The following is a 57671-nucleotide window of genomic DNA, read 5'->3' as shown; positions in this document are numbered from 1 at the left end:
GTAACCGTTCAGCTGTGCGCCCTGACCACGGGTCGCGGTGAACAGTTCGTTACGCATTGGATCGTAAACCACAGCAACTTCAGTGCGGCCTTTGATGCGTACAGCGATAGAAACAGAGAAATGAGGAAGACGTTTAACGAAGTTGGTGGTGCCATCCAGTGGATCGATAACCCATTGAACATCCTGATCTTCGCCTGCGTGCTCACCGCTTTCTTCGGTGATGATGGTGTGCTGCGGGTAAGATTTGCGAATGGTTTCGATAATAATCGCTTCAGCGGCTTTATCGACGTTAGTCACAAAGTCATTGCTGCCTTTCTGGCTGGTTTCTACAGAATCTGGAGTTTCGTAGTGTTTGGCAATTACATTACCCGCCTTGCGCGCTGCGCGCACGGCGATGGTCAACATAGGATGTTGCATCGGTTACTCTCACTGGATGTTAAAGAACAGGGAAACGAAAACGGCGCAGAGTATAGCAGCGAGTTCGGATCATGTCTCTCGTTTATGATAATATGTCGGAATATTCTTCATACACTGGCTTCAGACAAATCAAATTATGCTGCAAAACATTCGAATCGTGCTGGTCGAAACATCGCACACCGGCAATATGGGCTCTGTTGCCCGCGCTATGAAAACCATGGGCTTAACCAATCTGTGGCTGGTGAATCCGCTGGTTAAACCGGACTCCCAGGCCATCGCACTGGCGGCCGGCGCCAGTGATGTCATCGGCAATGCGCAGATTGTGGATACGCTGGACGAAGCGCTGGCGGGATGTAGTCTGGTGGTGGGCACCAGTGCGCGCTCCCGCACGCTGCCATGGCCAATGCTCGATCCGCGTGAATGTGGTCTGAAAAGCGTCGGTGAAGCCGAACATGCGCCGGTTGCGCTGGTCTTTGGCCGCGAGCGCGTTGGCCTGACAAACGATGAATTGCAGAAATGTCACTATCACGTGGCGATTGCCGCGAACCCGGAATACAGCTCGCTGAATCTGGCGATGGCGGTGCAGGTCATTGCGTACGAAGTTCGTATGGCCTGGCTGGCGACGCAGGAAAACAGTGAACGTCCTGTTGTCGAAGAAGAGACCCCGTATCCGCTGGTTGACGATCTGGAGCGCTTTTACGGTCATCTGGAGCAAACGCTGCTCACAACCGGGTTTATCCGCGCGTCACATCCGGGGCAGGTGATGAATAAGCTGCGTCGTCTGTTCACCCGCGCTCGTCCTGAAACTCAGGAGCTGAACATTTTGCGCGGTATGTTGGCCTCAATTATTGAGCAAAAAAACAAAGAACAATAAACGGCACAGAAGGTTAAATACCTGACTAAAACAGTCAAGTAAATAGTTGACCAATTTAGTCAGGAATGTCAGACTTGGCCCTGCTATGCAATACCCCCATTTTACAATAAAAAACCCCGGGCAGGGGCGAGTTTGAGGTTAAGTAAGACATGAGACTGACATCTAAAGGGCGTTATGCCGTGACCGCGATGCTGGACGTTGCGCTCAACTCCGAAGCGGGCCCGGTTCCGTTGGCAGATATTTCTGAACGTCAGGGAATTTCCCTGTCCTATCTGGAACAGCTGTTCTCCAGATTGCGTAAAAATGGACTGGTTTCCAGCGTTCGTGGCCCAGGCGGCGGTTATCTGCTGGGTAAAGACGCGGGTAGTATTGCAGTTGGTGAAGTTATCAGCGCTGTTGATGAGTCCGTTGACGCGACGCGTTGCCAGGGCAAAGGCGGTTGCCAGGGCGGCGATAAATGCCTGACCCACGCGCTGTGGCGCGACCTGAGCGACCGTTTGACCGGCTTCCTGAACAACATCACCTTGGGTGAACTGGTTAATAACCAGGAAGTTCTGGATGTCTCTGGTCGCCAGCAAAGCCACGAAAACCAACGTAACAATCGCGCGCAAGACGCTATCGACGTTAAATTACGCGCCTAATTTGCCCGTCATATTTCGTGGTGTAACACGAACTATTTAGGGCAAAAAATTATAAAGAATTTCAGAATCAGGCCGGGGCACTCGTTGCCCCGTGTACTCGGTCGTACATCCAGCCGGTAGCCTGATTCCTTGCATTGAAGCGATGTACGGAGTTTATAGAGCAATGAAATTACCGATCTATCTCGATTACTCCGCAACCACGCCGGTGGACCCGCGTGTTGCCGAGAAAATGATGCAGTGTCTGACCCTGGACGGAAACTTTGGTAACCCAGCTTCCCGTTCTCACCGTTTTGGCTGGCATGCTGAAGAGGCGGTTGATATCGCCCGTAATCAGATTGCTGAGCTGGTTGGCGCCGATCCGCGTGAAATTGTTTTCACCTCCGGTGCAACCGAATCCGATAACCTGGCGATCAAAGGTGCGGCCAACTTCTATCAGAAAAAAGGCAAGCACATTATCACCAGCAAAACCGAACACAAAGCCGTGCTGGATACCTGCCGTCAGCTGGAGCGTGAAGGGTTTGAAGTGACCTATCTCGCCCCGCAGAGCAACGGTATTATCGATCTGAAAGAGCTCGAAGCGGCAATGCGCGATGACACGATTCTGGTGTCCATCATGCACGTGAACAACGAAATCGGCGTGGTTCAGGATATCGCGACTATCGGCGAACTCTGCCGTTCGCGCGGCATTATCTTCCACGTTGACGCCACTCAGAGCGTGGGCAAACTGCCTGTCGATTTGAGCCAGCTGAAAGTGGACCTGATGTCCTTCTCCGGCCACAAAATTTATGGCCCGAAAGGTATCGGCGCGCTGTACGTTCGTCGTAAACCACGTATCCGCATCGAAGCACAGATGCACGGCGGTGGTCACGAGCGCGGCATGCGTTCAGGAACTCTGCCTGTTCACCAGATCGTCGGCATGGGCGAAGCCTACCGTATCGCTAAAGAAGAGATGGAAACCGAGATGGCGCGTCTGCGCACTCTGCGTAACCGTCTGTGGGACGGCGTGAAAGATATGGAAGAAGTCTATCTGAACGGCGATCTCGAGCAGGGCGCACCGAACATTCTCAACGTCAGCTTCAACTATGTTGAAGGCGAATCGCTGATTATGGCGCTGAAAGATCTGGCCGTCTCTTCTGGTTCTGCCTGTACTTCCGCAAGCCTTGAGCCATCCTACGTGCTGCGTGCACTGGGTATGACTGACGAGCTGGCTCACAGCTCAATCCGTTTCTCTTTAGGTCGCTTCACTACCGAAGAAGAGATTGACTACACCATCAAGCTGGTTCGTAACTCCATTGGCCGTCTGCGCGACCTTTCTCCACTGTGGGAAATGTTCAAACAGGGCGTGGATCTGAACAGCATTGAATGGTCACATCACTAATCGGTACGAAGGAGAATTCAACATGGCTTACAGCGAAAAAGTTATTGATCATTACGAGAACCCACGCAACGTGGGCTCTTTCGACAACAGCGACGAAAGCGTTGGTAGCGGCATGGTTGGCGCCCCGGCGTGTGGCGACGTGATGAAGTTGCAGATCAAAGTCAACAATGAAGGTATCATTGAAGACGCGCGTTTCAAGACTTATGGTTGCGGTTCTGCTATCGCTTCCAGCTCCCTGGTCACCGAGTGGGTGAAGGGCAAGTCTCTGGACGAAGCACAGGCAATTAAAAATACCGATATTGCTGACGAACTCGAACTGCCACCGGTGAAAATTCACTGTTCTATCCTGGCAGAAGACGCGATTAAAGCCGCCATTGCGGATTACAAAAGTAAACGTGAAGCAAAATAATTGAGGTTTGAGTATGTCGATTACCCTTAGCGACAGCGCTGCCGCGCGAGTAAGCTCCTTCCTGGAGAACCGTGGTAAAGGCTTTGGCCTGCGACTGGGCGTACGTACCTCCGGCTGTTCCGGTATGGCTTATGTACTGGAATTTGTTGATGAACCGGCAAGCGATGACACCGTGTTTGAAGACAAAGGCGTGAAGGTAGTAGTCGATGGCAAGAGCCTGCAATTCCTTAACGGCACTCAGCTGGACTTTGTCAAGGAAGGCCTTAACGAAGGGTTTAAATTCACCAACCCGAACGTGAAAGACGAGTGCGGTTGCGGTGAAAGCTTCCACGTTTAATCGCGCGTCACCCGCAGACCCCACCGCAGATACGCTGCGTGTGGGGTTTGTTTTAATTGGCTAACCCTGAGATTGTTATGGATTACTTCACCCTCTTTGGGTTGCCCGCCCAGTACCCGATCGATATCCAGGCCCTGACGGTTCGTTTTCAGGATCTGCAACGTCAATTCCATCCGGATAAATTCGCCAGCGGGTCTCAGGCGGAACAACTCGCTGCCGTTTCGCAATCAGCCACTATCAACCAGGCGTGGCAAACGCTGCGTAGCCCCTTAGCGCGCGCGGAATATTTGCTCTCGCTGCATGGTTTTGATTTGGCCAGTGAACAGCATACCGTACGCGACACCGCCTTCCTGATGGAACAGCTGGAGTTGCGCGAAGAGCTGGATGAGATCGAACAGGCGAAAGACGAAGCGCGTCTTGAAAGCTTTATCAAACGGGTGAAAGCGATGTTCGATACCCGTCATCAGCAGATGGTTGAACAACTGAATAACGAGACGTGGGATCTGGCGGCGGACACTGTACGCAAGCTGCGTTTTCTCGATAAACTGCGAAGCAGTGCTGAACAACTCGAAGAAAAGCTGCTCGATTTTTGATTTTGGAAGCTTAACATGGCCTTATTACAAATTAGTGAGCCTGGTCTTAGCGCGGCACCGCACCAGCGTCGTCTGGCGGTGGGCATTGACTTAGGGACCACCAATTCCCTCGTGGCGACCGTTCGCAGCGGCCAGGCTGAAACCCTGGCAGACGCTGAAGGGCGTCATCTGCTGCCCTCTGTCGTCCACTATCAGCAACAGGGCCACACCGTTGGCTTTGACGCGCGCGCTAACGCCGCGAAAGATCCGGCCAACACCATCAGCTCCGTGAAGCGAATGATGGGCCGCTCGCTGGCAGATATTCAAACTCGCTATCCTCATCTGCCGTATCAGCTGCAGGCCAGTGTTAATGGCTTGCCGATGATTGCCACGCCAGCCGGTTTACTCAACCCGGTTCGCGTTTCGGCAGATATTCTGAAGGCCCTGGCGGCGCGGGCGACGGCCACGCTTGAAGGCGAGCTGGACGGCGTTGTGATCACCGTCCCGGCCTATTTTGACGACGCACAGCGTCAGGGGACGAAAGACGCTGCGCGTCTGGCGGGTCTGCATGTCCTGCGCTTGCTCAACGAACCGACCGCAGCCGCGATTGCTTACGGTCTGGATTCCGGTCAGGAAGGGGTTATCGCCGTTTACGATCTTGGCGGTGGCACCTTTGATATCTCCATTCTGCGTTTAAGCCGTGGCGTGTTTGAAGTGCTGGCGACGGGCGGCGATTCCGCTCTCGGCGGCGACGACTTCGACCACCTGCTGGCCGATTACATTCGCGAGCAGGCGGGTATTCCCGATCGCAGCGACGTGCGCGTCCAGCGCGAACTGCTGGATGCCGCTATCGACGCCAAAATTGCGCTTAGCGATGCCCAGTCAGTCACCGTTAACGTGGCGGGCTGGTGCGGCGAAATCACCCGCGAGCAGTTCAACGAACTGATTGCTGCGCTCGTCAAACGCACTCTGCTGGCCTGCCGTCGTGCGCTGAAAGACGCCAGCGTCGACGCGAGCGAGGTGTTGGAAGTGGTGATGGTTGGTGGTTCAACGCGCGTACCGCTGGTGCGTGAACGCGTGGGCGAATTCTTTGGCCGCACGCCGCTGACCTCTATCGATCCGGACAAAGTGGTGGCGATTGGCGCTGCGATTCAGGCGGATATCCTGGTCGGCAACAAGCCGGACAGCGAAATGCTGCTGCTCGATGTGATTCCGCTCTCTCTGGGGCTGGAGACCATGGGCGGTCTGGTTGAGAAAGTGATCCCGCGTAATACCACCATTCCGGTGGCGCGCGCGCAGGAGTTCACCACGTTTAAAGATGGTCAGACGGCGATGTCCATCCACGTAATGCAGGGCGAGCGCGAGCTGGTTCAGGATTGTCGTTCGCTGGCGCGTTTTGCGCTGCGCGGTATTCCGGCGCTGCCTGCGGGCGGGGCGCATATTCGCGTCACCTTCCAGGTGGATGCGGATGGCTTGCTTAACGTGACGGCGATGGAAAAATCGACCGGGGTGGAATCATCTATCCAGGTGAAACCGTCTTACGGTCTGACGGATGGCGAAATCGCCTCCATGATTCAGGATTCAATGAGCTATGCCGAACAGGATGTGAAGGCGCGTATGCTGGCGGAACAAAAAGTTGAAGCCGCGCGCGTGCTGGAAAGTCTGAATGGCGCACTCACTGCTGATGCCGCGCTGCTAAGCGCCGCAGAGCGTCAGGTGATTGACGACGCTGCCGCACATTTACGCGCGGTTGCCGATGGCGATGACGCTGACGCAATAGAACAAGCGATTAAAAACGTTGATAAACATACCCAGGACTTTGCCGCTCGCCGTATGGACAAATCTGTCCGTGTCGCGCTGAAAGGCCAGTCCGTGGACGAGGTTTAATATGCCAAAGATTGTTTTTCTGCCTCATGCGGACCTCTGTCCGGATGGCGCAGTTCTGGAAGCTGAGACCGGCGAAACCATTCTCGACGTTGCCCTGCGCAACGGTATCGAAGTGGAACACGCCTGTGAAAAATCCTGTGCCTGCACCACCTGCCACTGCATCGTGCGTGAAGGTTTTGACTCCCTCGCGGAAAGCACCGAAGACGAAGACGACATGCTGGATAAAGCATGGGGTCTGGAGCCAGACAGCCGTCTGAGCTGTCAGGCGCGCGTGACCGATGAAGATCTGGTGGTCGAAATCCCGCGTTACACTATCAACCATGCGCGCGAGCATTAACAGGGGGTAGTATGGGACTGAAGTGGACCGACAGCCGTGAAATCGGCGAGGCGCTGTACGACGCTAACCCGGATCTCGATCCAAAGACCGTGCGATTCACCGATATGCATCAGTGGATCTGCGATCTGGAAGATTTTGACGACGATCCCAGCGCATCCAATGAAAAAATTCTGGAGGCGATTCTGTTAGTCTGGTTAGATGAAGCAGACGTTTAGCGCAAAGAAATATCATACGGGCTGCCTTCTCTGGCGGCCCGTTTGCTAATTGCTAATAAGGATAAATAAAATGACCGAAGCGATGAAGATTACGCTCTCGACTCAGCCTGCGGATGCACGCTGGGGTGAGAAAGCCACCTATAGCATTAACAACGATGGCATTACCCTCCATCTGAACGACACCGACGATTTGGGCCTGATCCAGCGCGCCGCGCGTAAAATCGACGGGCTGGGCATTAAGCACGTTACGCTTGCAGGCGAAGGCTGGAATACCGATCGCAGCTGGGCGTTCTGGGCCGGTTACAAAGGCCCAAAAGGCACGCGTAAGATTGAGTGGGCAAACCTGGATGAATCCGCACAGAAAGAGCTGGAAAACCGTCTGACCATCATCGACTGGGTGCGCGATACCATCAATGCTCCGGCAGAAGAGCTGAGTCCGGAGCAGCTGGCGCAGCGCGCGGTCGATCTGCTGTGTAAGGCCGCAGGCGATAAAATGTCTTATCGCATCACTAAAGGTGAAGATCTGCGCGAACAGAATTACATGGGGATCCACACCGTAGGCCGCGGTTCTGAGCGTCCGCCAGTGCTGCTGGCACTGGATTACAACCCAACCGGCGATAAACAAGCGCCGGTGTACGCATGCCTGGTCGGCAAAGGGATCACTTTCGATACCGGCGGCTACAGCCTGAAACAAAGTGCGTTCATGGATTCCATGAAATCCGATATGGGCGGCGCGGCCACCATTACGGGCGCGCTGGCTTTTGCCATCACCCGTGGTCTGAACAAGCGCGTAAAACTGTATCTGTGCTGTGCAGACAACATGGTCAGCGGCAATGCGTTCAAGCTGGGCGATATCATTCGCTACCGTAACGGCAAAAACGTTGAAGTGATGAACACCGATGCGGAAGGTCGTCTGGTACTGGCTGATGGCCTGATTGATGCCTCTGCGCAGAAACCTGAGCTGATCATTGATATGGCGACGCTGACCGGTGCAGCGAAAACCGCGTTGGGTAACGATTACCATGCGCTGTTCAGCTTTGACGATAAACTGGCTGCCCGTCTTCTGGCGAGCGCTGCGCAAGAGAACGAGCCTTTCTGGCGTCTGCCGCTGGCGGAGTTCCATCGTAGCCAGCTGCCGTCCAACTTTGCCGAGCTAAACAACACCGCAAGCGCTGCCTATCCGGCGGGTGCAAGCACGGCGGCAGGTTTCCTGTCCCACTTTGTTGAAAATTACCGTGAAGGCTGGCTGCATATCGACTGTTCAGCCACCTACCGTAAAGCCGCAGTTGAGCAGTGGTCCGCTGGGGCAACCGGTCTTGGTGTGCGCACCATTGCGAACCTGCTGACCGCAGAGTAATTGTTGCCTCTCACCCCAGCCCTCTCCCCAAAGGGGAGAGGGTGTTAAAATTCCCTCACCCAGCCCGCTCCCCAAAGAGGAGAGGGTGTAAAATTTCATCTCCCTTTGGAAAGAGGGGGGATGAGGGGAAAAGCACCATCTGGAATAACTATGTCCGAAGCCAAAAATGAATTAGAAACCCTGCTGGAGCAGGCGGCCACTGAGCCAGCCCACCGTCCGGCATTTTTCCGCACGCTGCTGGAGTCGACCGTTTGGGTTCCCGGTACGGCGGCGGAAGGTGAACAGGTTGTTGAGGATAGCGCACTGGATCTTCTGCACTGGGAAAAGGATGATGGCACCTCGGTGATCCCGTTCTTTACCTCGCTGGAAGCGTTACAGAAAGTGGTGGAAGATGAACAGGCCTTCGTTGTGATGCCTGTGCGCACGCTGTTTGATATGACGCTCGGCGAGACTCTGTTCCTGAACGCAAAACTGCCGACCGGAAAGGAATTTACCCCGCGTGAGATCAGTCATCTGATTGGCGAAGAGGGAAATCCGCTCAGTACGCAAGAGGTGCTGGAAGGCGGCGAGACGCTGTTGCTGTCAGAAGTGGCCGAGCCTCCGGCGCAGATGATTGACTCTCTCACCACGCTGTTCAAAACCATCAAGCCCGTGAAGCGCGCGTTTCTTTGCTCGATTAAAGAGAGCGCCGATGAGCAACCCATTTTGCTGATAGGTATTGAAGCGGATGGTGATATTGATGAAATTATCCAGGCTGCGGGCAGCGTTGCAACCGACACGCTTCCTGGGGATGAGCCGATTGATATCTGCCGGGTAGTTAAAGGTGAAAAGGGCATCAGCCATTTCATTACCGAGCACATTAACCCGTTCTATGAGCGCCGTTGGGGCGGATTCCTGCGCGATCTCAAAACCAACCGCATTATCTGATAGCGTACGGGGTGAGCACTCACCCCGTCGCTTCCAGCAGCAACAAATCCATCAGCAGCACCAGGTTCGACTCAAACGATGTGATGCCAGCCGCTTCAGCAGCGTAATGCACCGCCTCGTCATACAGCGCGAAATGTAAATCCGCCATTCCAGCCAGCGAATTAGCGGAGGCGCGGGTAAACGCAACCACCGTCATACCGACATTTTTAGCGATCCGCGCTTTATCCAGGACCTGCTCAGTCTCGCCGCTGCGCGATACGGCGATGAAAACCTGATAGCGCGAAGCGTTGCTCAAAAAGATATTCCGGCTGTCACCCGGCCCGGAAATAAAAGCCGTTTTGCCCAGCACCTGCAATTTTTTGGTCAGATACTCTGCGAACAAATAAGAAAATCCGGCGCCATACAGAAAAAAGCTCTCTTTTTCGCGTAACAGCGTGGAAAACTGGCGGCGTTTCTCCTCGGTGACCCACTGAAAGGTTTGCTGATAGTTGGCGATAAACTGGCTAAACAGCGCCGGTAGCTGCGGGAGATCCTGAGGCTGCGTCGCAATGTGCGGTGTATCGGATAACAGCTGTTTGCAGTGCCAGATAAATTCGCTAAATCCGCTGAATCCCAGTTTCTGACACAGGCGCATGATGGTGGCGGTAGAGACGAATGTTGCCTGCGCCAGCTCGCGCACCGTGATGTTGCCCACCAGCAGCGGATGCTCCGTCAGGTGAGCCAATACGCGATACTCCGCGCGGGTCAAAGACTCCCCGCGCGTTAACAGTGTCGCCAGTCGGTTATCCATCACTGAGCGGGTTCAACCGGCAGATCGTCGCGCGCGCCCCACTCGCTCCATGCGCCGTCATATAAGGTCACATCGGTAGCGCCGAGCGTCGCCAGAGCGAGGATGACCACGCAGGCTGTCACTCCGGAGCCGCAGCTGGCGATGACAGGCCGATGGAGATCCACACCCTGACGATCAAAAATCTCGCTCAGTTCATCGGTGGTTTTCAGTTCGCCCTCAAACACCAGATCGCCCCACGGGACATTGAGCGCCCCCGGGATATGTCCGCGCTTGAGGCCAGGACGAGGTTCATCGGCCTGAGCATTAAAACGCGGAGCAGGGCGCGCATCGACGATTTGTGCGGTCTTTTCGTGGCTAGCCAGTAACACATCCGTCAGGCGTTTGACGACATTCGCGTCATGTGAAGCCTCAAAATCGCCTTCCGGCAGTGAGACATGACCTTGCTGTAGCGGCAACTCGTCGCGCTTCCACCCCGCCAGTCCGCCCGCCAGGATGGAGACCTTTTCCACGCCGAACGTTTTTAGCATCCACCATGCGCGCGGTGCAGAGAAAAGATTGCCTTCATCGTATACCACCAGATGCTTTTCACGGTTAACGCCAAGTTCACGCATGGCGACGGCAAATGCTTCAGAACGCGGCAACATGTGCGGCAGAGGGGAGGTATGATCGGACAGGGCTTCGATATCAAAAAATACCGCGCCAGGAAGATGTCCGGCGCGATATTCAGCGGGAACGTCGCGATGCTCTTGCCCCGGGGGCGCCATACGGGCGTCGAGAATTTGTACTTCCGGGTCGTCACTGTGTTCGAGAAGCCAGTCGGCTGCGACAAAATATGAGGTGGACATGATTGCCTCCGTTTCATTTTTGAATTGAAAGGATTGTCGGTGTTTTTTCTGACACCGACAAGCAAACCACGTTCAACTCGCGAGCAACCCCTTATTTTTTCACCGCTTCGCCGTCCTGCCAGGCTTTTTGCAGGGCAGGCCAGTAGTCGCGGTTAGCCTCAATCATCTCATCAAGAATGGCTTTAGCGTGTTCCATCGTCGGCACGGTGCGGTTCAGGGTGAATGCCTGCAGCGCTTTTTCGTAGCTGCCTTCGATGGTTGCCTCGACCAGCAGTTGCTCGGAGGCGAGTTGCTGTTGCAGCAGTGTCTGATGGAAAAGAGGAACCTGACCTACGCGAACCGGCTCTGGCCCTTCTGAGGTGATGTAAGCCGGGACTTCAACCACCGCATCGTAAGGCAGGTTAGTGATTGCACCCCGGTTTTCGACCATCACCAGATGACGCTGCCGCAGGTTGAAGGCCAGCGAGCGGGCCACATCGACAATAAACTCGCCGTGGACGCCTACGTGGAAAGCATCAGATAACACGCCGGTACGTTTGTACTCTTCCGCGGCCGCGAACAGTTTTTTCTCGCGCCCGTTCATCACTTCGTTGGCGCGGGTGTAGTCCGGGTTCTGATGTTCAACAATCTGATTCGGCATCAGGTAATACTGCAGATACGGATTCGGCAGATATTCCGGGAAGTTATCCATGATGGGCTTGATGTTGCGCCAGGTTTTTACCCACGACGGATCGGAGTGCTGCGGATCGGTCTTAGCAGCGTCTTCCGTCAGCAGGCCGTATTTTGCGATGTGGCGACGCAGCTCCGGCAGCTTATCTTCTCCATCCACCAGTACGCGGGTAAACCAGCCGAAGTGGTTCAGGCCAAAGTAGTCCACTTCCAGCTTGTGGCGGTCAACGCCGAGGATCGCCCCCATATTGCGCATTGCCGCAACCGGCATATCGCAAATATTCAGTACCCGAGCGTTCGGGCGCAGGCGGCGCACACCTTCCGCGACGATAGCGGCCGGATTGGAATAGTTCACGATCCACGCTTTTTTGTGGGCGTAACGCTCTACCAGATCGATTAATTCGACCATCGGCAGGATGGTACGCAGCCCGTAAGCCAGACCGCCAGGGCCGCAGGTTTCCTGCCCGACAACACCGTGGCGCAACGGGATCTTCTCGTCCTGTTCGCGCATTTTGTACTGGCCGACGCGCATCTGGGCGAAAATGAAATGCGCCCCGCTAAACGCCACTTCAGGATCGTGAGTGACGGTAAATTTGATGCTTTGGCTGTGGTCACGAATCACCTTTTCGACCACCGGAGCAATGGTGTCCTGTCTCGCGGCATCAATGTCGTAGAGGCGAATTTCCGCCAGCGGGAATTTCTCCAGCTGCACCATCAGGCTTTTCACAATCCCTGGGGTGTAGGTGCTGCCGCCACCGGCAATGGACAGAATAAATGGGGGTTTAAACATGTTGCTCTCCTTCAGAGAAACGTCTCAACGGCTTCTCGCATTTTTTTGACATGCAGCCCGTAGACCACCTGAACGTTGTTACCTTGTTTGATAATCCCTTTTGCGCCCGTCGCTTTGAGCCTTGGCTCGTCGATGATGGCGACATCTTTCACGGTGACGCGCAAACGGGTGTAGCAGTTATCCACCACTTCAATATTGTCCCGGCCTCCGAGGCCAACCACGATGGACTCTCCCAAACCGTCGTTGTTACCTTTCGCCTGGTACTCCTGTTTGCTGTACAGGCGCGTTTCCTGATCGTCATCCTCACGGCCCGGCGTTTTCATGTTGAAGCGCAGGATCAGGAAGCGGAACACCACGAAATAGAGCGCGAACATGATCAGCCCGACCACGATGTACATCGGCCAGTTGGACTTTTCGGTACCCAGCGGCAGGTTGTAAAGAATGAAATCAATAATGCCGTTCGCACCAATGGCATGAACGCCAAACAGCGAGAAAAGCATCATGCCGATACCTGTCAGCACGGCGTGAACCACAAACAGCAGCGGCGCGACGAACAAGAAGGAAAACTCAATTGGCTCGGTGACACCGACCAGCAGCGAAGTTAACGCAGCGGGGATCAAAATGGCTTTGGCTGCGGCTTTACGCTCGGGTCGCGCAGTCATATACATCGCCAGCGCGGCGGCAGGCAGACCAAACATTTTGCTGATGCCGCGCGCATCCCACACGACGGTACTGCTGAGTTGTTTCACGTCCGGGCAGGCCATCTCGGCGAAATAGATATTGCGTGCGCCTTGATACGTCGTGCCGCAAACCTCTTGTGTCCCACCCAGTTCGGTATACAGGAATGGCGTATAGACCAGATGGTGCAGGCCTGTCGGCACCAGAATGCGTTCGAGGAAACCATAAATGGCCACGCCAAACGGCCCTGACCCCTTAATGACCATCGCCAGAGTGCTGATGCCATGCTGGGCAAACGGCCACAATTCGCTCATGAGCACGCCAAGCAGCATCGACACGGGCAGCATGATAATGGCCACGAAACAATGGCCGGAATAGATCGCCATCGCGCCGTTAAACTGTACGCTTGAGTATTTGTTGTACAGATATCCCGAGAGCGCACCGGTCAGGATCCCGGCAAAAACGCCCATCTCCAGGACTTGTACACCCAGAACCATGCTCTGACCCGCCGCTTTCATCTGGTCAGCCGGAGCGAGTTCGCCCTGAAGCTGGAGCGTCACATTCATGGCGTTGATAAACACCACAAAAGTCACCAGACCAATCAGCGCGGCATACCCCTTATCGCGCGCCGCCAGACCTACCGGAATGCCGACGGCGAAGACCAGTGCCAGATTGACCAGCACCGATACGGCGGATTTGGCAATCAGCTGACCCAGGTTTTGAATCAGCGGATGACCGAGAAAAGGCACATACTCGGCAAGATTGCCGTTACCCAGTACATTACCGAAGGCGATGAATAGCCCGACAATCGGTAAGATAAGTACGGGTCCATACAGTGATTTTCCGAAGTTTTGTAGGGCGTTCACGGCTCGTTTCATGGCTATCTCTCTAAGTGAACCGCGCACTCAATGTGCGTCTCAGGCTTAAAATTAGCAGGTTGCAGGTAAAAGTAGCCAGCTATCTTATTGTTTTAAAAACAAATGACTCTGAAGGTAACATGTAACGTTAGACGCTGTGATCGCGGTAGCAATCGCATTTATAGCGGGTCATCTCTGCGATACGCTTTCCAGATTCAAAATTGGACTTTTGTATTACTCAAACTTGCGGATAATACTTATCCGGATGACGATCAACAGGCCCATTAGGCCAGGGATAAAGGATGACACCGTTTCGTATAGCTGCGCTTTCGCTCGCGCTACTGACCACACTAACCCTCGCTGGTTGTGACAACAGTGACGATAAATCTCAGGCGGCCGCACCTGCTGCTGCCAAGACTACCGCCAAAGAGACAACGCCTGAGAAACCCAATGCTGAAACGCTTGCGAAACTGGCCGCCTCAAGTCAGGGAAAAGCGCTGACGCTCCTGGACGCTTCTGAAGTGCAACTGGACGGCGCATCGACGCTGGTCCTCACCTTTTCGATCCCCCTCAATCCCGATCAGGATTTCGCCCGTACCGTACACGTTGTTGATAAAAAAAGCGGAAAAGTGGACGGTGCCTGGGAGCTTGCACCAAACCTGAAAGAGCTGCGCCTGCGTCATCTGGAGCCGAAACGCGATCTGGTTGTGACCGTGGAGAGCGGGCTGCAGGCCCTGAATAAAGCGACATTTGGCAACGATGTCGAAAAGACACTCACCACCCGCGATATTGAACCGACCGTGGGCTTTGCCAGCCGCGGCTCGCTCCTGCCGGGAAAAATGGTGGATGGGTTGCCTGTTATGGCCCTGAATGTCAGTAACGTGGATGTCAATTTTTACCGCGTGAAGCCGGAATCGCTGGCCGCCTTTGTCAGCCAGTGGGAATACCGTAACTCCCTCACCAACTGGGAATCAGACAATATTCTGAAGATGGCGGAGCTGGTTTATACCGGGCGCTTTGACCTTAATCCAGCGCGCAACACGCGCGAAAAACTGCTCCTGCCGCTGCGGGATATCAAGCCGTTGCAGCAGTCCGGCGTCTACATCGCCGTGATGAATCAGGCGGGGCATTACAACTACAGCAATGCCGCAACGCTGTTTACCCTGAGCGATATTGGTTTGTCTGCCCATCGCTATCACAACCGTCTGGATATCTTCACTCAGAGTCTTGAAAACGGTGCCGCGCAGTCGGGAATCGACGTCGCGCTGCTTAACGATAAAGGGCAAACGCTGGCGCAGGGCACCAGCGATGCCGCTGGTCATACGAAGCTGGAAACGGACAAAGAAGCGGCGCTGATCCTGGCGCGCAAAGATGGTCAGACGACGCTGCTCGATCTCAAACTGCCGGCGCTCGATCTGGCGGAGTTTGATATTGCCGGTGCGCCGGGCTATAGCAAACAATTCTTTATGTTCGGTCCACGCGATCTCTATCGTCCTGGCGAAACCGTGATCCTCAATGGTCTGCTGCGCGATAGCGACGGGAAAACGTTGCCCGCTCAACCCGTGAAGCTGGAAGTGCTGCGCCCGGATGGGCAAGTGGCGCGTACCGTGGTCAGCCAGCCGGAAAATGGCCTCTACCGATTTAACTATTCGCTCGACAGCGGTGCGCAAACAGGTATGTGGCACATTCGGGCCAATACCGGTGATAACCAGCAGAGGTTGTGGGATTTCCACGTTGAAGACTTCATGCCAGAACGTATGGCGCTCAACCTGACAGGCCAGAAAGCGCCAGTCTCTGTGCAAGATAACGTTAATTTTGACGTCGTCGGCTATTACCTGTACGGCGCACCGGCCAACGGCAATAGCCTGCAAGGCCAGCTTTTCCTGCGTCCGCTCCGCGAAGCCGTTAGTGCGCTGCCGGGATTCCAGTTTGGTGATATTGCGGAAGAAAACCTCAGCCGTAGCCTCGATGAAGTGCAGTTGACGCTCGATGATAAGGGGCGTGGACAGGTGTCCGCTGAAAGTCAGTGGAAAGAATCGCACTCGCCGCTGCAGCTTATTCTGCAGGCCAGTTTGCTGGAATCGGGGGGGCGTCCGGTCACTCGTCGCGCAGAGCAAGCCATCTGGCCTGCCGCCTCGTTACCGGGTATACGTCCGCAGTTCGCCAGTAAAGCGGTCTATGACTATCGTACCGACACCACCGTGAATCAGCCGATTGTTGATGAAAACGGTAACGCCAGTTTTGACATTGTCTATGCCGACGCCAGCGGCGCGAAAAAAGCAGTATCCGGTTTGCAGGTGCGCCTGATTCGCGAGCGTCGCGACTACTACTGGAACTGGTCGGAAAGCGAAGGCTGGATGTCTCAGTTCGATCAAAAAGATCTGATCGAAGGCGAACAGGCGTTGACGCTCGCCGCAGACGAGACGGGTAAAGTCACTTTCCCGGTAGAGTGGGGCTCTTATCGTCTGGAAGTTAAAGCGCCTGACAACATCGTCAGCAGCGTTCGTTTTTGGGCCGGATATAGCTGGCAGGATAACAGTGACGGCACCGGCGCAGCGCGCCCGGACCGCGTGATGCTGAAAATGGATAAACCGTCCTATCAGCCTGGCGATACCATTAAGCTGCACATTTCTGCACCGGCAGCAGGCAAGGGCTACGCGATGATCGAATCCAGCGAAGGGCCGCTGTGGTGGAAAGAGATCGACGTGCCGGCAAATGGCCTGGATCTCTCTATTCCGGTCGATAAAGCCTGGAAACGTCACGATCTTTACCTCAGCACGCTGGTGGTTCGTCCTGGCGATAAATCTAAATCAGCCACCCCTAAACGCGCAGTGGGTCTTCTGCATTTGCCGATGGGGGACGAGAATCGCCGTCTGACTATCGCGCTGGATAATCCGCAGAAAATGCGTCCAAATCAGACGTTATCAGTGAAGGTGAAAGCCAGCGTCAAGGAAGGGAATGTTCCGCAAAAAGTGAATGTACTGGTTTCAGCCGTTGATAGCGGCGTACTGAACATTACTGACTACGTGACGCCCGATCCGTGGGAGGCATTCTTTGGTCAGAAACGCTACGGTGCGGATATCTATGACATCTACGGCCAGGTGATTGAAGGGCAGGGGCGAATGGCGGCGCTGCGCTTTGGTGGTGATGGCGATGAACTGAAACGCGGCGGAAAACCACCGGTTAACCATGTCACTATTATTGCCCAGCAGGCGCAGCCAGTGGCGCTGGATGCCAACGGTGAAGGCACCATAACCTTGCCAGTGGGTGATTTTAACGGTGAATTGCGCTTGATGGCGCAAGCCTGGACAGACGAAGATTTTGGCAGCAGCGAAAGCAAAGTCATTGTTGCTGCGCCGGTAATCGCCGAACTGAATACGCCTCGCTTCCTCGCCAGCGGCGATAACACCCGGTTAACGCTGGATCTGACTAACCTCACCGATCGGCCGCAGACGCTAAACATTGCGTTGAGTGCTTCCGGCCAGCTGGAGCTTGAAGGCGCGCCGTCGCAGTCAATGTCTATGCAGCCCGGCGCGCGTACCACGCTGTTTATCCCGGTACGCGCTCAGGATGGCTACGGTGAAGGCGAAATTACCGCGCAGCTGACAGGCCTGACGCTGCCAGGAGAAGACTTTGCGCCGCAGCAGAAGAGCTGGAAGATAGGCATTCGCCCGGCCTTCCCGGCGCAGACGGTGAACACCGGCACGATGCTCAATCAGGGCGAAAGCTGGACGGCACCCGCGCAACACATCACGGGATTCTCACCCGCCACGCTACAAGGGCAGCTGCTGTTGAGCGGTAAACCGCCTTTAAATTTGGCGCGTTACATTCGTGAGCTACAGGCTTACCCCTACGGCTGCCTGGAGCAAACCACCAGCGGTCTGTTCCCGTCACTCTATACCAGTGCTGCGCAGTTGAATGCGTTGGGAATTAAAGGCGAAAGCGATGATAAGCGCCGCGCGGCAATTGATATCGGCATCTCTCGTTTGCTGCAAATGCAGCGTGACGATGGCGGTTTTGCACTCTGGGATAAAAATGGTCCGGAGGAGTACTGGCTTACCGCTTACGTCACAGATTTCCTGGTACGTGCCAGTGAGCAGGGGTATAGCGTCCCTGCTGATACCGTCAACAATGCTAACAACCGTCTGCTCCGCTATCTGCAGGATCCTGGCATGATGTCTGTTCGCTACAGCGAAGACACTCAGGCCAGCAGATTTGCCATCCAGGCTTATGCTGCGCTGGTACTGGCTCGTCAGCAGAAAGCGCCACTCGGCGCATTGCGTGAAATCTGGGATCGTCGTACGCAAACGGGCTCGGGCCTGCCATTAATGCAGCTTGGCGTGGCGCTAAAACTGATGGGGGATGCGCCTCGCAGTCAGCAGGCGCTGGATCTGGCTGTCAACACTCCGCGCAAGGATAGCAACAGCTGGATGGCCGATTACGGCAGCCCGCTTCGCGACAATGCTCTGATGCTCTCTCTGCTGGAAGAGAATAAATTGCTTCCTGATGCGCAGAATACGCTGCTCAATACTTTGTCTGAGCAGGCTTTCAGCCAGCGCTGGCTATCGACGCAGGAAAGCAACGCCCTGTTCCTTGCAGGACGATCCCTACAGACACTTTCTGGTGCCTGGCAGGCAACGACCACGCTTTCGGAGCAGACGCTAACTGGCGATAAGGCGCAGGTGCAAAACGTCAGCGGCGATGGCCTCAGCTCACTTAAAGTGACCAATACCGGCACTTCACCACTGTGGGTGCGTCTTGATAGCACAGGCTACCCGGAATATGCCCCGGCGCCATCTTCAAACGTATTGCAAATTGAGCGTCATATCCTTGCCACAGACGGCAGCAGCAAATCACTCTCCTCATTGAGAAGCGGTGAACTGGTGCTCGTCTGGCTTGAAGTGAAGGCGACTCAGAACGTGCCGGATGCGCTGGTGGTCGATTTACTTCCGGCAGGGCTGGAGCTTGAAAATCAAAACCTCGCCAGCAGTAGCGCCAGCTTGCAGGACAGCGGAAGCGAGGTGCAAAACTTACTTAACCAGATGCAGCAGGCCGATATTCAGCACATGGAGTTCCGCGACGATCGATTTGTTGCCGCGGTGCCGGTGAATGAAGGACAGCCGGTGACGCTGGTTTACCTGGCAAGAGCCGTCACGCCGGGAACGTACCAGGTTCCGGTTCCGATGGTGGAATCGATGTATGTTCCGCAGTGGCGGGCAACGGGTGCGGCAAGCGGCCCGCTGATCGTCGTTCCGTAAGGTGCAGTTATCTCGTCTGATACGCTCCCGCTGGCTATGGCTGGCGGGAGCGCTTCTCCTGCTATGGGGCCTTATTGTCTTAGCTGACCGCCTGTGGCCATTGCCTCTCAAAGAGGTTAACCCTGCACGGGTGGTGGTTGACGAAAAGGGAACGCCGCTATGGCGTTTTGCTGACAGCGAAGGAATATGGCGCTATCCGGTCACGCTTGAAGAGGTTTCGCCTCGCTATCTCGAAGCCTTAATCCAGTATGAAGACCGATGGTTCTGGGATCATCCTGGCGTCAATCCGTTCTCCGTCTTGCGCGCCGCCTGGCAGGATCTTAGCTCGGGAAAAGTGGTCTCGGGGGGAAGTACCTTGACCATGCAGGTGGCCCGGTTGCTTGATCCGCATCCCCGCACTTTCGGCGGGAAAATTCGCCAGCTCTGGCGAGCTATGCAGCTGGAATGGCATCTTTCCAAACGCGATATTCTCACCCTTTATCTCAACCGCGCGCCGTTTGGCGGTACGCTGCAGGGGGTGGGGGCAGCCAGCTGGGCGTATCTCGGGAAAGCCCCGTCCCATTTAAGTTATTCAGAGGCTGCGCTATTGGCGGTACTCCCACAGGCCCCGAGCCGTCTGCGTCCGGATCGATGGCCCGCGAGAGCCGAAGCGGCCCGCAACAAAGTGCTTGAACGTATGGTGACGCAGGGCGTCTGGAGTGCAGAGCAGGTAAAAGAGTCTCGTGAGGAGCCGGTATGGCTGTCGCCACGCCAGATGCCGCAGCTGGCTCCGCTGTTTTCGCGCATGATGCTGAGTAAAAGCCGCGATAACAAGATTGTGACTACATTAGACGCATCGCTTCAGAGGCAGCTGGAAGAACTGGCGCTCAACTGGAAATCACGCCTTGCGCCCCGCAGCTCGCTGGCGATGATCGTGGTGGATCATACCACGATGAAAGTGCGTGGCTGGGTGGGGTCGGTCGATATCAATGACGATACCCGTTTTAGCCATGTCGATATGGTCAGCGCGATTCGATCGCCGGGATCGGTGCTCAAACCCTTTGTCTACGGGATGGCGCTCGACGAGGGCCTTATCCATCCCGCCTCTTTGTTGCAGGATGTGCCTCGTCGTACGGGGGATTATCGTCCCGGTAATTTTGACAGCGGATTCAATGGCCCGGTCAGCATGAGTGAGGCTCTGGTGCGTTCGCTCAATCTGCCTGCGGTCCAGGTACTGGAAGCGTACGGACCAAAACGTTTCGCCGGTATGCTGGCGAATGCCGGGCTGCCGCTGACCCTTCCGGCTGGGGCGCAGCCAAATTTATCGCTGATCCTGGGGGGCGCGGGGGCACGGCTTGCAGATATTACCGCTGCCTACAGCGCGTTTGCTCGCCAGGGAAAAGCGGGGCGGCTGCGCGTGCAGCCCGCCGACCCCCTGACTGAACGCCCGTTATTGTCACCGGGTTCTGCGTGGATCATTCGCCGTATTTTAGGCAATGAAGCGCAACCGCTGCCGGATGGCGCATTGCCTCAGGTAGCGCCGCTGGCGTGGAAAACCGGTACCAGTTATGGCTATCGTGATGCCTGGGCGGTAGGGCTGAACGCGCGTTACCTGATTGGGATCTGGACCGGGCGGCCAGACGGCACCCCTGTCGCCGGGCAGTTTGGATTTGCCAGTGCCGTGCCGCTGCTCAATCAGGTCAATAACATGCTGCAGTCCCGCTCGACGATTGATGAGGCTCGTTTACCGCGCGACCCGCGTCCCGCTTCGGTTGGACGTGGTGTTATTTGCTGGCCTGGCGGACAGTCGTTGCCCGATGGCAGCGATAATTGTCGGCGCAGGCTGGCAACCTGGCTCCTCGACGGCAGCCAGCCGCCAACATTGCTGCTGCCTGAACAGGAGGGGATTCGCGGCATTCGTTTCCCTGTCTGGCTGGATAACGAAGGCAAACGCGTTGCGGCCGATTGTCCCGGCGCGCGGGAAAAAGTGTTGGATGTCTGGCCGTTAGCCCTTGAGCCCTGGCTGCCCGCATCAGAGCGCAGAATGGCGCGTATTCCGTCATCGTCTTCCGCCTGCCCGCCCCTGGCGCAAGATTCGCCCGCGCCGCTGATACTCTCGGGCGTGCGAAATGGCGCAGTGATTAAACGTTTACCCGGTGAGTCGCGGGTGTCGTTGCCGCTACAGGTATCGGGGGAAAATAGCGTGCGCTGGTGGTTCCTGAACGGTGAACCGCTGAAGACTCAGGGACGTTATTACACGTTGCAGCTTGATAAAGCAGGGGATTATCAGTTACTGGTAATGGATGAGACTGGGCAAGTGGCGACGGTGAACTTCACTTTACAGTAACGTGAACCAGACCTTATAGGCGGCCTGTTGCTAAAACTCGTCTTATTTTAAAAAAATGTTACTTAGATCCATAGGCAATGGCGCTATTGCTCTCTATAATCCGCGCCATCTTATACAGACGTATGCAAAACAACAGAACACTTACAGAGGTAATCATGGCTATTGAACGTACTTTTTCCATCATCAAACCAAACGCGGTGGCAAAAAACGTTATTGGCAGCATCTTTGCTCGCTTTGAATCTGCAGGGTTCAAAATCGTAGGCACCAAAATGCTGCATCTGACCGTTGAGCAGGCTCGCGGTTTCTATGCGGAACACGACGGCAAACCTTTCTTTGACGGCCTGGTTGAGTTCATGACCTCTGGTCCAATCGTGGTTTCCGTACTGGAAAGCGAAAATGCGGTACAGCGTCACCGCGATCTGCTGGGCGCAACCAATCCGGCTAACGCTCTGGCGGGTACTCTGCGCGCAGATTACGCGGATAGCTTCACCGAGAACGGCACTCACGGTTCTGACTCTGTCGAATCTGCCGCTCGTGAAATCGCATACTTCTTCGCTGAAGGCGAAGTGTGCGCTCGCACCCGCTAATTCCCGTCGTTTTTCACGCCACAGATGCGTTGGATTCGTTTACTCATCCCGATCACATAGTTATCTATGCTCGCGGGATTCGTAAACCCGGCGCCTTTCTGTGACGTGAAATCCCTGGGAAGACTAATTTTTCGTAAATGCCGCGTGCAAACGTGGCATCCCTGCGTCAGACTTTGTACAATGCAACGCCCCGGAAGAGCAGACCGCTCACCGGGGCGTTTCTTTTCAACCCTCCAGGGGCCATAACGTGTAACAACGAGGCCGGAAAATATTATGTCTGAATTAGTTAACACCTCTGAAGTCGCCATTGCCGCGGTTCCCAATAAAAATGGAAAAATTAACCTGCTGGATCTGAACCGTCAGCAGATGCGCGAATTCTTTAAAGAGATGGGCGAGAAGCCGTTTCGTGCCGATCAGGTTATGAAATGGATGTACCACTATTGCAGCGACAGCTTTGATGACATGACGGACATCAACAAAGTGCTGCGTAATAAACTTAAAGAAGTGGCTGAGATCCGCGCACCGGAAGTGGTGGAAGAGCAGCGCTCTTCTGACGGGACGATCAAATGGGCGATTGCGGTAGGCGATCAGCGCGTTGAAACGGTCTACATCCCGGAAGAAGACCGCGCGACGCTGTGCGTCTCTTCCCAGGTGGGTTGTGCGCTGGAGTGTAAATTCTGCTCCACGGCGCAGCAGGGCTTTAACCGTAACCTGCGTGTATCAGAGATTATCGGCCAGGTCTGGCGTGCGGCGAAAATCGTCGGCGCGGCAAAAGTGACCGGGACGCGTCCTATCACCAACGTGGTGATGATGGGGATGGGCGAGCCGTTGCTGAACCTGACCAACGTGGTTCCGGCAATGGAAATCATGCTGGATGATTTCGGTTTTGGTTTGTCCAAACGCCGTGTGACGCTTTCTACCTCTGGCGTTGTGCCTGCTCTGGATAAGCTGGGCGATATGATTGACGTCGCGCTGGCGATTTCTCTGCATGCGCCAAACGACGAAATTCGTGACGAGATTGTACCGATCAATAAAAAGTACAATATCGAAACCTTCCTGGGTGCAGTGCGTCGCTACCTTGAAAAGTCCAACGCGAATCAGGGCCGCGTCACTATCGAATACGTTATGCTGGATCATGTGAATGATGAAACCGATCATGCGCATCAGCTGGCTGAGCTGCTGAAAGATACGCCGTGCAAAATTAACCTAATCCCATGGAACCCGTTCCCTGGCGCGCCGTATGGCCGCAGTTCCAACAGCCGTATCGACCGTTTCTCCAAGGTATTGATGGAGTATGGTTTCACCACTATTGTGCGTAAAACTCGTGGTGATGATATTGATGCCGCCTGCGGACAGCTGGCCGGCGATGTTATTGACCGTACCAAGCGTACGCTGCGTAAGCGTATGCAGGGCGAGGCGATTGACATCAAAGCTGTTTGATTATTATGCAGTCACGTCGCCTGTTTGGCGGCGTGACGCATCAGCTTACTGAATATTCAGTCAGATTGAGCGTGAATGCTTAATAATTACGGTGCGTTTCCCCCGACTTTAAGGCAGTATGTAACGTCGCAACAACAGTTTAGCCTCATGAGAAGTGCTGCACTGTCAACTAAGGCCGGACCGTCTTATACTGTCTGTCTAAGGTTAATTGACCAGAAGTTTCGCGGTGCGGGTGGCATTGTGACTCACCGGCACCTGAACCCTAATTTACACGTACCAGTAAGTAGTTGTAGCGAATGAATACTGAAGCCACTCACGACCAAAATGAAGCACTCTCCACTGGCGTTCGTCTTCGCAACGCCCGTGAACAACTCGGACTCAGCCAGCAAGCTGTTGCAGAACGCTTGTGCCTGAAGGTTTCCACCGTTCGCGATATTGAAGAAGATAAGGCACCTGCCGATCTTGCTTCAACGTTTCTGCGTGGTTACATCCGCTCTTATGCAAAACTGGTGCATATCCCTGAAGAAGAACTGTTGCCAATGATGGAAAAACAGGCACCGGTACGTGCGGCGAAAGTCGCGCCGATGCAGACTTTTTCACTGGGCAAGCGTCGTAAAAAACGCGATGGCTGGCTGATGAGCTTCACCTGGCTGGTGCTGTTTGTGGTAATCGGTCTGACGGGCGCCTGGTGGTGGCAAAACCACAAAGCGCAGCAGGAAGAGATCACCACCATGGCCGATCAGTCTTCTGCCGAGCTGAATAATGCAGGTAACGACGGTGCGCAAAGCGTGCCGTTGAACACCGACAGCACTGCGTCTTCCAGCGAACCGCAAATGGCGGTGAATGATGCTTCTCAGGCCGTTGAACCCGCGCAGACTCCTGCACCGGCGAGCGCTGCGGAACAGACCATCGCACAAAACTCAAATGCCGTTGTAGCGCCTTCTCAGGCCAATGTCGATGCTGCTCCTGCGACAACACCTTCCGCCGATGCGGCTAATACAGCTCAGCCGTTGCCAACCGATCAGGCAGGCGTCACTACGACAGCTGGCGATCCTAACGCGTTGGTGATGAACTTCTCTGCTGATTGCTGGCTGGAAGTGACCGACGCAACGGGTAAAAAACTGTTCAGCGGTCTGCAGCGTAAAGATGGCTCATTAAATCTTACCGGTCAGGCTCCGTATAAGCTTAAAATTGGCGCTCCGGCTGCGGTGCAGATCCAGTATCAAGGCAAACCTGTCGATTTAAGCCGTTTTATCAGAACTAACCAGGTTGCACGTCTTACCGTTAATGCCGAACAATCAGCAGCACAGTAACAGGCGGGTAACGCGGGAGACTTTTCATGCATAACCAGGCTCCGATTCAACGTAGAAAATCCAAACGGATTTACGTTGGGAATGTGCCAATTGGCGATGGTGCACCTATCGCCGTCCAGTCGATGACCAACACCCGTACCACGGATGTTGAGGCGACGGTCAATCAAATCAAAGCATTAGAACGTGTGGGCGCGGATATTGTTCGTGTTTCCGTACCGACAATGGATGCCGCCGAGGCATTCAAGCTCATCAAACAGCAGGTGAATGTCCCGCTGGTTGCCGATATTCATTTCGACTACCGTATTGCGCTCAAAGTGGCGGAATATGGCGTTGATTGTCTGCGTATTAACCCAGGCAACATCGGTAGCGAAGAGCGCATTCGCGCGGTGGTAGATTGCGCCCGCGATAAAAATATTCCTATCCGTATCGGCGTTAATGCCGGATCGCTGGAAAAAGATCTGCAGGAAAAATACGGCGAACCGACGCCGCAGGCCCTGCTGGAATCAGCCATGCGCCATGTGGATCATCTCGATCGTCTCAACTTTGATCAGTTTAAAGTCAGCGTTAAAGCATCTGACGTTTTCCTGGCCGTTGAGTCCTACCGTCTTTTGGCAAAACAGATCGAACAACCGTTGCATCTTGGGATCACCGAAGCCGGTGGCCTGCGTAGCGGTTCCGTTAAGTCGGCGATCGGCCTCGGCCTGCTGCTCTCTGAAGGGATCGGTGACACGCTGCGCGTCTCTCTGGCGGCGGATCCGGTTGAAGAGATCAAAGTCGGTTTCGATATTCTGAAATCGCTGCGTATTCGTGCTCGCGGTATCAACTTTATTGCTTGCCCAACCTGTTCGCGTCAGGAATTTGACGTGATTGGCACGGTTAATGCGCTGGAGCAACGTCTGGAAGATCTGATCACGCCGATGGATGTCTCTATTATCGGCTGTGTGGTTAATGGTCCGGGCGAAGCGTTGGTGTCCACGCTCGGTGTGACCGGCGGCAACAAGAAAAGTGGCCTCTACGAAGACGGCATTCGTAAGGATCGCCTCGATAATAACGACATGATTGACCAGCTCGAAGCCCGTATCCGCGCAAAAGCGACGATGCTCGATGAAGCGCAGCGAATCAGCATTCAGCAGGTTGAAAAATAACGTGATGGGAAGCCTCAGGCTTCCCGTGTATGATTGAACCCATTCTTTGGGTTTTTTTTGTATATAAAAAGAGAATAAACGTGGCAAAAAACATTCAAGCCATTCGCGGCATGAACGATTATCTGCCTGGCGATACCGCCATCTGGCAGCGCATTGAAGGCACATTGAAACAGGTGCTCGGCAGCTACGGTTACAGCGAAATCCGTTTGCCGATTGTAGAGCAGACCCCGTTATTCAAACGTGCGATCGGCGAAGTGACCGACGTCGTTGAAAAAGAGATGTATACCTTTGAGGACCGCAATGGCGACAGCCTGACTCTGCGTCCGGAAGGTACGGCGGGCTGTGTACGCGCCGGCATCGAACATGGTCTTCTGTACAATCAGGAGCAGCGTCTGTGGTATATCGGCCCAATGTTCCGCCACGAACGTCCGCAGAAAGGTCGCTATCGCCAGTTCAACCAGCTGGGTGTCGAAGTTTTTGGTCTGCAGGGCCCGGACATTGATGCTGAGTTGATTATGCTGACAGCACGCTGGTGGCGTGAACTCGGCATCTCCGAACATGTTGCGCTGGAGCTGAACTCAATCGGTTCGCTTGAAGCTCGTGCAAACTATCGTGATGCGTTAGTGGCATTCCTTGAACAGCATAAAGATAAGCTGGATGAAGATTGCCAGCGTCGCATGTACAGCAACCCGCTGCGCGTGCTGGATTCCAAGAACCCGGATGTGCAGCAGCTTCTGAATGATGCTCCGGCACTTGGCGACTATCTTGATGAAGAGTCTCGCGAACACTTCGCTGGCCTGTGTAAGTTGCTGGAAGCAGCAGGCATTGCTTATACCGTCAACCAGCGCCTGGTGCGCGGCCTCGATTACTACAACCGTACCGTTTTTGAGTGGGTGACAACCAGCCTTGGCTCGCAGGGTACGGTTTGCGCTGGTGGCCGCTACGATGGTCTGGTTGAACAGCTTGGCGGTCGTGCTGCCCCTGCGGTCGGTTTCGCGATGGGTCTTGAGCGACTTGTTTTGTTGGTTCAGGCAGTTAATCCGGAATTTAAAGCCGAATCTGTTGTCGATATATACCTGGTGGCCTCAGGTGCGGATACGCAGTCTGCGGCGATGCAGTTTGCTGAACGGGTACGCGATGCGTTGCCTGGCGTCAAACTGATGACCAACCACGGCGGCGGCAACTTTAAAAAACAGTTCGCGCGTGCCGATAAATGGGGCGCAAGTATTGCACTGGTGCTGGGTGAGTCCGAAGTGGCTGCTGGCGAAGTGGTAGTCAAAGATCTGCGCTCAGGTGAACAAACAACCGTAACGCAGGATGGCGTTGCTGCGCACTTGCGCACTTTACTGGGCTAAGGGGAAGAACAGCGTGGAAATGTACGAGAACGAAAACGACCAGGTTGATGCGATTAAGCGCTTCTTTGTCGAAAACGGCAAAGCCCTGGCTGTTGGGGTGATTTTAGGTGTGGGTGCGCTGGTTGGCTGGCGTTACTGGAACAGCCACCAGGCTGATTCCGCGCGTGATGCTTCCCTGACATATGAAAATACCGTTAGCGCAATCCGTGCCGATCAGCCGCAAACGCTGGCTGCTGCCGAGAAATTCGCGGCGGACAATAAAAACACCTACGGCGCGCTGGCTGCACTGGAAGTGGCTCAACAGTTTGTTGATAAAAATGAACTGGATAAAGCTGCAGCCCAGCTCACGCAGGGTCTTTCTGCCGCCAGTGATGAAAATCTGAAAGCGGTTATTAATCTGCGTCTGGCTCGTATTCAGGTTCAACAGAAGAAAGCAGACGATGCGCTAAAAACGCTCGATACTGTTAAAGGTGAAGGCTTTGCAGCCATTGTTGCTGACCTGCGCGGTGAAGCACTGCTGAGCAAAGGCGACAAACAAGGCGCGCGCAGCGCGTGGGAAGCGGGCGTGAAAAGCAACGCCTCACCTGCGTTGAGCGAAATGATGCAGATGAAAATAAATAATTTGTCCGTCTGAGAGGGACCCGATGCAATTGCGTAAATTACTTCTGCCAGGACTGCTTTCCGTTACGTTATTGAGTGGCTGTTCACTCTTCAGCGGCGAAGAAGATGTTGTAAAAATGTCTCCGCTGCCGACAGTAGAAAACCAGTTTAGTCCGTCAACCGCGTGGAGTTCTTCCGTGGGTGATGGGATTGGTGATTTCTACTCCAACCTGCATCCAGCGTACGCGGACAGCGTTGTTTACGCGGCTGACCGTAAAGGCACCGTGCGTGCTTTCAATGCGGATGATGGCAAAGAAGTCTGGTCTGTTAACCTGGCCGAAAAAGACGGCTGGTTCTCCCGTTCGCCAGCGCTGCTTTCTGGTGGTGTGACAGTTTCAGGTGGTCATGTTTATATCGGCAGCGAAAAGGCACAGGTCTATGCCCTGAACGCCAGCGATGGTTCCATCGCATGGCAAACGCGCGTCGCGGGTGAGGCGTTGTCCCGTCCGGTGATCAGCGATGGTCTGGTACTTATTCATACCAGCAACGGTCAGCTTCAGGCGTTGAACGAAGCGGACGGTGCAGTGAAATGGACTGTGAACCTGGATATGCCAGCGCTGTCACTGCGTGGCGAATCTGCACCGGCTACGGCCTTTGGTGCGGCCATTGTCGGCGGTGATAACGGTCGCGTTAGCGCCGTGCTGATGCAGCAAGGCCAGATGATTTGGCAGCAACGTATTTCTCAGGCTACCGGTCCGACTGAAATCGATCGTCTGAGTGATGTCGATACCACTCCGGTCATCGTTGACGGCGTAGTGTATGCGCTCGCCTACAATGGCAACCTGACGGCGCTGGATCTGCGCAGCGGTCAGATTATGTGGAAACGTGAACTTGGTTCTGTGAACGATTTTGTTGTCGACGGTAACCGCATTTATGTGGTCGATCAGAACGATCGCCTGCTGGCGCTGAACACTGATGGCGGTGTGACGCTGTGGACGCAAAGCGATCTGCTGCACCGTCTGCTGACCGCCCCGGCGCTGTATAACGGCAGCCTGGTCGTCGGTGATAGCGAAGGTTATATGCACTGGATTGATCCGCAAACGGGTCGCTTTGTTGCTCAGGAAAAAGTCGACAGTTCAGGCTTCCTGACCGATCTGGTTGTGGCTGATGGTAAACTCCTGATCCAGGCAAAAGACGGTACGCTGTACGCGATCACGCGTTAATCGTTGCGTTTGTTGTATACTAAACGGCTCCTGTTAACTCAGGGGCCGTTTTGACTTTTTTAAAAACGCCGCAACTGCGACGTTATTGTGAATTTTATGAGGCTTCAAACATGGTACCTGTGGTCGCGCTTGTCGGGCGCCCGAACGTTGGAAAATCCACTCTTTTTAACCGTTTAACACGCACCCGTGATGCGCTGGTTGCGGATTTCCCGGGGCTGACTCGTGACCGTAAGTACGGTCGTGCTGAAGTGGAAGGACGAGAGTTCATCTGTATTGATACCGGTGGTATTGACGGAACAGAAGACGGCGTGGAAACACGCATGGCGGAGCAATCGCTGCTGGCGATCGAGGAAGCAGACATTGTGCTGTTCATGGTCGATGCTCGTGCAGGTCTGATGCCTGCCGATAGCGCGATTGCGAAACACCTGCGCTCCCGCGAAAAGCCAACCTTCCTGGTGGCGAACAAAACTGACGGTATTGACGCCGATCAGGCCGTGGCCGATTTCTGGTCCCTGGGGCTGGGTGAAATTTATCCTATCGCAGCGTCCCATGGACGCGGCGTCACCAGCCTGCTCGAAACCGTTCTGCTGCCGTGGGTTGACGAAGTTAACCCGCCGGAAGAAGTGGACGAAGACGCGGAATACTGGGCGCAGTTCGAAGCCGATCAAGAGGGGGCAGAAGAGCCTGAGGATGATTTTAATCCGCAGGATCTGCCGATTAAACTCGCTATCGTGGGCCGTCCGAACGTCGGTAAATCAACACTGACTAACCGTATTCTCGGTGAAGATCGCGTCGTTGTGTACGACATGCCGGGCACGACGCGCGACAGTATCTATATTCCGATGGAGCGCGACGAGCGTGAATACGTTCTGATCGATACTGCAGGTGTGCGTAAGCGCGGGAAAATCACCGATGTGGTGGAAAAATTCTCCGTTATCAAAACGCTGCAGGCGATTGAAGATGCCAATGTGGTCATGCTGGTTATTGACGCACGCGAAGGGATTTCCGATCAAGATTTGTCACTGCTTGGCTTTATCCTCAATAGCGGACGTTCGCTGGTTATCGTCGTCAACAAATGGGATGGTCTGAGCAACGAAGTGAGAGAGCAGGTAAAAGAGATGCTGGACTTCCGTCTCGGCTTTATCGACTTTGCTCGCGTGCACTTCATTTCAGCGCTGCATGGCAGCGGCGTGGGCAATCTGTTTGAATCGGTACGTGAGGCTTATGACAGCTCCACGCGCCGCGTAAGTACTGCGATGCTGACGCGTATTATGACCATGGCTGCTGAAGATCATCAGCCGCCGCTGGTGCGTGGTCGCCGCGTGAAACTCAAATATGCGCATGCCGGTGGTTATAACCCGCCAATTGTGGTGATTCACGGTAATCAGGTAAAAGATCTGCCGGATTCCTACAAGCGCTATCTGATGAACTACTTCCGTAAATCACTGGATGTGATGGGCACGCCTATCCGGATTCAGTTCAAGGAAGGGGATAACCCGTTTGCCAACAAACGTAACACCCTGACGCCGAACCAGATGCGTAAACGTAAGCGTTTGATCAAGCACATCAAGAAAAGCAAATAATTGCATGATAAAAACCCGACTGAGTCGGGTTTTTTGCCTTTTGGTATTCGGATAATCAGCTCAGAGAGGGGTGTATGCAAACAGGTTTTGTTGGTCTGGGGGCCGTTGTGGAAACCGCGTATTTGCCTGCGATGCGGAACATATTCAGCCAGCCCGTGAACTGTCTGGGTTTTGACGTTGAGCCCGGACGTAAGCTGAGCGGTGTCACGCGTTGCTCTTCGCTTGAAGAGTTACTGTCCGCTCCCGTTGAAACCCTGTTTGTCACCACTTCCTCACTGCATCATCTCGATGTGCTTGAGCTGGCATTAGCCTCCGCTATTCCACGTATTGTGGTGGAAAAACCGATCGTCGCCACGCTGGCGCAAATTGAAAAGCTCAAAACCTTACTTGCAGAACCTGGCGCGGCGTCCCGCGTGCTGGCTCTCGATCACTGGATGGCGCGTAACGGCGCGATGCAGCTGACGCTCGGCACACCTGTCCCTGAGTGGCAAGCGGAGAGGGCGAATCAGGGGGCAGTGAAAGGAGTGAATGCCTTTGATGAGATTGTGAGAATCGAGGGCTTTCTCCAGGAACCTAGCGGCTTTAATGCGGCGGGAGAGCCGATAGCACTGAACTTTGCAACAGGCGAGCCGGACACGCGGCAGCTTCGTCATCCTGACGGCGTGATTATTGATATTGGCACTCATGTTCTTGCGATGATACGCGAAACCGTGCGCTATCTGGGTGGGAACAGTGACATCTCGTTGCGGGTCCTGACGGCAAAAGATCGCCTGGGACAACCTGTTGCAACGGGCGATCTGCAAACCGCCGAAGGCGAAGCCCATCTTCAGGGCCATATTAGCGGTATTCCGACCGATATCTGGCTTAACAAATATGCCGGACCTGCGGGTGGGCAAAAGGGGCTGCGGTTACATCTGCGTGATGGCAGAGTCATCAGCCAGGACAGACGGGGCGCACAGGATATTCTTGAGCTTACTGATGGCGATCGCGTGCTGCGTTGGTCGCTACCGGGAACGATCTATGAGCACTGCCTGGCAGGACATATCCTTGGGAAAAAAAGCCTGTATGAACGCGCACCCGAGGAAGTTAGCCTGACGACCCTGCGTCGACTGGAAGAGGTTGAAATACTCCTGCAACTACAGCAGCAGCTACGTGGTCCCCATTAATCGCATCGTGTTACCATTAGAGGTATGTTGAACAGATTTCAAGGAGTCACAATGTCGATAACCTGTCCGGATTGCCATGCCGAGCTGGAGCCTGTAAACGGGGCCGCACACTGCGCAAACTGCCAAAAAAATATTGAGCTCGAAGCACGCTGCCCCGATTGCCATCAGCCTCTTCAGGTTTTAAAGGCGTGCGGGGCGGTCGATTATTTCTGCCAGAACGGCCATGGATTGATTTCAAAGAAACGCGTTGAATTTGTGCCGGTTTAAACCGGCTTTTTCTTGCGCGTTTTTTTCGCGGGAGTGATACCTTTCACTTCACTTTCTACCCAGCCGTCGGCCAGGCGGGTTGTCAGCACATCACCGGCCTTCACCTGTTTGGTCTGCTTCAGCACTTTTCCGTCCGTCGCCGTGGTTACGCTATAGCCGCGCGCCAGGGTGGAAAGTGGACTAACGGCTTCCAGATGCGTGACAACATTGCCAAAGCGTTCTCGTGAGCCGCTCAGACGCTCGCGCATGTTCTCGGCCAGACGATACTCCAGCTGCTGAAGTCGGGTTTGTGCGCGATAAATACGCGGCTGCGGGCTTTGCTGATTCAGACGCTGAACCATCCGCTGCTGGCGTGAAACCGCGCGTTTGAGCTGATTATCGAGGGCAAAATTCATCCGCTGGCGCAGGCGTTCGAGCACGGTCTGCTGACGCGCCAGGCGTAACTGCGGATGCTGCTGCTGCAAACGGTGATAAAGCTGGGTGAAACGACGACTGCGCCCGACGAGAAAATAGTCCATCGCCATTTCCAGGCGCTGCTGCACGTTCTGGATCTGGCGCAACAGTTCCTGTTGATTACGGCTGACGATTTCAGCAGCGGCTGAAGGAGTGGGAGCGCGCAGATCCGAGACAAAATCGGCGATGGTGACGTCGGTTTCGTGCCCGACCGCGCTGACGATCGGAATGCGGCTCGCAAATATTGCCCGTGCCACGCGTTCATCGTTAAAGCTCCACAGGTCTTCCAGTGAGCCGCCACCGCGTCCGACGATGAGCACATCGCACTCCTGACGCACATTTGCCAGCTCAATGGCGCGGACGATCTGCCCCGGCGCATCGTCACCCTGAACCGCAGTCGGATAAATGATGACCGGGAGCGAAGGGTCGCGGCGTTTTAACACATGCAAAATGTCATGCAGCGCTGCACCGGTTTTCGAGGTGATCACCCCGACACAGTGTGCCGGTGAGGGAAGCGCTTTCTTGAACGATTGTTCGAACAGACCTTCGGCTGTGAGCCTGGCTTTTAACTGTTCATATTTCTGCTGGAGTAAGCCTTCGCCCGCAGGCTGCATGCTCTCAACAATAATTTGATAGTCGCCGCGCGGCTCATACAGGGTGATATTGGCGCGCACCAGAACCTGCTGGCCGTGCTGAGGGCGGAACGTCACCCGACGATTGCTGTTGCGAAACATCGCGCAGCGCACCTGAGCGTTGTCGTCTTTCAGCGTAAAATACCAGTGGCCTGACGCAGGCTGAGTGAAATTTGAAATCTCTCCGCTGATCCATACCTGTCCCATCTCCTGCTCCAGCAGTAAACGGACCGATTGATTAAGGCGGCTAACGGTAAAAATTGAGGAGCTTTGGGAGGATAACATGTGAGCGGGATCAAATTCTAAATCAGCAAGTTATTCAGTCGATAGTAACCCGCTGAGAGGCGATCGCAAGCATTTTTTATAAAAAAGTGTAGATGCAAACGGTTACGCTCTGTATAATGCCACGGCAATATTTAACCACCCAGGTCAGAGATATTGCCCATGCTACGTATCGCTAAAGAAGCACTGACGTTTGACGACGTCCTCCTCGTTCCCGCTCATTCCACCGTTCTGCCGAATACTGCCGATCTCAGCACGCAGTTGACGAAAACCATTCGCCTGAACATTCCTATGCTCTCTGCGGCTATGGACACCGTGACTGAAGCGCGCCTGGCGATTGCCCTGGCACAGGAAGGTGGCATCGGCTTTATTCACAAAAACATGTCTATCGAGCGTCAGGCTGAAGAAGTTCGCCGCGTGAAGAAACATGAATCGGGTATTGTTTCCGACCCGCAGACCGTTCTGCCAACCACCACGCTGCACGAAGTGAAAGCGCTGACCGAGCGTAACGGCTTTGCTGGCTACCCGGTCGTGACCGAAGACAACGAACTGGTCGGTATCATCACCGGTCGTGACGTGCGTTTCGTCACCGACCTGAACCAGCCGGTCAGCGTGTACATGACGCCGAAAGAGCGTCTGGTCACCGTGCGTGAAGGCGAAACCCGCGAAGTTGTGCTGGCTAAAATGCACGAAAAACGCGTTGAGAAAGCGCTGGTTGTGGATAACAGCTTCCACCTGCGCGGCATGATCACCGTTAAAGATTTCCAGAAAGCAGAACGTAAACCCAACGCCTGTAAAGACGAACGCGGTCGTCTGCGCGTAGGCGCTGCGGTAGGTGCAGGCGCTGGCAACGAAGAGCGCGTGGATGCGCTGGTGGCTGCGGGCGTTGACGTTCTGCTGATCGACTCCTCTCACGGCCACTCCGAAGGCGTTCTGCAACGTATTCGCGAAACCCGGGCTAAATATCCGGATCTGCAAATTATTGGCGGTAACGTGGCAACTGGCGCAGGCGCTCGTGCCCTGGCAGAAGCGGGTTGCAGCGCGGTGAAAGTGGGTATCGGCCCTGGTTCTATCTGTACCACCCGTATCGTGACTGGCGTGGGCGTTCCGCAGATTACCGCTGTGTCTGACGCGGTGGAAGCTCTGGAAGGCACCGGTATTCCGGTTATCGCCGACGGCGGTATCCGCTTCTCTGGTGATATCGCCAAAGCGATCGCGGCAGGCGCTGCAGCGGTGATGGTTGGTTCTATGCTGGCAGGGACTGAAGAGTCTCCGGGCGAAATCGAGCTGTTCCAGGGGCGTTCTTACAAGTCTTACCGTGGGATGGGTTCTCTCGGCGCGATGTCAAAAGGTTCTTCGGATCGCTACTTCCAGACGGATAACGCGGCAGACAAACTGGTGCCAGAAGGTATCGAAGGTCGCGTGGCGTATAAAGGCCGTCTGAAAGAGATCATTCACCAGCAGATGGGCGGCCTGCGTTCCTGTATGGGTCTGACCGGCTGTGGTACCATCGATCTGCTGCGTACCAAAGCGGAATTCGTACGTATCAGCGGTGCAGGGATCCAGGAGAGCCACGTTCACGATGTGACCATCACTAAAGAGTCCCCGAACTACCGTCTGGGCTCCTGATAAGTTTCCGCGCCCGGCTAAATGCCGGGCGCTCTGTTTTTGTTTCACTTGCCTCGGAATTAGCGTTAATGACGGAAAACATTCATAAACATCGCATTCTTATTCTGGATTTTGGTTCTCAATACACTCAGCTGGTCGCGCGTCGCGTACGTGAGCTCGGCGTTTACTGTGAACTGTGGGCGTGGGATGTCACAGAAGCCCAGATCCGCGAGTTCAACCCAAGCGGCATCATCCTTTCTGGCGGCCCGGAAAGCACCACCGAGCACAACAGCCCACGCGCACCGCAATACGTGTTCGAAGCCGGCGTTCCGGTGTTCGGCGTTTGCTACGGCATGCAGACCATGGCGATGCAGTTGGGCGGTCACGTAGAATCTTCCAACGAGCGTGAGTTTGGTTATGCGCAGGTCGAAGTATTAACCGATAGCGCGCTGGTACGCGGTATCGAAGATTCTCTGACGGCAGACGGCAAACCGCTGCTGGACGTATGGATGAGCCATGGCGATAAAGTCACCGCGATCCCGTCCGATTTTGTGACCGTTGCCAGCACCGAAACCTGCCCGTTCGCCATTATGGCTAACGAAGAAAAACGTTTCTACGGCGTTCAGTTCCACCCGGAAGTGACCCACACCCGTCAGGGTATGCGCATGCTGGACCGCTTCGTGCGCGATATCTGCCAGTGTGAAGCGCTGTGGACCCCGGCGAAAATCATCGACGATGCTGTTGAGCGCATTCGCAAACAGGTTGGCGACGACAAAGTGATCCTCGGCCTGTCCGGTGGGGTTGACTCCTCCGTGACCGCGATGCTGCTGCACCGTGCCATTGGTAAAAACCTGACCTGCGTCTTCGTGGATAACGGTCTGCTGCGCCTGAACGAAGCCCAGCAGGTGATGGACATGTTCGGCGACCACTTCGGTCTGAACATCGTTCACGTTGAAGGCGAAGAGCGTTTCCTGTCCGCACTGGCGGGCGAGAGCGATCCGGAAGCCAAACGTAAAATCATCGGCCGCGTGTTTGTCGAAGTGTTCGACGAGCAGGCATTGCGTCTGGAAGACGTGAAGTGGCTGGCGCAAGGCACCATCTACCCTGACGTGATCGAATCCGCAGCCTCTGCAACCGGTAAAGCGCACGTCATTAAATCTCACCACAACGTGGGCGGCCTGCCGAAAGAGATGAAGATGGGGCTGGTCGAACCGCTGCGTGAGCTGTTCAAAGACGAAGTGCGTAAGATTGGGCTGGAGCTGGGCCTGCCGTACGACATGCTGTACCGTCACCCGTTCCCGGGGCCAGGTCTGGGCGTGCGCGTGCTGGGCGAAGTGAAGAAAGAGTACTGCGATCTGCTGCGTCGTGCGGATGCGATCTTCATCGAAGAGCTGCATAAAGCCGACCTGTACAACAAAGTGAGCCAGGCGTTCACCGTGTTCCTGCCGGTGCGTTCTGTTGGGGTGATGGGCGATGGCCGTAAGTACGACTGGGTTGTCTCCCTGCGTGCGGTAGAGACTATCGACTTTATGACCGCTCACTGGGCCCACCTGCCGTATGATTTCCTTGGCCGCGTTTCCAACCGCATTATCAACGAAGTGAATGGCATTTCGCGTGTCGTCTATGACATCAGCGGTAAGCCGCCAGCGACGATTGAGTGGGAATAATTTCCCCCCTCTAGTCACAAAAAACCCTCTGCCTCGCCAGAGGGTTTTTTATTGTCCCGCTGCACAACCACCATCCCTACAGCCAGCCCCCCAATTATCACCGTCAATCCGCACGACACCCACATCGTCCCGAATACACTCAGTTCCCGATTCAGCCATGCGTAAGCAAATGGCGATACCGCTGCCATGACCTGCGCCGGAATGAGCAAGACTCCCGTGCGTCGTGCGTAATCCTCAGCAGGAAAAAGTTGTAACGGCAGGGTCGCTTTGATAATCGTTACCAGCCCATTGATCGCGCCATATCCCAGCACGAATCCGGCCGCCGCCCAGATAAAGGTGCTGGCGCTGACTCCCGCTAAAAAACAGAGTGGCATTGCGAGTGCGGTGAAAAGCGTCAGGCGAAACGGTGTTAACGTCGACCCCGCCATGACCTCCATCATTCGCGCACCAGTCTGCCCAATGCCCCATAGCATGCCAACGGTAGCCGGAAGCCCAACGCTTGCGATAAATTCCGGTAAATGCGTAGACGTGCCGTTAGAAACAAAGGTTATCAACGCAATAAACGTGGCGTAGAGCAGGCTGTTACGACGATCGTGGTGACCGGAGGATGTAGACACTTTGCGCACCGTCGCGGGTGGCATCGTCTGATTTGGCAGCACGCGGATGAAGGTGGTACTCATGAGCCCGCAAAGGGCGTAGATCAGCAGTGCTTCGCGCCAGCTCATGAACGTCAGTAATGTTGCCCCCAGCGGCCAAAACACCGCAGAGGCCAGACCGCCAGCCAGCGTCACGCGGGAGATCATCCGGCGCGCACTTTGCCCGTAGAGGTTCACCAGGGAGGCGAAAAGAGCATCATACAACGCTAAACGCATACCCACACCGGCCAGCAACCACGCGCAGTACCAGCCTGATAAGGAATGTGTGTAAGCCATCACTACGCAGCTAAGAGTGATCAGCAGTGTGCCGCTCATCACTACCTGCTGGCCGCCAAAGCGGGCTAACAGTCTGGCGACAAACGGCGATATCACCGCCATGACCAGCATTGCCAGAGTTAGCCCAAAGTAGATCTGCGGTGAGGTCCAGCCCATTTCTGCCGAAATGGCGCGGGAAAATGTGCCTGGCATATAAAAAGTGATCCCCCAGTTAATAAGCTGATTACAGCCAGCAGCCAGGGAAATCAGGCGGGGGAGGGCGGGTGTTTTCATTAGTTTTCATTCCGTTATGCAGTTGTCCTGAGCATACTGCGCGCGGTATGGTGCAGGCAGGCCTCTGTATTTATGACCCCTATAAGAGAAACTTTGTGATGACGACGCTGAATTTGGGTAATCTGGCGACCTTCCGGCTGGTGGTCCAGCGGGGGAGTTTTTCTGCGGCGGCGGATTTGTTAGGGCTTTCTCAGCCGGCTGTCAGTTTGCAGGTTCGCCAGCTGGAGCAGTTTCTTCGGACGCGCTTAGTCGAGCGTACCGGGCGTGGAATCAAAGCCACTGCGGCGGGATTAGCGCTGCTGAATCATAGCGATCGCATTGAACAGGTGGTGGATGAGGCTATCCGCTCGATCAGCGAGTTCAGTGATGAGATAAGCGGCACGATCACGCTGGGCACTGGCGCTACCGCCTGCATCCATCTTTTACCCTCGCTGTTACAACGGCTGCGTCACGAGCATCCCCTGCTAAGAGTCGGAGTGACAACGGGTAATACCCCTGATGTTGTTCGCGCCGTGGAGGAGAACCGCCTGGATATGGGACTGGTGACCCTGCCGGCAAGCGGGCGCGCGCTGGAAATTATGCCGGTTATGGATGAAGAGTTCGTCCTGATTATTTCACGCGCGCAGAACGAGGGTATCTCACCCGCGACGCCACAGGTTTTACATACGCTGCCGCTTATCGCGTTTGAGGCCGGGAGTGGAACGCGGGATTTAATTGATGGCTGGTTTAGCGCTGGCGCAATGAACGTCAATCCGGTGATGCAACTGGGCAGCATTGAAGCCATTAAGCGGATGGTCCGGGCCGGACTGGGCTACAGCATCGTCCCGCGCATGGCGGTAGAGCATTCAGCTGACAGCGAAGGGTTGAGCGTACATTCATTGCAACCCGTGCTGCACCGACAGCTGGGCATTGTGATGCGCCAGGATAAAATTCTCAGCAAAGGGATTTCTGAAGTGATTCGGCTGTTACGCGCAAGGGCTAGCGATTGGCAGTATCCAGAGGTTGAGTGACCTGCTGCGACTGTATTTTGTCCTGATGGTGGTACCAGGCACCTATTGAGGAATAAACAAAGCGGCCAAAGAAAAACAGGAAGCTGATTAGCAGTATGATGCGGGTCATTCGAGTGTTAAATCGATGTCGTTTGTGCATACGCGTAGCCTGACTCACTGTAATTTCCTGGGCATACCCTTCCGGGCGATACGGCTATTAAGGCACAGCGGGAAGAAGGGGTCAATTATACGATGTGTAAAATTTCGTCAGTGCATAAATTGATAATTATGATGTGACTGGGTGCAATCATTTACCGCTTTGATTGAAAAGAGAAAACAGCAGATAAAAATCGTAAGAAATGATTAATCCATTTAAGTAATTTGATTTAGGTCAACTATTGCCGGTGGTTGATCACTAAAATTCCTGCTCTGTTGCGTGTGTGCGTAGCCGGTAATAATTAAGTCAGGTTGGATGCCTGTCTGAACTTTCAATTCAAAAGATAATAAACTGAAGTGGGCATCTATGAAAACTCTGGCATTCCTGAAGCAACATAAAGATCGCTGGTGGGCGCTTCCGCTTATTCTGCCTGTCGCTTTACTCCCGCTCATGAGTTCTGCCAGCACATATACGCATTTAAACGGCGGGATGATTGCCCTTTATTACCTGCCGCTGGCGTTTCTGCTCTCTTCTATGCTCTTTTTCGGCCTGGCGGCGTTGCCCGGCATTGCACTGGCGCTTTTTTGTCGCTACTACCCTTCGGCAGGCTTATATGAAACCGCGGCGGTCATTTGCCATTTTATCATCCCTCTGATTCTGAGCTGGGGTGGGTATCGCGTGTTCGTCCCCCGCCGGAATATGGTGTCCTATGGTGACCCGCAACTGATGGCGCAGCGTATTTTCTGGCAGGTTTTCTGCCCTTCAACGCTGTTTCTGCTGCTGTTTGAATTTGCTGTTTATCTTGGTGTCTATGAAAGCCGTCAAAGCATGTCGGGGCTGAATCCGCTCAGTATCCGCACCTTAATCAATTATCAAGGATTGCTGGTAGGGACGCTGACAGGGATACCGCTGAGCTACTTGCTGATACGCATTATTCGCCACCCTGGCTACGTCATCGGTCTGGCGTCACAAATTCGGGGGCAAATAGACAAAAAAGTCGGTGCGACGGAATTGATCGTATGGAGCGCAGCGGTTGGGGGCTTGCTGATTCTGCTGCTTGTTCCAGTCAGTGAATCCAGCTCAATTTTTAGTACCAACTACACCTTGTCTTTAATGATGTCGGTCATGCTCTGGGGCTCGATGCGTTTTGGCTATAAGCTGATGACGCTGATTTGGACCCCGGTGCTGATTTTGTCCATTCATTATTTTTACCGCTACGTCCCGCTGTATCAAGGCTATGACATTCAACTGGCCATCACCTCATCCAGCTATCTGGTTTATTCATTTGTTGTAATTTATATGGCTATTCTGGCCACCCGCCAGCGTGCCATCATTCGGCGTGCAAATCGACTGGCGTTTCTCGATCCGGTACTGCATATGCCAAACCTGCGGGCGCTGTCGCGTTCGCTGTCTAAATCGCCGTGGTCGGCGCTGTGCATTCTTCGCATTCCGGAACTTGAGATCCTGGGGCGCAACTATGGCGTGCTGCTGAGGATCCACTACAAGCAAAAGCTGGCTGAGTGGATTCAAAGCTCGCTGCAGCAGAATGAGAGCATCTATCATTTATCGGGATACGATCTGGCGATACGGCTAAATACGGAGTCGCACGCGTCGCGCATTGAAGCGCTGGACGAGCGGATCAAAGAGTTCCGCTTTATCTGGGACGGTATGCCGCTGCAACCGCTGGTCGGTATCAGCTACTGCTGTGTGCGTTCGCCGGTCAATCATCTCTATCTGCTGCTGGGTGAACTCAGCATCATTGCGGATTTATCATTATTGACCAACCATCCGGAGAATCTCCAGCAGCGCGGGGCCGTGAATTTACAACGGAAGCTGAAAGATAAAGTAGCGATGATGAACTGCCTGCAAAGCGCGCTCGATCAAAATGAATTCACGCTGATGGCGCTGCGGGTACAAGGCGTTCGCGGCGATCATTATCACGAAATACTGTTACGCATGCCGAACGAAAAAGGGGAATTCATTTCACCGGATAAATTCCAGCCCGTGGCGCAGGAGTTTGGCTTATCTTCACGCGTTGATTTATGGGTTCTGGAGCACACGCTGCAGTTCTTAAACGAACACCGTGAAAGACTTCCGGGAGAACGTTTTGCCATTAATCTTTCGCCATCAACCATTTGCCGGGCGCAGTTCCCGTTTGAAGTGAACCGCTTACTGAAAAAATACGCCGTTGAAGCGTGGCAGCTCATCTTTGAAATCACCGAATGCAGTGGTTTTGGCAATACCGAACTGGCCGATCAGAACCTTAAGCATCTTCAGCAACTGGGTTGTCGAATCGCTATCGACGATTTCGGCACGGGCTACGCGAGCTACGCGCGACTGAAAAATGTCGATGCCGACATCCTGAAAATTGATGGCAGCTTTATCCGCCATATCGCCGACAATAGTCTCGATTATCAAATTGTCGCATCAATTTGCCATCTGGCGAGGATGAAGAAAATGCTGGTGGTTGCGGAGTATGTCGAAAGCGAGGAAATACGCAGCGCAGTCAATGCGTTAGGAATTGATTATCTGCAAGGTTTCTTGATTGGTGAACCTGAATATCTTGAAACGTTGCTCAGTCCTCAGGCGTCAGAGATGAACGCCTGAAGACTGTCACATCACGCCGCAACGTCCGGCGACTGTTCTTCTTCGATTTTTAGCAACCAGCCGGTCACGGCTTCCCAGTACTGCTGCTCTTTTTCCAGGTCCAGCAGCACCAGCGCATTCTGACTAAACCAGTCATGCGGGAAACTCAACGTCCAGTGGTGATCGTCCGTTTTCAGCGTTAGCGTTGGCGGGGTGGTAGTGGCCTGGCGTTGGTTATTCAGCAGCACACCTAAGCGCAAAAGCTGAATCAACGGCAGGAACTGTTTTTTCTTGAACAGCGTAAAGCGCGGCAAATCGTCCAGCTTAATGGCTTTACGATGATAGCGAACCAGCGTCGCCATCATAGTCTGCTGCTCCTGGTTGTAGCCGGGCAGATCGCTGTTTTGCAGGATATAGGCCGAATGGCGATGCATTCCGCTGTGGTTAATATTCAGGCCCACTTCGTGCAGCATTGCTGCCCATTTCAGAAGCGCCGCCAGCTGCGGATGCGCGAGCTTAGGATTTTGCGCTTCCCACTGCTCGTAAATATGGGTTGTGGTTTCCAGCACCCGCTTCGCCTGTTCACGGTCAATGTTGTACTGATTCGCCAGACTTTGCGCGGTACGGCTGCGAATGTCCTGATGGCGGAAACGACCTTCCATTTCGTACAACACGCCTTCACGCAGTGCGCCATCGGAGAGACGTAGCTCACGGATCGCCAGCGCGTCGAAGACCCCGCACAGAATGGCCAGACCCGGAACGAAAACGGCCTTCCGTTCATCGGACAAGCCCGGCAGGCTCAGTGCATCAAAACTTTTAAATTTGAGCACCTCTTCGGTGATTTTTGTGAGGCGTTCCGGGGTAATAAAACCGTCCTTTTCGCCCATTTCCAGCAGCACTTCATGGGCTGCTTTAATGCTGCCCGACGCACCCAGCGCGACATTCCAGCCCTGAATACGATACTGCCAGGCCAGCGATTCCAGCTTTTGTACCGCCGCCATTCTGGCGCGCTGGAAATTTTCGCGGCTAATCGCGCCGCCCGGGAAGTACATCTGGGCGAAGCTGACGCAGCCCATACGGCGGCTTTCAACCAGTTTTGGCTCAAAATCTTCGCCAATCACCAGCTCCGTCGATCCACCGCCAATATCAATCACCAGCTTGCGGCCTTTTTCCGGCTGAGTGTGTTCCACACCCATAAAAATCAGACGCGCTTCTTCATTACCCGAGATGATTTCGATCGGGTAGGGGATCACTTTTTCCGCGCGCTTAAGAAACTCAGACGCATTCGACGCCTGACGCAGAGTATGCGTGCCCACAATACAGACGCTTGACGGGGAGAATCCCTGCAGGCGCTCGGCAAACAGGGACAGACAGGCTAAGCCTCGCTCCATCGCCTCTTCGCTAAGCATATTTTTATCGTCAAGACCGTCGGCGAGATGCACGCGCTGCTTGAGGCGTCCGATGATCTGCATGGCACCGTCGACCTCGCGGGCGATGACCATATGGAAGCTGTTAGAACCTAAATCGACCGCAGCAAACTCCTGTGGTCGTGGGGTCTTATCATTTATCGGCATAGGTTAATCAGGTTGCTCGAGTGATTTGATATAGTCGTAAATCGCCAGTTGTGAGCGCACTTTACGACGGTTGCCGCGTTGCACGTAGCGGTTACTCAGTTCTTTGTCGATATAGCGAGCCTTGACGGTATCGCTCAATAACAGATCGATAATATCGAGAATCCGCTGCTTCAGACGCGGGTCCAGCAGCGGGGTCGCGACCTCAATTCGGTAATCAATATTTCGCGTCATCCAGTCCGCTGAAGAGAGATAAACCTGTTTGTCGCCACCGTTCTCGAAAATATAGACCCGATCGTGTTCCAGATAACGGTCAACAATACTGGTTACGCGAATGTTTTCGCTGATGCCTTCCAGCTGCGGAATAAGCGAGCACATTCCGCGGATCAGCAGATTGACCGGAACGCCGGAACTGGAGGCGGCATACAGCCGATCGACGAGCCCTTTGTCGACGAGGTTATTCAGTTTGAGGGTGATCCCTGATGGTTCACCTTTCTGCGCGGCGGCGATTTCTTTATCTATCATCGCATACAACAGGCGGCGCGAGTTTTGCGGCGAAACTAACAGATAGTCAAAGCTTACCGGGCGATACGGGTTCTCAATAAAGTTGAATACCCGGCGCACTTCGTTGGTGATACGCGCATCGGCGGTCAGCAGCGAGTAGTCGGTGTAAAGCCGCGCGGTTTTCTCGTTAAAGTTACCGGTGCCGATGTGGGCATAGCGCACCACGTCTTCACCCTCTTTGCGCGAGATCAGGAACAGCTTGGCGTGAATTTTCAGGCCGGGTGCCGAGAAGATCACGTGTACACCGGCTTCCGTCAGACGGCGCGCCCAGTGAATGTTGGCTTCTTCGTCAAATCGCGCCTGTAGCTCAACCACAACGGTCACTTTTTTGCCGTTATGCGCCGCGTGAATCATGGCATCAATGATGCGCGAGTCTTTCGCCACGCGGTAAATGTTGATTTTGATTGCCAGGACGTTGGGATCGAACGATGCCTGACGTAACAGCTCCAGCACATGCTCGAAGGTGTGGTACGGGTAATAGAGCAGCACGTCGCGCTCACGGATGGCGTCAAACCCGTTACGGAATTTATCGAACCAGATATGGCGCAGGCGCGGCAGGGGTTTGTTAACCAGATTGGCTTTGCCCACATTCGGGAAGCCAATAAAGTCTTTAAAGTTGTGGTAACGACCGCCTGGCACGATGGAGTCATAGCGAGAAATTGTCAGTTTTTCGCGCAGCATTTCCACCAGCGCGTCCGGCATATCGCGTTGATAAACAAAACGCACCGGCTCCGCCGTCAGGCGCTGTTTCAGGCTCGATGACATCAACTCCATCAGGCTGGCTTCCATTTCGTGCACCAAATCGTACTCGGCATCACGGGTCATCTTCATGGAATAGGCGTTCAGGGCATCGTAGTCGAAGAACCCTTTGAAAATATCATCCAGGCAGTAGCGCAAGATGTTATCGAGAAGAATCATCGGTTTGCGTCTGCGTGGCGTTTCAGGCGGCAGATTCACAAAACGCGGCACTTTATCTGACGGGATCTCCAGCAGCGCATAGCGAATGGCGTCGCCGCGAATAATCTCAACCGCAAGATAGGTGTAGTCATCTTTCAGGAACTGCACCAAATCGGTTTCGCGATTGATAAGAATAGGGGTGATGTGCTGGCGCAGGTAATGTTTGAAATAGTGGCGCAGCCAGGTTTGTTGATTGGCGGAGAGCTGGCGCTCGTTAATCAGGAAAATCTGGTTGCGTGCCATTTCCAGCAGCAGCTCATTATACAGACCGTCAAACTCCTGGTCCGCTTTCAACACTCGTGCCTGGATTTTGCCCAGCAAATGGCGCGAATGCGAATTCAAGCCTTGCTCTTCGCTAATGATGATTCGCCGTTTTAATTCCGCAAAACGAACTTTGTAGAATTCATCCAGGTTATTGGAATAAATACCCAGAAAACGCATACGTTCAATCAGCGGGTTGCTCTTGTCAGCCGCTTCCTGAAGCACTCGTTCGTTGAACGCCAACCAGCTTAGCTCTTTCTCGATGTATAACTTTTCCTGACCCATTACAACTTACACTCCGTTTCAATCACGGGACGCAGTAAATCCGTCTCGATTCTATTATGGCGAGCTTTGCCACGAGATGTCCAACTGTGCCAGAAAAGTATGACAGTAAACCGACGATCCGAAGAGGAAAATCAGCGCTAAATAGCCTGAATTTATATTGTTTTTATCAATAACAGACAACAAAAAGCCGGCAATCGCCGGCTTGAAAATTTATTCTTCTGAAGCATGCCCCTGAGGCGGGAGCCTGATGCCATCCAGCCAGGCGGCGTTTTCTCGCATCTCCAGGCGGCCATCGACAAACCAGCTCACCACTAAAGGATAAATGGCGTGTTCCTGCACTTGCACGCGGTCTGTGATGTCATCTTCGTTGTCGCCGTCGAATACCGGGACGGTGGCTTGCAGAATGACAGGCCCGCCATCCAGTTCATCGGTGACGAAATGCACAGAGGTCCCATGCTCCTCATCGCCATTTTCCAGCACCTGACGGTGAGTGTGCAGACCGGGATATTTTGGCAGAAGGGACGGATGGATGTTCAGCAGACGACCAGAATAGTGGGAAACAAACGCCGGGCTGAGAATGCGCATATAGCCGGCCAGCACCACGACATCCGGCGCATAGGCATCGATTTCCTGCACCAGCTCCCGATCAAACGCTTCGCGACTGGCAAACTGAGAGGCCTCCAGCGTGTGCGCCGGAATATGAGCCTCCCGCGCACGCTCAAGGCCGAACGCGTCGGCCTTGTTGCTGAATACTGCGCGTATGGTGCCATTGATCTGTTTCTGTTTGCAGGCATTGATAATGGCCTGCAAATTGCTTCCGTTGCCGGAAATGAGCACCACAATATTTTTCATTCAATGACCACGCGCTGTTCGGAATCAGAAGCTTTGATGATACCGATTTTCCACGCGTTTTCACCTTTCGCCTTCATCAGCTCAATGGCTTTATCTGCTTCGCTGGCTGGCAGGGCGATGAGCATGCCGACGCCGCAGTTGAAGGTGCGATACATTTCGTGCTGACTGACGTTGCCTGCCGTTTGCAGCCAGTTGAATACGGCTGGCCACTGCCAGGATGACTCGTCGATCACCGCCTGAGTATTATCTGGCAGTACGCGCGGGATGTTTTCCCAGAAACCGCCGCCGGTCAGGTGCGCAATGGCATGTACGTCAACGTTCTCAATCAGCTCAAGAATATTTTTCACGTAGATGCGGGTGGGGGCCAACAGGTGATCGGCCAGCGGTTTGCCCTCGAGATCTGTCGTTTCCGGGTTGCAACCGCTCACTTCGAGGATCTTACGCACCAGGGAATAGCCGTTGGAGTGCGGACCGCTGGAGCCCAGTGCAATCAGGACATCGCCATCCGTCACTTTGCTGCCGTCGATAATTTCTGATTTTTCTACCACACCGACGCAGAAGCCGGCGACGTCGTAATCTTCACCGTGATACATCCCCGGCATTTCTGCCGTCTCGCCGCCCACCAGCGCACAGCCGGACTGCAGGCAGCCTTCCGCGATACCGGTGATGACGCTGGATGCCGTCTCCACGTCCAGTTTGCCGGTAGCGTAATAATCGAGGAAGAAGAGGGGTTCAGCACCCTGCACCACGAGGTCGTTCACACACATGGCCACCAGGTCGATACCGATGGTGTCGTGACGTTTCAGATCCATCGCCAGACGCAGTTTTGTTCCCACGCCATCTGTGCCAGAAACCAGAACAGGTTCGCGATATTTTTGCGGCAGTGCGCACAGCGCGCCAAATCCACCCAGACCACCCATCACTTCAGGGCGGCGGGTCTTTTTCACCACACCTTTGATTCGGTCAACCAGCGCATTACCTGCGTCAATATCAACACCGGCATCTTTATAGCTGAGAGAAGTTTTGTTGGTCACGGCTTAAGTCCCCACGCGATTGCATTGCATAGTAAGAAAAATCGGCGCAATTCTAACAGTCCAGGCAAACGTTTGCGAGCCTATTCTTCTTGCGCAAAAAGGCGCTGAAAATTTGCACGTTTAAACCGCATCCGCAGACAAACTTGATACCGTTCACGAAAATGAAACCGGTTTCGGTAATCTGCTTGCAACGCCTTTAGCCTTTGCACATCATTCCACTGAAACCGGTTTCTGTAATGTTTTTTGCAGAAAATCACGCAGAATGAGGGAAAGGGCATGTCTGGATTCAAAAAAGGTTTTCTGTGGGGCGGCGCGGTCGCGGCGCATCAGCTGGAAGGTGGCTGGAAAGAGGGCGGTAAGGGCGTCAGTGTGGCGGATGTGATGACGGCGGGCGCGCATGGCGTACCGCGTGAAATCACAAACGGCGTGCTGCCGGGTAAAAATTATCCTAACCATGAAGCCATCGACTTTTACCATCGCTACAAAGAAGACATCAAACTTTTTGCCGAGCTGGGCTTTAAATGCTTCCGTACCTCAATTGCCTGGACGCGTCTTTTCCCGAAAGGTGATGAGCTGGAGCCAAATGAAGCGGGTTTACAGTTCTACGACGACGTATTCGACGAGTGCCTGAAGCACGGTATCGAGCCTGTGATCACCCTGTCGCACTTTGAGATGCCTTTCCATCTGGTCACCGAGTATGGCGGCTGGCGCAACCGCAAGCTGATCGACCTGTTTGTGCGTTTCGCGACGGTGGCGTTTGAGCGTTACCAGCATAAAGTGAAGTACTGGATGACCTTCAATGAGATCAACAACCAGGCTAACTTCCACGAAGATTTCGCACCGTTTACCAACTCCGGCCTGAAGTACGAGCCGGGCGAAGATCGTGAGCCGGTGATGTTCCAGGCGGCCCATTATGAGCTGGTGGCCAGTGCGCTGGCGGTGAAAGCGGGACGTGAGATCAATCCGTCACTGCAAATTGGCTGCATGATCGCGATGTGTCCGATCTATCCGCTGAGCTGTGCGCCGGACGACGTGATGATGGCGATGAGCGCTATGCACCGCCGCTACTGGTTCACTGACGTGCATGTGCGCGGCAAATATCCGCAGCATCTGCTCAACTATTTTGAGCGTCGTGGTTTTGAGCTGGATATCACCGCAGAGGATCTCGCGGCGCTGAAGCAGGGCTGTGTAGACTATATTGGCTTCAGCTATTACATGTCGTTCGCCACCAAAGCGACGCCGGATAACCCACAGCTTGATTACGATGAGAGCAAAAGTCTGGTCTCCAACCCGTATGTTCAGAAATCTGACTGGGGCTGGCAGATTGACCCGGTGGGGCTGCGCTACTCCCTTAACTGGTTCTGGGATCACTATCAGCTGCCGCTGTTTATCGTAGAAAATGGTTTTGGGGCGATCGATGTGCAGGAGAGCGATGGCACGGTGAATGACCAGTATCGTATTGATTATCTTGCGGCCCACATTAGCGAGATGAAAAAAGCGGTGGTCGAGGACGGTGTCGATTTAATGGGCTACACGCCGTGGGGCTGTATCGATCTGGTTTCGGCGGGAACGGGTGAGATGAAAAAACGCTACGGCTTTATCTTTGTCGATAAAGATAACGAAGGTCACGGAACGCTCAATCGCAGTAAGAAAAAGTCGTTCGACTGGTATCAGAAAGTCATCGCCAGCAACGGCGAGTCGCTGTAATTCACGTAACAGCTTAATAAGCCTCGCAATGCGGGGCTTTTTTTATCTCGATTTATACTGATTAACGGCGCATTAACCACTTTGCTTGATCGTAGTCAAGCAAGTTGGGTATGGCGAACTCTTAAAAAAGCGGTATAATCCGGCGATTTTTTTTGCGGTAGCCACCTCAGAGGAGAATGAAAATGAAGATTGTGGAAGTGAAACACCCACTCGTTAAACACAAGCTGGGCCTGATGCGTGAGCATGACATCAGCACGAAGCGTTTTCGCGAACTGGCCTCTGAAGTTGGAAGCTTACTGACCTATGAAGCAACCTCCGATCTGGAAACGGAAAAAGTGACCATCGAGGGCTGGAACGGCCCGGTACAGGTTGAGCAGATCAAAGGGAAGAAAATTACCGTTGTGCCAATCCTGCGCGCAGGTCTGGGCATGATGGAAGGCGTGCTGGAGCACGTCCCGAGCGCACGTATCAGCGTTGTCGGTATCTACCGTAATGAAGAAACGCTGGAGCCGGTCCCATATTTCCAGAAACTGGTGTCCAACATTGACGAGCGCATGGCGCTGGTTGTTGACCCTATGCTGGCGACCGGTGGTTCAATGATTGCCACCATCGATCTGCTGAAAAATGCGGGCTGTAGCAGCATTAAAGTGCTGGTTCTGGTTGCGGCTCCTGAAGGTATCGCGGCGCTGGAAAAAGCGCACCCGGACGTCGAGCTGTACACCGCTTCTGTCGACCAGGGGCTGAACGAACACGGGTACATTATCCCGGGGCTGGGTGATGCCGGCGATAAGATTTTTGGTACGAAATAATCGAATAACGAAAAAGAAGCCGACTTTGATAGTCGGCTTTTTTTTGAATAAAACGCAAACAACTCACAATACTTAGAGGAAAACACTATGACGCGCCGTACTATCGGGGTGAGTGAAAGACCGCCACTTTTGCAGACAATCCCGCTTAGTTTGCAGCATCTGTTCGCCATGTTTGGCGCAACCGTGCTGGTGCCAATCCTGTTTCACATTAACCCGGCCACCGTCCTGCTGTTCAACGGTGTCGGGACGCTGCTTTACCTTTTCATCTGTAAAGGGAAAATCCCGGCGTATTTAGGTTCCAGCTTTGCGTTTATCTCGCCGGTATTGTTGCTGCTGCCGTTAGGCTACGAAGTGGCGCTGGGCGGCTTTATCATGTGTGGCGCGCTGTTTTGCATCGTTGCGTTTATCGTGAAGAAAGCGGGAACGGGCTGGCTGGACGTGATGTTCCCTCCTGCGGCGATGGGCGCAATCGTTGCCGTCATCGGTCTGGAGCTGGCGGGCGTCGCGGCCAATATGGCTGGTCTGCTGCCTGCGGACGGGCAATCCCCTGAATCCAAAACCATTATTATCTCGCTGGTGACACTGGGAGTTACCGTTTTCGGCTCCGTGCTGTTCCGCGGTTTTCTGGCCATCATCCCGATTCTGATTGGGGTGCTGGCGGGCTATGCGCTCTCCTTTGCGATGGGCGTAGTGGACACCTCTCCCATTGCGCAGGCTCACTGGTTCGCACTGCCCACCTTCTACACCCCGCGCTTTGAATGGTTCGCTATTTTCACCATTCTGCCTGCAGCGCTGGTGGTGATTGCCGAGCACGTTGGTCACCTGGTGGTGACGGCGAACATCGTCAAAAAAGATCTGATCCGTGACCCGGGCCTGCACCGTTCGATGTTTGCCAACGGCCTGTCGACTATGATTTCCGGTTTCTTCGGCTCCACGCCAAACACCACTTACGGCGAGAACATCGGCGTAATGGCGATTACTCGCGTCTACAGCACCTGGGTGATCGGCGGGGCGGCGATCTTTGCGATTCTGCTCTCCTGCGTCGGAAAACTGGCGGCGGCGATCCAGATTATCCCGGTGCCGGTGATCGGCGGTGTGTCTCTGCTGCTGTACGGCGTGATCGGCGCGTCCGGTATTCGCGTGCTGATTGAGTCCAAAGTGGATTACAACAAAACGCAGAATCTGATCCTGACCTCCGTGATCCTGATCATCGGCGTCAGCGGTGCGAAGGTTCACATCGGTGCGGCGGAGCTGAAAGGCATGGCGCTGGCAACGATCGTTGGCGTGGGCTTAAGTCTGATCTTCAAACTGATCTCTGTTCTGCGTCCGGAAGAAGAAGTTCTGGACGCCGCCGACAGCGAAAAAACGTCACGGTGATCCTCAAACCGGGTGGACGATCCGCCCGGTTCTCTCCTTGCAGGTTCCGTGATAAACTCCCTCCCGATTTTATGTGAGACCTTGATCGAGGTATTTCTGAACGGACCGGCACAGCTCTCTCTGCCACTTTATCTTCCTGACGACGAAACTTTTGCCAGTTTCTGGCCGGGCGATAACCCCTCTTTACTGGCCGCGCTGCAAAACGTGTTGCGCCAGGAGCACAGCGGATACATTTATATCTGGTCACGCGAAGGCGCGGGACGCAGTCATCTTTTGCATGCCGCCTGCGCGGAGCTTTCTCAGCGCGGTGACGCGGTGGGCTATGTGCCACTGGATAAACGCACCTGGTTTGTCCCGGAAGTGCTCGACGGCATGGAACATCTTTCGCTGGTTTGCATCGACAATATTGAATGCATTGCCGGAGATGAGCCGTGGGAAATGGCGATGTTTAATCTCTACAACCGCATTCTGGAATCGGGTAAAACCCGCTTGCTGATCACTGGCGATCGTCCACCGCGCCAGCTGAATCTCGGTCTGCCAGATTTAGCGTCCCGCCTCGACTGGGGGCAGATCTACAAGCTGCAGCCGCTTTCTGACGAAGACAAACTGCAGGCTTTACAGCTGCGTGCGCGGTTGCGTGGGTTTGAGCTGCCGGAAGATGTGGGGCGTTTTCTGCTCAAGCGTCTGGATCGTGAAATGCGCACGCTCTTCGATACGCTCGATCAGCTCGATCGCGCGTCGATTACCGCACAGCGTAAGCTGACGATCCCGTTTGTAAAAGAGACGTTGAGGCTGTAGCCCTTCTGCGACAAAGCAAGCAAGATAAATACGCCGCAGGCATTTTAAAGGCGCTGCGGCGCAAAAAATCAGCTGAGGATTTCGAGAACATCTTCCGGTGGACGACCGATGCGAGCTTTGCCGTTCGCGACAACAATCGGACGCTCAATCAGTTTCGGGTTTTCCACCATCGCCTGAATCAGCGCATCTTCCGACAGGTGGCTGTCGTCCAGACCCAACGATTTATACAGATCTTCTTTCTGGCGCATCAACTCGCGCGCACTCGCCATATTGAGCATGCTTAAAAGCTGGCGGAGAGTCTCTGCATCCGGCGGCGTGTCCAGATAAAGCACGACTTGCGGATCAATACCGTTTGATTTCAGCAGGCTAAGCGTATCGCGACTCTTTGAGCAGCGTGGGTTGTGATAGATTTTTACCGCGTCTGACATGAATGCTCCTTATTACATCTTTTCATACGGCTTGAAACGTTGCTGCAGCGAGCGCAGTTGATCGATTCGTGCGTCGTAGCGAGCCTGTTGCAGACTGCCCAGTTTGACCTGCGAACTGGCGCTGCTTAACAGGGAAATTGACTGATCCAGACGACCCACCAGGGCGTAACCTTCCGCACGCGCGGCGAGCTCCTGATCGCGGTTGCCAAGCTGCGCTTCGGTCTGAGCCAGTAGATCCCAGCCGTTAGGATCGTCTTTGTGATCGAAGGTGTAGCGGTTAAGAATGGTTGCGGCTTCTCTCGCCTGGCCGCCCTGTAAGTAAGCATTCGCCAGGTTGAGTTGCAGTACCGGGTTGGTACGCAGATCTTTTGCCCCTTTCAGGCGGTTAATCGCCTCGGTGGGTTTCTTCTGCCCCAGGTCGATATCGGTGGAGAGATCGAGATACCACGGGTTATTGGCATCGGCGGCCAGCAGAGGCTGTATCGCTTTACGCGCCTCATCGTACTGGCTGGCTTCCATCGCCTGAAGGGCGCGACCATACTGAGCGGCATTCTTTTCGCGAATGTTTCCTTTTGCCAGCGCATCGAGGAGATCGCTGGTGAGCTGGTTACGTCCCGAATTGTACATGCCCAGCGTTCTGACCTTCGCCATGTAGAAATCCTGCGACGACTGCACCACCACCGGACGCATCTGGTTGGCACGGTTACGAGCATCGGACAGACGGCTTTCAGGTAACGGGTGAGTCAATAAAATTTCGGGTGGACGCGTGGAATATCGCGCCTGATCGAGCAGTTTTTCGAGGAACGATGGCATGGCCTGCGGATCAAAACCGGAGCGCTGAAGCACCTGAATGCCGATGCGGTCCGCTTCCTGTTCGTTCTGCTGGGTAAAGCTAATCATTCCCTGCCGGGTACCGGCAAGCGTACCGGTCAGCGCCGCCATACCGGCCTGCGGGCTGGCCATCGCCAGCAAAATGGAGCCCAGCGCTCCAACCCAGGTGAGCGGGGCATTACGTTTTTGATCTTCCATGGCGCGCGCCAGGTGGCGCTGAGTCACGTGGGAGATCTCGTGCGCCATCACTGACGCAAGCTGGCTTTCGTTATCGGAATAACGAAATAACGCCGAATGCAGCACCACATTGCCGCCGAAGAAGGCGAAGGCGTTGATTTCGTCATTATTGATTAAATAGAAGTGGAAGGGCGTTTTGACGGAGTCGGCATGGGCGACAAGGCGCATCCCTAACCCGTTGATATATTGCACCAGTAACGGGTCGTTGATCAGCGGCGCGCTCCCGCGAAGCTGACGCACATAATAATCACCCATCTGCATTTCCTGGCCGATGGAGAGCGTGCTTCCTGCTGAGGTCCCCATATCCGGCAATGAATCAGCCGTATCGGCAAAAGCGGGAGCCATCTGACCGACAGTCAGCGCGGCAATAAGCGTTGCAACCAGAGTTTTTTTCAACTGCCTGAACATAACCTCTGCCCTGTATTTTGGATGTGCTAATTTGACCGGCGAACCCGGATATCGTTCACCTTAGAGTGCTCTGCGAGTGTAGCCGTGTTAGGGCGTGAAGAAAATCCCAAACACCGGCCTTTTGCGATTCGTGACAGAGAGACAAAAAGCGAAAGTCTTTTTTGTGACAGTTAGATACAATCCACCCTCTCACTTCCGCCATCCGATTCAGGGAAGGGTTGTATGCTCGAAATGTTAATGCAGTGGTATCGGCGTCGCTTCAGCGATCCCGAGGCTATTGCTTTGCTGGTTATTCTGGTTGCCGGATTCTGTATCCTGTTCTTCTTTAGCGGCCTGCTGGCACCGTTACTGGTGGCTCTCGTCCTGGCTTATCTCCTCGAATGGCCGACCGTTCGCCTCGAAAAAATCGGCTGTTCTCGCCGCTGGGCCACCAGCATCGTGCTGGTTTTCTTCGTCGGTATACTTTTATTAATGTCGTTCGTTGTCATGCCCGTCGCCTGGCAGCAGGGGATTTACCTGATTCGCGATATGCCCGGCATGCTGAATAAACTCTCCGATTTTGCTGCCACCTTACCGCGGCGTTACCCTGCGCTGATGGATGCGGGCATTATTGATGCCATGGCGGAAAACATGCGCGCCCGCATTATGACGATGGGCGATTCAGTGGTGAAATATTCCCTGGCGTCCCTTGTCGGGCTGCTGACGCTGGCGGTTTACCTGGTCCTGGTTCCGCTGATGGTCTTCTTCCTGGTGAAGGATAAAGATCAGATGCTCAATGCGGTGCGCCGAATTCTGCCACGCAATCGTGGTCTTGCGGGCCAGGTGTGGAAGGAGATGAATCAGCAGATCACCAACTACATCCGCGGAAAAGTGCTGGAGATGATCGTGGTCGGTGTCGCCACCTGGGTAGGTTTCATCATCTTTGGTCTGAACTATTCGCTGCTGCTGGCGGTGCTGGTGGGCTTCTCGGTGCTGATTCCCTATATCGGCGCGTTCGTAGTGACGATTCCGGTGGTGGGCGTGGCGCTGTTTCAGTTTGGTCTCGGCCCGGAGTTCTGGAGCTGCTTTGCGGTTTACCTGATTATTCAAGGACTCGACGGCAACCTGTTGGTGCCGGTGCTGTTCTCTGAAGCGGTGAACCTGCATCCGCTGGTGATCATTCTGTCGGTGGTGATTTTCGGCGGTCTGTGGGGATTCTGGGGGGTATTCTTTGCGATTCCGCTGGCGACGCTGATTAAAGCGGTGGTTCACGCCTGGCCTGATGTCCCGGCGGTGGAAGAGTAAAAAAATCCCGGTTCACTGAACCGGGATTTTGCTTTCTGTCAGGCGTTCGCGTTCAGCCACTCAAGCACCACATCGTGGTGATTGCTGGTTTTGAAGTTATCGAACACATGTTCAACTTTGCCATCGGCATCGATCAGGAAACTGATACGATGGATGCCGTCGTAGGTTTTGCCCATAAAGGACTTTTCACCCCAGACGCCAAATTGCTCGCAGACCTGATGGTCTTCATCGGAGAGCAACGTAAAGTTCAGCAGCTCTTTTTCGGCGAAGCGTGACAGCTTTTCTGACTTATCGGTGCTGATACCCAGCACGTCTACGCCTGCTTTTTTCAAATCGTCCATGTTATCGCGTAAACCGCACGCTTGTACGGTACACCCTGGCGTCATGGCTTTTGGGTAAAAATAAACCAGAACACGCTGTCCCTGGAAGTCGGTCAAATTTACTTGCTCGCCGTCCTGATCGGGCAGGCTAAATTTCGGTGCGATGTCACCGGCTTTCAGTGGATTCATTACTCAACTCCATCCTGTTCATGCTGTGAATAATTTACGACGTTTATACTGCCTTGCGCATTGAGTTCTGTACAGAGTGCTTTGAAGGCATTCTCAATATTTGATGCGTCGTGAGAGGCTGGACTGTGCGCGGTAATCTGGATAAACAATTTCGGCGTGGCGCCCGGCTGCGTCCGAGAAACCAGCTCAGCAATGTTCATCTGATGGCTGTCGAAAAGCGCGGTGAAACGTTCGATCAAATGCGGTGAGTCGGTGACTTCAACCTGCACCCAAACGGTCGCCGGCATGGCCGGACGCGGATGCGCGGTGGTGCGTTTCATGACGATCAGCAAATCCAGCTCCGCGCCCTTAAGGGGTAAAGTCGATTCGATGAGCGTAATCGCGTTCCATGTCCCGGAAAGGAGCATGATAAAAGTGAACTCATCGCCAAGCATTGCAAGGCGGCTGTCTTCAATATTACAGCCGCAGCTGCTGACGTGGCGGGTGATGGTGTTCACAATACCGGCTCTGTCGGCACCCAGCGCAGTGATAACCAGGTAATGTTGTGATGAGGTTGTCAAACCTGTTCTTCCTTTGCGTGGTTAAGTCTTCATAAGGAAAGCATAAAAAAAACATGCATACAACAGCCTGGACGCCTTACGTCGCTTGCTTTTATTACAGTTCCAAACGTACCATTGAGAATCTTGTTTGCACAGAGGATGGCCCATGTTCACGGGAAGTATTGTTGCGCTTGTTACGCCGATGGATGAGAAAGGTAATGTCTGCCGGTCAAGCCTGAAAAAACTGATTGATTACCATGTCGCCAACGGGACTGCGGCGATCGTTTCGGTAGGGACTACCGGTGAATCTGCCACCCTGAGTCATGATGAACACGGCGATGTGGTGATGATGACCGTCGAACTGGCTGACGGGCGTATCCCGGTCATTGCCGGCACGGGTGCAAATGCCACTGCTGAGGCCATTAGCCTGACGCAGCGTTTCAACAATAGCGGTATTGTAGGTTGCCTGACGGTAACGCCTTACTACAACCGTCCAACGCAGGAAGGTCTGTTCCAGCATTTCAAAGCCATTGCAGAACATACTGACTTGCCACAAATTCTGTATAATGTGCCGTCACGCACTGGCTGCGATATGCTGCCGGAAACCGTAGGCCGTCTCTCGAAAGTTAAAAATATTATCGCAATTAAAGAGGCGACCGGGAACTTAAGCCGCGTTCATCAGATCAAAGAGCTGGTTTCAGACGACTTTATTCTGCTCAGTGGTGATGATGCGACCGCGCTGGACTTTATGCAGCTCGGTGGCCATGGTGTGATTTCTGTAACGTCCAACGTTGCGGCGCGCGATATGGCCGAAATGTGCAAACTGGCTGCGGCGGGTCATTTCGATGAAGCTCGTGTGATTAACCAGCGTCTGATGCCGTTGCATACTAAATTATTTGTCGAACCCAATCCGATCCCAGTGAAATGGGCATGTAAGGAGTTGGGACTTGTAGCGACCGATACGCTGCGTCTGCCAATGACCCCCATTACCGATCACGGTCGTGAAGTGGTCACGGGTGCGCTGAAGCATGCCGGTTTGCTGTAGAGTTTAGGGAGATTTGATGGCTTACTCAGTACAGAAGTCGCGCCTGGCGAAGGTTGCGGGTGTTTCGCTTGTTATGCTCCTCGCTGCCTGTAGTTCAGACTCGCGCTACAAGCGCCAGGTGAGCGGTGATGAATCCTATCTGGATGCAGCCCCGCTTGCTGAACTTCATGCGCCAGCGGGTATGATCCTGCCGATTCAAAACGGCGATTACAATATTCCTGTCACCAACGGCAGCGGCGCAGTGGGTAAGGCGCTGGATATTCGTCCACCGGCACAGCCGCTGGCACTGGTGAGCGGTGCGCGTACCCAGTTTACGGGTGACACCGCGACTCTGCTGGTGGAAAACGGTCGCA

50 protein-coding genes (2 of these 50 running past the window's edge) are annotated in these 57671 nt (G+C 54.3%); 34 read left to right on the top strand and 16 right to left on the bottom strand.

Features of this window, described 5'->3' with window-relative positions; translation table 11 throughout:
* A protein-coding gene (gene suhB / locus SOM82_RS14865) for an inositol-1-monophosphatase (protein WP_154128300.1) crosses the window boundary here: on the bottom strand, positions 1-417 show its 5' portion. The gene continues 390 nt to the left of window position 1, outside the view; the window shows 417 of its 807 coding nt (coding positions 1-417); it begins with the start codon at positions 415-417; its stop codon lies beyond the left edge, outside the window.
* Positions 418-553: 136 nt separating this feature from the next.
* Here suhB and trmJ point away from each other — a divergent pair, with 136 nt between their 5' ends.
* The 11 genes from trmJ (at position 554) to sseB (ending at position 9351) form a co-directional block, all read left to right on the top strand.
* Positions 554-1291, top strand: coding sequence for a tRNA (cytosine(32)/uridine(32)-2'-O)-methyltransferase TrmJ (gene trmJ, locus SOM82_RS14860; protein WP_320459644.1), 738 nt, complete (start codon positions 554-556; stop codon positions 1289-1291).
* A 149-nt stretch (positions 1292-1440) separates the two neighbouring features.
* Positions 1441-1932, top strand: a complete 492-nt coding sequence (iscR, locus tag SOM82_RS14855) for a Fe-S cluster assembly transcriptional regulator IscR (RefSeq protein WP_154128304.1) — start codon at positions 1441-1443, stop codon at positions 1930-1932.
* 163 nt (positions 1933-2095) lie between these two features.
* Complete coding sequence (locus SOM82_RS14850) at positions 2096-3310, top strand: IscS subfamily cysteine desulfurase (protein ID WP_320459645.1); 1215 nt, start codon at positions 2096-2098, stop codon at positions 3308-3310.
* A gap of 22 nt (positions 3311-3332) precedes the next feature.
* The gene (gene iscU, locus SOM82_RS14845; protein ID WP_005120408.1) at positions 3333-3719 is read left to right on the top strand and encodes a Fe-S cluster assembly scaffold IscU; all 387 of its coding nucleotides are present in this window, start codon (positions 3333-3335) and stop codon (positions 3717-3719) included.
* A 13-nt stretch (positions 3720-3732) separates the two neighbouring features.
* Positions 3733-4056 carry an iron-sulfur cluster assembly protein IscA gene (iscA, locus tag SOM82_RS14840; protein ID WP_154128308.1) on the top strand — a complete coding sequence of 108 codons (324 nt, stop codon included), beginning with the start codon at positions 3733-3735 and terminating at the stop codon, positions 4054-4056.
* Between the two features lie 77 nt (positions 4057-4133).
* Positions 4134-4649, top strand: a complete 516-nt coding sequence (gene hscB, locus SOM82_RS14835; RefSeq protein ID WP_154128310.1) for a co-chaperone HscB — start codon at positions 4134-4136, stop codon at positions 4647-4649.
* Between the two features lie 15 nt (positions 4650-4664).
* Positions 4665-6515: a Fe-S protein assembly chaperone HscA gene (hscA, locus tag SOM82_RS14830; protein WP_320459646.1), complete on the top strand. Its 1851-nt coding sequence runs from the start codon at positions 4665-4667 to the stop codon at positions 6513-6515.
* Between the two features lies 1 nt (position 6516).
* Positions 6517-6852 (top strand): ISC system 2Fe-2S type ferredoxin, encoded by a 336-nt coding sequence (gene fdx / locus SOM82_RS14825; RefSeq protein ID WP_100779310.1) that lies wholly within the window; start codon positions 6517-6519, stop codon positions 6850-6852.
* An 11-nt stretch (positions 6853-6863) separates the two neighbouring features.
* Positions 6864-7067: a Fe-S cluster assembly protein IscX gene (gene iscX / locus SOM82_RS14820; RefSeq protein ID WP_100779311.1), complete on the top strand. Its 204-nt coding sequence runs from the start codon at positions 6864-6866 to the stop codon at positions 7065-7067.
* Positions 7068-7137: 70 nt separating this feature from the next.
* The gene (gene pepB / locus SOM82_RS14815) at positions 7138-8424 is read left to right on the top strand and encodes an aminopeptidase PepB (RefSeq protein ID WP_320459647.1); all 1287 of its coding nucleotides are present in this window, start codon (positions 7138-7140) and stop codon (positions 8422-8424) included.
* A gap of 150 nt (positions 8425-8574) precedes the next feature.
* Positions 8575-9351 (top strand): enhanced serine sensitivity protein SseB, encoded by a 777-nt coding sequence (sseB, locus tag SOM82_RS14810; RefSeq protein WP_320459648.1) that lies wholly within the window; start codon positions 8575-8577, stop codon positions 9349-9351.
* A 19-nt stretch (positions 9352-9370) separates the two neighbouring features.
* Here sseB and SOM82_RS14805 read toward each other — a convergent pair whose 3' ends face one another.
* The 4 genes from SOM82_RS14805 to SOM82_RS14790 all read right to left on the bottom strand — a co-directional run bounded on the left by SOM82_RS14805 (position 9371) and on the right by SOM82_RS14790 (position 14001).
* A complete protein-coding gene (locus SOM82_RS14805) occupies positions 9371-10141 on the bottom strand; it encodes a MurR/RpiR family transcriptional regulator (protein WP_154128446.1) in 771 nt (256 codons plus the stop codon).
* Positions 10141-10986 carry a 3-mercaptopyruvate sulfurtransferase gene (sseA, locus tag SOM82_RS14800; RefSeq protein WP_320459649.1) on the bottom strand — a complete coding sequence of 282 codons (846 nt, stop codon included), beginning with the start codon at positions 10984-10986 and terminating at the stop codon, positions 10141-10143. Before sseA ends, SOM82_RS14805 begins: the two co-directional genes overlap by 1 nt.
* Before the next feature lie 91 nt (positions 10987-11077).
* Complete coding sequence (locus SOM82_RS14795) at positions 11078-12445, bottom strand: 6-phospho-alpha-glucosidase (RefSeq protein ID WP_154128319.1); 1368 nt, start codon at positions 12443-12445, stop codon at positions 11078-11080.
* A gap of 11 nt (positions 12446-12456) precedes the next feature.
* Entirely contained in the window at positions 12457-14001 is a 1545-nt protein-coding gene (locus tag SOM82_RS14790; RefSeq protein WP_320459650.1) for a PTS transporter subunit EIIC, read from the bottom strand.
* A 281-nt stretch (positions 14002-14282) separates the two neighbouring features.
* On the opposite strand from SOM82_RS14790, the gene SOM82_RS14785 reads away from it, so the two are divergent.
* The 12 genes from SOM82_RS14785 (at position 14283) to SOM82_RS14730 (ending at position 32243) form a co-directional block, all read left to right on the top strand.
* Complete coding sequence (locus SOM82_RS14785; protein WP_320459651.1) at positions 14283-19238, top strand: alpha-2-macroglobulin family protein; 4956 nt, start codon at positions 14283-14285, stop codon at positions 19236-19238.
* Between the two features lies 1 nt (position 19239).
* Entirely contained in the window at positions 19240-21564 is a 2325-nt protein-coding gene (gene pbpC, locus SOM82_RS14780; RefSeq protein WP_320459652.1) for a peptidoglycan glycosyltransferase PbpC, read from the top strand.
* A gap of 155 nt (positions 21565-21719) precedes the next feature.
* Positions 21720-22151, top strand: coding sequence for a nucleoside-diphosphate kinase (gene ndk, locus SOM82_RS14775; RefSeq protein ID WP_095282894.1), 432 nt, complete (start codon positions 21720-21722; stop codon positions 22149-22151).
* 273 nt (positions 22152-22424) lie between these two features.
* Entirely contained in the window at positions 22425-23591 is a 1167-nt protein-coding gene (gene rlmN / locus SOM82_RS14770) for a dual-specificity RNA methyltransferase RlmN (RefSeq protein WP_320459653.1), read from the top strand.
* 296 nt (positions 23592-23887) lie between these two features.
* Positions 23888-24904, top strand: a complete 1017-nt coding sequence (gene rodZ, locus SOM82_RS14765) for a cytoskeleton protein RodZ (protein ID WP_320459654.1) — start codon at positions 23888-23890, stop codon at positions 24902-24904.
* Positions 24905-24930: 26 nt separating this feature from the next.
* Positions 24931-26049 (top strand): flavodoxin-dependent (E)-4-hydroxy-3-methylbut-2-enyl-diphosphate synthase, encoded by a 1119-nt coding sequence (ispG, locus tag SOM82_RS14760; RefSeq protein WP_154128330.1) that lies wholly within the window; start codon positions 24931-24933, stop codon positions 26047-26049.
* A gap of 80 nt (positions 26050-26129) precedes the next feature.
* Positions 26130-27404, top strand: coding sequence for a histidine--tRNA ligase (gene hisS / locus SOM82_RS14755; protein WP_320459655.1), 1275 nt, complete (start codon positions 26130-26132; stop codon positions 27402-27404).
* A 13-nt stretch (positions 27405-27417) separates the two neighbouring features.
* Positions 27418-28038 carry a YfgM family protein gene (locus SOM82_RS14750; RefSeq protein WP_320459656.1) on the top strand — a complete coding sequence of 207 codons (621 nt, stop codon included), beginning with the start codon at positions 27418-27420 and terminating at the stop codon, positions 28036-28038.
* Positions 28039-28048: 10 nt separating this feature from the next.
* Positions 28049-29227, top strand: a complete 1179-nt coding sequence (bamB, locus tag SOM82_RS14745) for an outer membrane protein assembly factor BamB (RefSeq protein ID WP_154128336.1) — start codon at positions 28049-28051, stop codon at positions 29225-29227.
* A 110-nt stretch (positions 29228-29337) separates the two neighbouring features.
* Positions 29338-30810, top strand: a complete 1473-nt coding sequence (gene der / locus SOM82_RS14740) for a ribosome biogenesis GTPase Der (RefSeq protein ID WP_154128338.1) — start codon at positions 29338-29340, stop codon at positions 30808-30810.
* A 74-nt stretch (positions 30811-30884) separates the two neighbouring features.
* On the top strand, positions 30885-31976 hold the full coding sequence (locus tag SOM82_RS14735) for a Gfo/Idh/MocA family oxidoreductase (RefSeq protein ID WP_320459657.1): 1092 nt from the start codon (positions 30885-30887) through the stop codon (positions 31974-31976).
* Between the two features lie 51 nt (positions 31977-32027).
* On the top strand, positions 32028-32243 hold the full coding sequence (locus tag SOM82_RS14730; protein ID WP_320459658.1) for a zinc ribbon domain-containing protein: 216 nt from the start codon (positions 32028-32030) through the stop codon (positions 32241-32243).
* On the opposite strand, the gene xseA is transcribed toward SOM82_RS14730, so the two are convergent.
* Entirely contained in the window at positions 32240-33613 is a 1374-nt protein-coding gene (xseA, locus tag SOM82_RS14725) for an exodeoxyribonuclease VII large subunit (RefSeq protein WP_320459659.1), read from the bottom strand. The genes SOM82_RS14730 and xseA overlap by 4 nt on opposite strands.
* A gap of 159 nt (positions 33614-33772) precedes the next feature.
* Between xseA and guaB the strand changes: the two genes are divergently transcribed.
* Together guaB and guaA are read left to right on the top strand one after the other, a co-directional pair.
* Positions 33773-35239 (top strand): IMP dehydrogenase, encoded by a 1467-nt coding sequence (gene guaB, locus SOM82_RS14720; protein WP_154128346.1) that lies wholly within the window; start codon positions 33773-33775, stop codon positions 35237-35239.
* 68 nt (positions 35240-35307) lie between these two features.
* The gene (gene guaA, locus SOM82_RS14715; protein WP_154128348.1) at positions 35308-36885 is read left to right on the top strand and encodes a glutamine-hydrolyzing GMP synthase; all 1578 of its coding nucleotides are present in this window, start codon (positions 35308-35310) and stop codon (positions 36883-36885) included.
* Positions 36886-36899: 14 nt separating this feature from the next.
* Here the strand turns inward: guaA and SOM82_RS14710 are convergent, their stop codons facing one another.
* Complete coding sequence (locus tag SOM82_RS14710) at positions 36900-38090, bottom strand: MFS transporter (RefSeq protein WP_320459660.1); 1191 nt, start codon at positions 38088-38090, stop codon at positions 36900-36902.
* Positions 38091-38188: 98 nt separating this feature from the next.
* On the opposite strand from SOM82_RS14710, the gene SOM82_RS14705 reads away from it, so the two are divergent.
* The gene (locus SOM82_RS14705) at positions 38189-39100 is read left to right on the top strand and encodes a LysR family transcriptional regulator (protein ID WP_320459661.1); all 912 of its coding nucleotides are present in this window, start codon (positions 38189-38191) and stop codon (positions 39098-39100) included.
* Here the strand turns inward: SOM82_RS14705 and SOM82_RS14700 are convergent.
* On the bottom strand, positions 39069-39257 hold the full coding sequence (locus SOM82_RS14700) for a YfgG family protein (RefSeq protein ID WP_320459662.1): 189 nt from the start codon (positions 39255-39257) through the stop codon (positions 39069-39071). The two genes, SOM82_RS14705 and SOM82_RS14700, sit on opposite strands and share 32 nt — an antisense overlap.
* A 345-nt stretch (positions 39258-39602) precedes the next feature.
* Between SOM82_RS14700 and SOM82_RS14695 the strand changes: the two genes are divergently transcribed.
* Positions 39603-41843 carry a bifunctional diguanylate cyclase/phosphodiesterase gene (locus SOM82_RS14695; RefSeq protein WP_320459663.1) on the top strand — a complete coding sequence of 747 codons (2241 nt, stop codon included), beginning with the start codon at positions 39603-39605 and terminating at the stop codon, positions 41841-41843.
* 11 nt (positions 41844-41854) lie between these two features.
* Here the strand turns inward: SOM82_RS14695 and ppx are convergent, their stop codons facing one another.
* From ppx to purM, 4 genes are all read right to left on the bottom strand, one after another.
* The gene (gene ppx / locus SOM82_RS14690; protein WP_154128356.1) at positions 41855-43396 is read right to left on the bottom strand and encodes an exopolyphosphatase; all 1542 of its coding nucleotides are present in this window, start codon (positions 43394-43396) and stop codon (positions 41855-41857) included.
* 3 nt (positions 43397-43399) lie between these two features.
* Positions 43400-45460 carry a polyphosphate kinase 1 gene (ppk1, locus tag SOM82_RS14685; protein WP_154128358.1) on the bottom strand — a complete coding sequence of 687 codons (2061 nt, stop codon included), beginning with the start codon at positions 45458-45460 and terminating at the stop codon, positions 43400-43402.
* Between the two features lie 210 nt (positions 45461-45670).
* Positions 45671-46312: a phosphoribosylglycinamide formyltransferase gene (purN, locus tag SOM82_RS14680; RefSeq protein WP_320459664.1), complete on the bottom strand. Its 642-nt coding sequence runs from the start codon at positions 46310-46312 to the stop codon at positions 45671-45673.
* The gene (gene purM, locus SOM82_RS14675; RefSeq protein WP_320459665.1) at positions 46309-47346 is read right to left on the bottom strand and encodes a phosphoribosylformylglycinamidine cyclo-ligase; all 1038 of its coding nucleotides are present in this window, start codon (positions 47344-47346) and stop codon (positions 46309-46311) included. The genes purN and purM overlap by 4 nt, the downstream gene beginning before the upstream one ends.
* A 276-nt stretch (positions 47347-47622) precedes the next feature.
* Between purM and SOM82_RS14670 the strand changes: the two genes are divergently transcribed.
* The 4 genes from SOM82_RS14670 to SOM82_RS14655 all read left to right on the top strand — a co-directional run bounded on the left by SOM82_RS14670 (position 47623) and on the right by SOM82_RS14655 (position 52037).
* A complete protein-coding gene (locus SOM82_RS14670; RefSeq protein ID WP_154128362.1) occupies positions 47623-49053 on the top strand; it encodes a 6-phospho-beta-glucosidase in 1431 nt (476 codons plus the stop codon).
* Positions 49054-49235: 182 nt separating this feature from the next.
* A complete protein-coding gene (gene upp / locus SOM82_RS14665; protein ID WP_154128364.1) occupies positions 49236-49862 on the top strand; it encodes a uracil phosphoribosyltransferase in 627 nt (208 codons plus the stop codon).
* 87 nt (positions 49863-49949) lie between these two features.
* The gene (gene uraA / locus SOM82_RS14660; protein WP_320459666.1) at positions 49950-51239 is read left to right on the top strand and encodes a uracil permease; all 1290 of its coding nucleotides are present in this window, start codon (positions 49950-49952) and stop codon (positions 51237-51239) included.
* Between the two features lie 96 nt (positions 51240-51335).
* Complete coding sequence (locus tag SOM82_RS14655; protein WP_320459858.1) at positions 51336-52037, top strand: DnaA inactivator Hda; 702 nt, start codon at positions 51336-51338, stop codon at positions 52035-52037.
* A gap of 68 nt (positions 52038-52105) precedes the next feature.
* On the opposite strand, the gene arsC is transcribed toward SOM82_RS14655, so the two are convergent.
* A complete protein-coding gene (arsC, locus tag SOM82_RS14650; protein ID WP_320459667.1) occupies positions 52106-52465 on the bottom strand; it encodes an arsenate reductase (glutaredoxin) in 360 nt (119 codons plus the stop codon).
* Between the two features lie 12 nt (positions 52466-52477).
* Positions 52478-53941: a beta-barrel assembly-enhancing protease gene (gene bepA, locus SOM82_RS14645; protein WP_154128372.1), complete on the bottom strand. Its 1464-nt coding sequence runs from the start codon at positions 53939-53941 to the stop codon at positions 52478-52480.
* Between the two features lie 222 nt (positions 53942-54163).
* Between bepA and SOM82_RS14640 the strand changes: the two genes are divergently transcribed.
* On the top strand, positions 54164-55225 hold the full coding sequence (locus SOM82_RS14640; RefSeq protein ID WP_154128374.1) for an AI-2E family transporter: 1062 nt from the start codon (positions 54164-54166) through the stop codon (positions 55223-55225).
* Between the two features lie 38 nt (positions 55226-55263).
* Here SOM82_RS14640 and bcp read toward each other — a convergent pair whose 3' ends face one another.
* Both bcp and SOM82_RS14630 read right to left on the bottom strand, forming a co-directional pair.
* Positions 55264-55734 (bottom strand): thioredoxin-dependent thiol peroxidase, encoded by a 471-nt coding sequence (gene bcp / locus SOM82_RS14635; protein WP_154128376.1) that lies wholly within the window; start codon positions 55732-55734, stop codon positions 55264-55266.
* Positions 55734-56294: a glycine cleavage system transcriptional repressor gene (locus SOM82_RS14630; RefSeq protein ID WP_154128377.1), complete on the bottom strand. Its 561-nt coding sequence runs from the start codon at positions 56292-56294 to the stop codon at positions 55734-55736. Before SOM82_RS14630 ends, bcp begins: the two co-directional genes overlap by 1 nt.
* Positions 56295-56439: 145 nt before the next feature.
* Between SOM82_RS14630 and dapA the strand changes: the two genes are divergently transcribed.
* Together dapA and bamC are read left to right on the top strand one after the other, a co-directional pair.
* The gene (gene dapA / locus SOM82_RS14625) at positions 56440-57318 is read left to right on the top strand and encodes a 4-hydroxy-tetrahydrodipicolinate synthase (protein ID WP_154128379.1); all 879 of its coding nucleotides are present in this window, start codon (positions 56440-56442) and stop codon (positions 57316-57318) included.
* A gap of 16 nt (positions 57319-57334) precedes the next feature.
* Positions 57335-57671, top strand: partial view of an outer membrane protein assembly factor BamC gene (bamC, locus tag SOM82_RS14620; RefSeq protein WP_320459668.1) — the 5' portion only. 698 nt of this gene lie beyond the right edge of the window; only the first 337 of its 1035 coding nucleotides appear in the window; it begins with the start codon at positions 57335-57337; its stop codon lies off the right edge, out of view.

Source organism: Lelliottia sp. CFBP8978, from assembly GCF_034046055.2.
Lineage (GTDB): Bacteria > Pseudomonadota > Gammaproteobacteria > Enterobacterales > Enterobacteriaceae > Enterobacter.
This window is presented reverse-complemented; position numbering and strand designations above follow the sequence as displayed.

Coding starts and splice junctions, on each gene's coding strand:
- trmJ (WP_320459644.1), top strand. CDS start 554: ATGCTGCAAAACATTCGAATCGTGCTGGTCGAAACATCGCACACCGGC.
- iscR (WP_154128304.1), top strand. CDS start 1,441: ATGAGACTGACATCTAAAGGGCGTTATGCCGTGACCGCGATGCTGGAC.
- SOM82_RS14850 (WP_320459645.1), top strand. CDS start 2,096: ATGAAATTACCGATCTATCTCGATTACTCCGCAACCACGCCGGTGGAC.
- iscU (WP_005120408.1), top strand. CDS start 3,333: ATGGCTTACAGCGAAAAAGTTATTGATCATTACGAGAACCCACGCAAC.
- iscA (WP_154128308.1), top strand. CDS start 3,733: ATGTCGATTACCCTTAGCGACAGCGCTGCCGCGCGAGTAAGCTCCTTC.
- hscB (WP_154128310.1), top strand. CDS start 4,134: ATGGATTACTTCACCCTCTTTGGGTTGCCCGCCCAGTACCCGATCGAT.
- hscA (WP_320459646.1), top strand. CDS start 4,665: ATGGCCTTATTACAAATTAGTGAGCCTGGTCTTAGCGCGGCACCGCAC.
- fdx (WP_100779310.1), top strand. CDS start 6,517: ATGCCAAAGATTGTTTTTCTGCCTCATGCGGACCTCTGTCCGGATGGC.
- iscX (WP_100779311.1), top strand. CDS start 6,864: ATGGGACTGAAGTGGACCGACAGCCGTGAAATCGGCGAGGCGCTGTAC.
- pepB (WP_320459647.1), top strand. CDS start 7,138: ATGACCGAAGCGATGAAGATTACGCTCTCGACTCAGCCTGCGGATGCA.
- sseB (WP_320459648.1), top strand. CDS start 8,575: ATGTCCGAAGCCAAAAATGAATTAGAAACCCTGCTGGAGCAGGCGGCC.
- SOM82_RS14805 (WP_154128446.1), bottom strand. CDS start 10,141: ATGGATAACCGACTGGCGACACTGTTAACGCGCGGGGAGTCTTTGACC.
- sseA (WP_320459649.1), bottom strand. CDS start 10,986: ATGTCCACCTCATATTTTGTCGCAGCCGACTGGCTTCTCGAACACAGT.
- SOM82_RS14795 (WP_154128319.1), bottom strand. CDS start 12,445: ATGTTTAAACCCCCATTTATTCTGTCCATTGCCGGTGGCGGCAGCACC.
- SOM82_RS14790 (WP_320459650.1), bottom strand. CDS start 14,001: ATGAAACGAGCCGTGAACGCCCTACAAAACTTCGGAAAATCACTGTAT.
- SOM82_RS14785 (WP_320459651.1), top strand. CDS start 14,283: ATGACACCGTTTCGTATAGCTGCGCTTTCGCTCGCGCTACTGACCACA.
- ndk (WP_095282894.1), top strand. CDS start 21,720: ATGGCTATTGAACGTACTTTTTCCATCATCAAACCAAACGCGGTGGCA.
- rlmN (WP_320459653.1), top strand. CDS start 22,425: ATGTCTGAATTAGTTAACACCTCTGAAGTCGCCATTGCCGCGGTTCCC.
- rodZ (WP_320459654.1), top strand. CDS start 23,888: ATGAATACTGAAGCCACTCACGACCAAAATGAAGCACTCTCCACTGGC.
- ispG (WP_154128330.1), top strand. CDS start 24,931: ATGCATAACCAGGCTCCGATTCAACGTAGAAAATCCAAACGGATTTAC.
- bamB (WP_154128336.1), top strand. CDS start 28,049: ATGCAATTGCGTAAATTACTTCTGCCAGGACTGCTTTCCGTTACGTTA.
- der (WP_154128338.1), top strand. CDS start 29,338: ATGGTACCTGTGGTCGCGCTTGTCGGGCGCCCGAACGTTGGAAAATCC.
- SOM82_RS14735 (WP_320459657.1), top strand. CDS start 30,885: ATGCAAACAGGTTTTGTTGGTCTGGGGGCCGTTGTGGAAACCGCGTAT.
- SOM82_RS14730 (WP_320459658.1), top strand. CDS start 32,028: ATGTCGATAACCTGTCCGGATTGCCATGCCGAGCTGGAGCCTGTAAAC.
- xseA (WP_320459659.1), bottom strand. CDS start 33,613: ATGTTATCCTCCCAAAGCTCCTCAATTTTTACCGTTAGCCGCCTTAAT.
- guaB (WP_154128346.1), top strand. CDS start 33,773: ATGCTACGTATCGCTAAAGAAGCACTGACGTTTGACGACGTCCTCCTC.
- guaA (WP_154128348.1), top strand. CDS start 35,308: ATGACGGAAAACATTCATAAACATCGCATTCTTATTCTGGATTTTGGT.
- SOM82_RS14710 (WP_320459660.1), bottom strand. CDS start 38,090: ATGAAAACACCCGCCCTCCCCCGCCTGATTTCCCTGGCTGCTGGCTGT.
- SOM82_RS14705 (WP_320459661.1), top strand. CDS start 38,189: ATGACGACGCTGAATTTGGGTAATCTGGCGACCTTCCGGCTGGTGGTC.
- SOM82_RS14695 (WP_320459663.1), top strand. CDS start 39,603: ATGAAAACTCTGGCATTCCTGAAGCAACATAAAGATCGCTGGTGGGCG.
- ppx (WP_154128356.1), bottom strand. CDS start 43,396: ATGCCGATAAATGATAAGACCCCACGACCACAGGAGTTTGCTGCGGTC.
- ppk1 (WP_154128358.1), bottom strand. CDS start 45,460: ATGGGTCAGGAAAAGTTATACATCGAGAAAGAGCTAAGCTGGTTGGCG.
- purN (WP_320459664.1), bottom strand. CDS start 46,312: ATGAAAAATATTGTGGTGCTCATTTCCGGCAACGGAAGCAATTTGCAG.
- SOM82_RS14670 (WP_154128362.1), top strand. CDS start 47,623: ATGTCTGGATTCAAAAAAGGTTTTCTGTGGGGCGGCGCGGTCGCGGCG.
- upp (WP_154128364.1), top strand. CDS start 49,236: ATGAAGATTGTGGAAGTGAAACACCCACTCGTTAAACACAAGCTGGGC.
- uraA (WP_320459666.1), top strand. CDS start 49,950: ATGACGCGCCGTACTATCGGGGTGAGTGAAAGACCGCCACTTTTGCAG.
- arsC (WP_320459667.1), bottom strand. CDS start 52,465: ATGTCAGACGCGGTAAAAATCTATCACAACCCACGCTGCTCAAAGAGT.
- bepA (WP_154128372.1), bottom strand. CDS start 53,941: ATGTTCAGGCAGTTGAAAAAAACTCTGGTTGCAACGCTTATTGCCGCG.
- SOM82_RS14640 (WP_154128374.1), top strand. CDS start 54,164: ATGCTCGAAATGTTAATGCAGTGGTATCGGCGTCGCTTCAGCGATCCC.
- bcp (WP_154128376.1), bottom strand. CDS start 55,734: ATGAATCCACTGAAAGCCGGTGACATCGCACCGAAATTTAGCCTGCCC.
- dapA (WP_154128379.1), top strand. CDS start 56,440: ATGTTCACGGGAAGTATTGTTGCGCTTGTTACGCCGATGGATGAGAAA.